The 55,283-nt window shown below is 57.2% G+C and carries 62 protein-coding genes and 5 tRNA genes (2 of these 67 cut by a window edge); 16 read left to right on the top strand and 51 right to left on the bottom strand.

The genetic code is table 11. The features are described from left to right. From rplA to ACJSDX_RS09955, 13 genes are all read right to left on the bottom strand, one after another. On the bottom strand, positions 1-281 hold the 5' end (the start) of the coding sequence (rplA, locus tag ACJSDX_RS10015; protein WP_407994570.1) for a 50S ribosomal protein L1. 412 nt of this gene lie to the left of the window's left edge; the window shows 281 of its 693 coding nt (coding positions 1-281); it begins with the start codon at positions 279-281; the stop codon falls past the left edge of the window. After that, entirely contained in the window at positions 282-713 is a 432-nt protein-coding gene (rplK, locus tag ACJSDX_RS10010) for a 50S ribosomal protein L11 (protein WP_407994569.1), read from the bottom strand. Positions 714-862: 149 nt separating this feature from the next. Then, entirely contained in the window at positions 863-1,402 is a 540-nt protein-coding gene (gene nusG / locus ACJSDX_RS10005) for a transcription termination/antitermination protein NusG (protein ID WP_309565105.1), read from the bottom strand. Next, on the bottom strand, positions 1,402-1,749 hold the full coding sequence (gene secE / locus ACJSDX_RS10000) for a preprotein translocase subunit SecE (RefSeq protein ID WP_407994568.1): 348 nt from the start codon (positions 1,747-1,749) through the stop codon (positions 1,402-1,404). The genes nusG and secE overlap by 1 nt, the downstream gene beginning before the upstream one ends. A gap of 17 nt (positions 1,750-1,766) precedes the next feature. After that, positions 1,767-1,842: transfer RNA gene (locus ACJSDX_RS09995), tRNA-Trp, on the bottom strand. Between the two features lie 61 nt (positions 1,843-1,903). After that, a complete protein-coding gene (tuf, locus tag ACJSDX_RS09990) occupies positions 1,904-3,094 on the bottom strand; it encodes an elongation factor Tu (protein ID WP_407994567.1) in 1,191 nt (396 codons plus the stop codon). A 61-nt stretch (positions 3,095-3,155) separates the two neighbouring features. Beyond that, positions 3,156-3,230 (bottom strand) — tRNA-Thr (locus tag ACJSDX_RS09985). A gap of 26 nt (positions 3,231-3,256) precedes the next feature. Further along, positions 3,257-3,332: transfer RNA gene (locus ACJSDX_RS09980), tRNA-Gly, on the bottom strand. Positions 3,333-3,374: 42 nt separating this feature from the next. Then, a tRNA-Tyr gene (locus tag ACJSDX_RS09975) sits at positions 3,375-3,459 on the bottom strand. Positions 3,460-3,521: 62 nt separating this feature from the next. Further along, positions 3,522-3,597, bottom strand: a tRNA-Thr gene (locus tag ACJSDX_RS09970). Positions 3,598-3,616: 19 nt separating this feature from the next. Then, a complete protein-coding gene (locus ACJSDX_RS09965; RefSeq protein WP_309564182.1) occupies positions 3,617-4,039 on the bottom strand; it encodes a ClpXP protease specificity-enhancing factor in 423 nt (140 codons plus the stop codon). An 8-nt stretch (positions 4,040-4,047) separates the two neighbouring features. Further along, positions 4,048-4,647 carry a glutathione S-transferase N-terminal domain-containing protein gene (locus ACJSDX_RS09960; RefSeq protein ID WP_309564181.1) on the bottom strand — a complete coding sequence of 200 codons (600 nt, stop codon included), beginning with the start codon at positions 4,645-4,647 and terminating at the stop codon, positions 4,048-4,050. A gap of 173 nt (positions 4,648-4,820) precedes the next feature. Then, a complete protein-coding gene (locus tag ACJSDX_RS09955) occupies positions 4,821-5,567 on the bottom strand; it encodes a Nif3-like dinuclear metal center hexameric protein (RefSeq protein ID WP_407994566.1) in 747 nt (248 codons plus the stop codon). A 43-nt stretch (positions 5,568-5,610) separates the two neighbouring features. Here ACJSDX_RS09955 and ACJSDX_RS09950 point away from each other — a divergent pair, with 43 nt between their 5' ends. Then, positions 5,611-6,777, top strand: coding sequence for a Do family serine endopeptidase (locus ACJSDX_RS09950; protein ID WP_407994565.1), 1,167 nt, complete (start codon positions 5,611-5,613; stop codon positions 6,775-6,777). 37 nt (positions 6,778-6,814) lie between these two features. Here ACJSDX_RS09950 and tatC read toward each other — a convergent pair whose 3' ends face one another. From tatC to ACJSDX_RS09825, 25 genes are all read right to left on the bottom strand, one after another. Next, on the bottom strand, positions 6,815-7,549 hold the full coding sequence (tatC, locus tag ACJSDX_RS09945; protein WP_407994564.1) for a twin-arginine translocase subunit TatC: 735 nt from the start codon (positions 7,547-7,549) through the stop codon (positions 6,815-6,817). Further along, positions 7,546-7,899, bottom strand: a complete 354-nt coding sequence (gene tatB, locus ACJSDX_RS09940; protein WP_407994563.1) for a Sec-independent protein translocase protein TatB — start codon at positions 7,897-7,899, stop codon at positions 7,546-7,548. The genes tatC and tatB overlap by 4 nt, the downstream gene beginning before the upstream one ends. A gap of 17 nt (positions 7,900-7,916) precedes the next feature. Next, complete coding sequence (gene tatA, locus ACJSDX_RS09935) at positions 7,917-8,135, bottom strand: Sec-independent protein translocase subunit TatA (protein WP_407994562.1); 219 nt, start codon at positions 8,133-8,135, stop codon at positions 7,917-7,919. Between the two features lie 17 nt (positions 8,136-8,152). Then, positions 8,153-8,491, bottom strand: a complete 339-nt coding sequence (locus tag ACJSDX_RS09930) for a histidine triad nucleotide-binding protein (RefSeq protein ID WP_407994561.1) — start codon at positions 8,489-8,491, stop codon at positions 8,153-8,155. A 33-nt stretch (positions 8,492-8,524) separates the two neighbouring features. Beyond that, positions 8,525-8,845, bottom strand: coding sequence for a phosphoribosyl-ATP diphosphatase (locus ACJSDX_RS09925; protein WP_407994560.1), 321 nt, complete (start codon positions 8,843-8,845; stop codon positions 8,525-8,527). Further along, a complete protein-coding gene (hisI, locus tag ACJSDX_RS09920; RefSeq protein ID WP_309564174.1) occupies positions 8,838-9,230 on the bottom strand; it encodes a phosphoribosyl-AMP cyclohydrolase in 393 nt (130 codons plus the stop codon). Before hisI ends, ACJSDX_RS09925 begins: the two co-directional genes overlap by 8 nt. Then, entirely contained in the window at positions 9,227-9,985 is a 759-nt protein-coding gene (hisF, locus tag ACJSDX_RS09915) for an imidazole glycerol phosphate synthase subunit HisF (RefSeq protein WP_309564173.1), read from the bottom strand. Before hisF ends, hisI begins: the two co-directional genes overlap by 4 nt. Further along, a complete protein-coding gene (gene hisA, locus ACJSDX_RS09910; protein ID WP_407994559.1) occupies positions 9,982-10,725 on the bottom strand; it encodes a 1-(5-phosphoribosyl)-5-[(5-phosphoribosylamino)methylideneamino]imidazole-4-carboxamide isomerase in 744 nt (247 codons plus the stop codon). Before hisA ends, hisF begins: the two co-directional genes overlap by 4 nt. A 20-nt stretch (positions 10,726-10,745) precedes the next feature. Next, the gene (gene hisH, locus ACJSDX_RS09905) at positions 10,746-11,390 is read right to left on the bottom strand and encodes an imidazole glycerol phosphate synthase subunit HisH (protein WP_407994558.1); all 645 of its coding nucleotides are present in this window, start codon (positions 11,388-11,390) and stop codon (positions 10,746-10,748) included. A 28-nt stretch (positions 11,391-11,418) separates the two neighbouring features. Beyond that, entirely contained in the window at positions 11,419-12,006 is a 588-nt protein-coding gene (hisB, locus tag ACJSDX_RS09900; protein ID WP_407994557.1) for an imidazoleglycerol-phosphate dehydratase HisB, read from the bottom strand. Positions 12,007-12,129: 123 nt separating this feature from the next. Further along, complete coding sequence (gene hxlA, locus ACJSDX_RS09895) at positions 12,130-12,795, bottom strand: 3-hexulose-6-phosphate synthase (RefSeq protein WP_309564169.1); 666 nt, start codon at positions 12,793-12,795, stop codon at positions 12,130-12,132. A gap of 165 nt (positions 12,796-12,960) precedes the next feature. Beyond that, on the bottom strand, positions 12,961-14,025 hold the full coding sequence (gene hisC, locus ACJSDX_RS09890) for a histidinol-phosphate transaminase (RefSeq protein ID WP_407994556.1): 1,065 nt from the start codon (positions 14,023-14,025) through the stop codon (positions 12,961-12,963). A 2-nt stretch (positions 14,026-14,027) separates the two neighbouring features. After that, positions 14,028-15,335, bottom strand: coding sequence for a histidinol dehydrogenase (hisD, locus tag ACJSDX_RS09885; protein WP_407994555.1), 1,308 nt, complete (start codon positions 15,333-15,335; stop codon positions 14,028-14,030). A gap of 15 nt (positions 15,336-15,350) precedes the next feature. Next, positions 15,351-15,995, bottom strand: coding sequence for an ATP phosphoribosyltransferase (hisG, locus tag ACJSDX_RS09880; RefSeq protein ID WP_309564166.1), 645 nt, complete (start codon positions 15,993-15,995; stop codon positions 15,351-15,353). A gap of 34 nt (positions 15,996-16,029) precedes the next feature. Next, complete coding sequence (gene murA, locus ACJSDX_RS09875; RefSeq protein WP_309564165.1) at positions 16,030-17,301, bottom strand: UDP-N-acetylglucosamine 1-carboxyvinyltransferase; 1,272 nt, start codon at positions 17,299-17,301, stop codon at positions 16,030-16,032. 3 nt (positions 17,302-17,304) lie between these two features. After that, a complete protein-coding gene (gene grxD / locus ACJSDX_RS09870; protein ID WP_407994554.1) occupies positions 17,305-17,622 on the bottom strand; it encodes a Grx4 family monothiol glutaredoxin in 318 nt (105 codons plus the stop codon). A 30-nt stretch (positions 17,623-17,652) separates the two neighbouring features. Then, the gene (locus ACJSDX_RS09865; protein ID WP_309564164.1) at positions 17,653-17,904 is read right to left on the bottom strand and encodes a BolA family protein; all 252 of its coding nucleotides are present in this window, start codon (positions 17,902-17,904) and stop codon (positions 17,653-17,655) included. Positions 17,905-17,907: 3 nt separating this feature from the next. Further along, a complete protein-coding gene (locus ACJSDX_RS09860) occupies positions 17,908-18,687 on the bottom strand; it encodes an ABC transporter permease (protein WP_309564163.1) in 780 nt (259 codons plus the stop codon). Further along, positions 18,687-19,580 carry an ABC transporter ATP-binding protein gene (locus ACJSDX_RS09855; RefSeq protein ID WP_407994553.1) on the bottom strand — a complete coding sequence of 298 codons (894 nt, stop codon included), beginning with the start codon at positions 19,578-19,580 and terminating at the stop codon, positions 18,687-18,689. The genes ACJSDX_RS09860 and ACJSDX_RS09855 overlap by 1 nt, the downstream gene beginning before the upstream one ends. 30 nt (positions 19,581-19,610) lie before the next feature. Next, complete coding sequence (locus ACJSDX_RS09850) at positions 19,611-19,910, bottom strand: STAS domain-containing protein (RefSeq protein ID WP_309564161.1); 300 nt, start codon at positions 19,908-19,910, stop codon at positions 19,611-19,613. Positions 19,911-19,924: 14 nt separating this feature from the next. Beyond that, the gene (locus ACJSDX_RS09845) at positions 19,925-20,524 is read right to left on the bottom strand and encodes an MlaC/ttg2D family ABC transporter substrate-binding protein (protein ID WP_407994751.1); all 600 of its coding nucleotides are present in this window, start codon (positions 20,522-20,524) and stop codon (positions 19,925-19,927) included. An 11-nt stretch (positions 20,525-20,535) separates the two neighbouring features. Next, the gene (mlaD, locus tag ACJSDX_RS09840; RefSeq protein ID WP_309564159.1) at positions 20,536-21,030 is read right to left on the bottom strand and encodes an outer membrane lipid asymmetry maintenance protein MlaD; all 495 of its coding nucleotides are present in this window, start codon (positions 21,028-21,030) and stop codon (positions 20,536-20,538) included. A gap of 21 nt (positions 21,031-21,051) precedes the next feature. Beyond that, positions 21,052-21,843, bottom strand: coding sequence for a lipid asymmetry maintenance ABC transporter permease subunit MlaE (mlaE, locus tag ACJSDX_RS09835; protein ID WP_407994552.1), 792 nt, complete (start codon positions 21,841-21,843; stop codon positions 21,052-21,054). Further along, positions 21,836-22,642, bottom strand: coding sequence for an ABC transporter ATP-binding protein (locus ACJSDX_RS09830; RefSeq protein WP_407994551.1), 807 nt, complete (start codon positions 22,640-22,642; stop codon positions 21,836-21,838). Before ACJSDX_RS09830 ends, mlaE begins: the two co-directional genes overlap by 8 nt. 110 nt (positions 22,643-22,752) lie before the next feature. Next, a complete protein-coding gene (locus ACJSDX_RS09825; protein WP_407994550.1) occupies positions 22,753-23,400 on the bottom strand; it encodes a prepilin-type N-terminal cleavage/methylation domain-containing protein in 648 nt (215 codons plus the stop codon). A gap of 233 nt (positions 23,401-23,633) precedes the next feature. On the opposite strand from ACJSDX_RS09825, the gene ACJSDX_RS09820 reads away from it, so the two are divergent. Further along, positions 23,634-25,340 (top strand): sensor histidine kinase, encoded by a 1,707-nt coding sequence (locus ACJSDX_RS09820; protein WP_407994549.1) that lies wholly within the window; start codon positions 23,634-23,636, stop codon positions 25,338-25,340. Between the two features lie 73 nt (positions 25,341-25,413). Here the strand turns inward: ACJSDX_RS09820 and ccsB are convergent, their stop codons facing one another. Both ccsB and ACJSDX_RS09810 read right to left on the bottom strand, forming a co-directional pair. Beyond that, positions 25,414-26,559 carry a c-type cytochrome biogenesis protein CcsB gene (ccsB, locus tag ACJSDX_RS09815; protein WP_407994750.1) on the bottom strand — a complete coding sequence of 382 codons (1,146 nt, stop codon included), beginning with the start codon at positions 26,557-26,559 and terminating at the stop codon, positions 25,414-25,416. A gap of 36 nt (positions 26,560-26,595) precedes the next feature. Further along, complete coding sequence (locus ACJSDX_RS09810) at positions 26,596-28,527, bottom strand: cytochrome c biogenesis protein ResB (RefSeq protein ID WP_407994548.1); 1,932 nt, start codon at positions 28,525-28,527, stop codon at positions 26,596-26,598. Between the two features lie 354 nt (positions 28,528-28,881). Here ACJSDX_RS09810 and yihA point away from each other — a divergent pair, with 354 nt between their 5' ends. Continuing rightward, the gene (gene yihA / locus ACJSDX_RS09805) at positions 28,882-29,505 is read left to right on the top strand and encodes a ribosome biogenesis GTP-binding protein YihA/YsxC (protein ID WP_407994547.1); all 624 of its coding nucleotides are present in this window, start codon (positions 28,882-28,884) and stop codon (positions 29,503-29,505) included. On the opposite strand, the gene trmB is transcribed toward yihA, so the two are convergent. Beyond that, positions 29,464-30,180 carry a tRNA (guanosine(46)-N7)-methyltransferase TrmB gene (trmB, locus tag ACJSDX_RS09800; protein WP_407994546.1) on the bottom strand — a complete coding sequence of 239 codons (717 nt, stop codon included), beginning with the start codon at positions 30,178-30,180 and terminating at the stop codon, positions 29,464-29,466. The two genes, yihA and trmB, sit on opposite strands and share 42 nt — an antisense overlap. Positions 30,181-30,209: 29 nt before the next feature. Continuing rightward, positions 30,210-31,370 (bottom strand): class I SAM-dependent methyltransferase, encoded by a 1,161-nt coding sequence (locus ACJSDX_RS09795; RefSeq protein ID WP_407994545.1) that lies wholly within the window; start codon positions 31,368-31,370, stop codon positions 30,210-30,212. A gap of 57 nt (positions 31,371-31,427) precedes the next feature. Here ACJSDX_RS09795 and ACJSDX_RS09790 point away from each other — a divergent pair, with 57 nt between their 5' ends. From ACJSDX_RS09790 to topA, 3 genes are all read left to right on the top strand, one after another. Beyond that, positions 31,428-32,180 carry a pteridine reductase gene (locus ACJSDX_RS09790; RefSeq protein ID WP_407994544.1) on the top strand — a complete coding sequence of 251 codons (753 nt, stop codon included), beginning with the start codon at positions 31,428-31,430 and terminating at the stop codon, positions 32,178-32,180. Between the two features lie 14 nt (positions 32,181-32,194). After that, positions 32,195-33,106, top strand: coding sequence for a tRNA 2-thiocytidine(32) synthetase TtcA (gene ttcA / locus ACJSDX_RS09785; protein WP_407994543.1), 912 nt, complete (start codon positions 32,195-32,197; stop codon positions 33,104-33,106). A 119-nt stretch (positions 33,107-33,225) separates the two neighbouring features. Then, positions 33,226-35,760 (top strand): type I DNA topoisomerase, encoded by a 2,535-nt coding sequence (gene topA, locus ACJSDX_RS09780; protein WP_407994542.1) that lies wholly within the window; start codon positions 33,226-33,228, stop codon positions 35,758-35,760. A gap of 95 nt (positions 35,761-35,855) precedes the next feature. Here the strand turns inward: topA and pbpG are convergent, their stop codons facing one another. After that, positions 35,856-36,872 (bottom strand): D-alanyl-D-alanine endopeptidase, encoded by a 1,017-nt coding sequence (gene pbpG / locus ACJSDX_RS09775; RefSeq protein ID WP_309564147.1) that lies wholly within the window; start codon positions 36,870-36,872, stop codon positions 35,856-35,858. Between the two features lie 182 nt (positions 36,873-37,054). On the opposite strand from pbpG, the gene gcvH reads away from it, so the two are divergent. Next, complete coding sequence (gcvH, locus tag ACJSDX_RS09770; protein ID WP_309564146.1) at positions 37,055-37,426, top strand: glycine cleavage system protein GcvH; 372 nt, start codon at positions 37,055-37,057, stop codon at positions 37,424-37,426. 12 nt (positions 37,427-37,438) lie between these two features. Here the strand turns inward: gcvH and ACJSDX_RS09765 are convergent, their stop codons facing one another. From ACJSDX_RS09765 to ACJSDX_RS09755, 3 genes are read right to left on the bottom strand one after another with little or no spacing between them, the layout of a single operon-like run. Then, positions 37,439-37,990, bottom strand: coding sequence for a hypothetical protein (locus ACJSDX_RS09765; RefSeq protein WP_407994541.1), 552 nt, complete (start codon positions 37,988-37,990; stop codon positions 37,439-37,441). Positions 37,991-38,005: 15 nt separating this feature from the next. After that, complete coding sequence (locus ACJSDX_RS09760) at positions 38,006-38,434, bottom strand: DNA polymerase III subunit chi (RefSeq protein ID WP_309564144.1); 429 nt, start codon at positions 38,432-38,434, stop codon at positions 38,006-38,008. 6 nt (positions 38,435-38,440) lie between these two features. Beyond that, entirely contained in the window at positions 38,441-39,931 is a 1,491-nt protein-coding gene (locus tag ACJSDX_RS09755; RefSeq protein WP_407994540.1) for a leucyl aminopeptidase, read from the bottom strand. A gap of 95 nt (positions 39,932-40,026) precedes the next feature. Between ACJSDX_RS09755 and lptF the strand changes: the two genes are divergently transcribed. Together lptF and lptG are read left to right on the top strand one after the other, a co-directional pair. Then, positions 40,027-41,112, top strand: coding sequence for an LPS export ABC transporter permease LptF (lptF, locus tag ACJSDX_RS09750; protein ID WP_407994539.1), 1,086 nt, complete (start codon positions 40,027-40,029; stop codon positions 41,110-41,112). A 6-nt stretch (positions 41,113-41,118) separates the two neighbouring features. After that, complete coding sequence (gene lptG / locus ACJSDX_RS09745; RefSeq protein WP_309564141.1) at positions 41,119-42,189, top strand: LPS export ABC transporter permease LptG; 1,071 nt, start codon at positions 41,119-41,121, stop codon at positions 42,187-42,189. Between the two features lie 42 nt (positions 42,190-42,231). On the opposite strand, the gene ACJSDX_RS09740 is transcribed toward lptG, so the two are convergent. Genes ACJSDX_RS09740 through ACJSDX_RS09730 form a run of 3 tightly spaced genes read right to left on the bottom strand, consistent with a single transcriptional unit; the run spans position 42,232 to position 43,606 of the window. Next, positions 42,232-42,666 carry a DUF3106 domain-containing protein gene (locus ACJSDX_RS09740; protein WP_407994538.1) on the bottom strand — a complete coding sequence of 145 codons (435 nt, stop codon included), beginning with the start codon at positions 42,664-42,666 and terminating at the stop codon, positions 42,232-42,234. Beyond that, complete coding sequence (locus ACJSDX_RS09735) at positions 42,648-43,019, bottom strand: DUF3619 family protein (RefSeq protein WP_407994537.1); 372 nt, start codon at positions 43,017-43,019, stop codon at positions 42,648-42,650. Before ACJSDX_RS09735 ends, ACJSDX_RS09740 begins: the two co-directional genes overlap by 19 nt. Continuing rightward, positions 43,016-43,606, bottom strand: a complete 591-nt coding sequence (locus ACJSDX_RS09730) for an RNA polymerase sigma factor (protein WP_407994536.1) — start codon at positions 43,604-43,606, stop codon at positions 43,016-43,018. Before ACJSDX_RS09730 ends, ACJSDX_RS09735 begins: the two co-directional genes overlap by 4 nt. A gap of 147 nt (positions 43,607-43,753) precedes the next feature. Between ACJSDX_RS09730 and ACJSDX_RS09725 the strand changes: the two genes are divergently transcribed. The 7 genes from ACJSDX_RS09725 (at position 43,754) to ACJSDX_RS09695 (ending at position 53,426) form a co-directional block, all read left to right on the top strand. Further along, positions 43,754-43,972 carry a PP0621 family protein gene (locus ACJSDX_RS09725; protein WP_407994535.1) on the top strand — a complete coding sequence of 73 codons (219 nt, stop codon included), beginning with the start codon at positions 43,754-43,756 and terminating at the stop codon, positions 43,970-43,972. Then, positions 43,969-45,570, top strand: a complete 1,602-nt coding sequence (locus ACJSDX_RS09720; protein ID WP_407994534.1) for a sensor histidine kinase — start codon at positions 43,969-43,971, stop codon at positions 45,568-45,570. Before ACJSDX_RS09725 ends, ACJSDX_RS09720 begins: the two co-directional genes overlap by 4 nt. Beyond that, positions 45,567-46,928, top strand: coding sequence for a sigma-54-dependent transcriptional regulator (locus ACJSDX_RS09715; RefSeq protein WP_407994533.1), 1,362 nt, complete (start codon positions 45,567-45,569; stop codon positions 46,926-46,928). The genes ACJSDX_RS09720 and ACJSDX_RS09715 overlap by 4 nt, the downstream gene beginning before the upstream one ends. A gap of 6 nt (positions 46,929-46,934) precedes the next feature. Then, entirely contained in the window at positions 46,935-47,519 is a 585-nt protein-coding gene (ampD, locus tag ACJSDX_RS09710) for a 1,6-anhydro-N-acetylmuramyl-L-alanine amidase AmpD (protein WP_407994532.1), read from the top strand. A gap of 104 nt (positions 47,520-47,623) precedes the next feature. Further along, positions 47,624-48,715, top strand: a complete 1,092-nt coding sequence (locus ACJSDX_RS09705) for an efflux RND transporter periplasmic adaptor subunit (RefSeq protein ID WP_309564133.1) — start codon at positions 47,624-47,626, stop codon at positions 48,713-48,715. Continuing rightward, entirely contained in the window at positions 48,712-51,786 is a 3,075-nt protein-coding gene (locus tag ACJSDX_RS09700; protein ID WP_407994531.1) for an efflux RND transporter permease subunit, read from the top strand. The genes ACJSDX_RS09705 and ACJSDX_RS09700 overlap by 4 nt, the downstream gene beginning before the upstream one ends. A 233-nt stretch (positions 51,787-52,019) precedes the next feature. Continuing rightward, positions 52,020-53,426 carry a putative porin gene (locus tag ACJSDX_RS09695; protein ID WP_407994530.1) on the top strand — a complete coding sequence of 469 codons (1,407 nt, stop codon included), beginning with the start codon at positions 52,020-52,022 and terminating at the stop codon, positions 53,424-53,426. 146 nt (positions 53,427-53,572) lie between these two features. Here the strand turns inward: ACJSDX_RS09695 and azu are convergent, their stop codons facing one another. After that, complete coding sequence (gene azu / locus ACJSDX_RS09690) at positions 53,573-54,022, bottom strand: azurin (RefSeq protein ID WP_309564130.1); 450 nt, start codon at positions 54,020-54,022, stop codon at positions 53,573-53,575. 262 nt (positions 54,023-54,284) lie between these two features. Beyond that, positions 54,285-55,283, bottom strand: partial view of a dicarboxylate/amino acid:cation symporter gene (locus tag ACJSDX_RS09685; protein ID WP_407994529.1) — the 3' portion only. The gene runs 261 nt beyond the window's last position; 999 of the gene's 1,260 nt are visible here — the last part of the coding sequence; its start codon lies beyond the right edge, outside the window; it ends in the stop codon at positions 54,285-54,287.

Here is a 55,283-nt window from a genome sequence, read left to right as displayed (position 1 = left end):
ATGTCGGCACCAGCAGCCTTGGCTGCCTCGGCAGCAGCGCCCTGTGCGAATACGGCGATACGCTTGGTCTTGCCTGTACCATGCGGCAACACCAATGCGCCGCGCACCAACTGGTCTGACTTACGCGCGTCGATACCGAGATTGATCACGGCATCCACGGACTCATCAAACTTGGCAGTTGCAGTTTCCTTGACCAGAGCCAGGGCCTCAACAACGGGATATACCTTGTTACGATCAACCTTGGCGCGCAAGGCCTCGATACGCTTAGAAACGTTAGCCATTTACACACCCTCCACTTCGATACCCATACTGCGTGCGCTACCTTCGATAGTACGCACTGCCGCATCCAGATCGGCCGCCGTCAAATCAGGAGCCTTGGTCTTGGCGATCTCTTCCGCTTGTGCGCGGGTGATCTTGCCGACCTTGTCTGTGTGAGGACGCGGGGAACCCTTGTCGATCTTGGCCGCCTTCTTGATCAGGATGGTTGCAGGAGGCGTCTTCATTACGAAGGTGAAGCTCTTGTCTGCAAACGCAGTGATCACGACCGGAATCGGCAGGCCTGGTTCCAGGCTTTGAGTTGCTGCATTGAACGCCTTGCAGAACTCCATGATATTCAGGCCACGTTGACCCAATGCAGGACCAACAGGGGGACTTGGGTTGGCTTTACCTGCAGGAATCTGCAACTTGATATAGCCGATAACTTTCTTTGCCATCTTAAACTCCTAATTTGGGTCATAGCGCTTGCTTGAACAAGCTCCCCAGTCATTAGATATGTGATGCACCAGCATCACGCTAAGCACTCCAAAACGCCGGAGTGCAAAAAGCCGCGCCTTGCCACAGGGCAAGACACAGCTCAATACTATTAAACCTCTTTTTCCACCTGGCTGAAATCCAGCTCCACAGGTGTAGCACGACCGAAGATCACCACCGACACGCGCAGCTTGCTCTTTTCATAGTTGATATCTTCAACACTGCCAGAGAAGTCCTTGAACGGACCGTCAATCACGCGCACAGACTCACCCTTATCGAATGTGAGCTTCTGCGTCGGATTGCTCTTGCTTTCATCCATGCGCTGCAGGATGATTTCAACTTCCTTGTCCTTGATCGGGGTCGGCTTCTGCGCAGTACCGCCGATAAATGCCGTCACGCGGGGCGTACTCTTCACCAAATGCCAGCTTTCATCGCTCATCTGCATCTGAACCAGAACATAGCCCGGATACAATTTCCGCTCGGTAATGCTCTTGACGCCGTTCTTCATCTCGACGACTTCTTCGACGGGCACCAAGATATCGCCAAACAAATCACCGATATCAGAACGCGCAATGCGCTCTTCCAGCCCTTTCTTGACCGACTTCTCGAACCCGGAGAAGGCTTGTACGGCATACCACCGCATATTACTCATTACGCGCCCCTCCCCATCAACTGCTTCACAGCCCACATGAAGCCAATATCAACTATCCAGAGGAAAATGGCCATTACAATCACCAGCCCGAACACTGCAGCGGTGGTTTGTATCGTTTCCTTGCGGGTAGGCCAGACAACCTTGCGGGTTTCAACTACCGCTTCGCGCGCAAATGCAAACGCATTCTGCCCGGTAGGCGTCGTTTTCAGCACGAGCAGTGCAACAATAATCCCTGCCAAAAAGGCCAGAATACGCACTACCAGCGCCTGATCAGCCAGCAAATAAAAGCCGGCAACCCCAGCAGCAACCAGCAGCAGGGATATCACCAGCTTAATCTTTTCGGTCATATTTTGCACTTAATTAATGGCAGGCCAGGAGGGCCTCGAACCCCCAACCCTCGGTTTTGGAGACCGATACTCTGCCAATTGAGCTACTGGCCTGTAAAGCTTCACCAACACAATGGCCGCACATCTGTTTAAGGATGCACGGCCTAACGGGATATTACTCTACGATCTTAGCCACAACACCCGCACCGACGGTACGGCCGCCTTCACGAATCGCGAAGCGCAGACCTTCTTCCATCGCGATCGGCGCGATCAGGGAGACGGTGATGGAGACGTTGTCGCCCGGCATGACCATTTCGGTACCCGCTGGCAGTTCTACTGCGCCGGTCACGTCGGTGGTGCGGAAGTAGAATTGTGGACGGTAGCCGTTGAAGAATGGGGTATGGCGGCCGCCTTCGTCCTTGCCCAGTACGTAGATTTCGGCAGTGAATTTGGTGTGCGGTTTGATGGAGCCTACCTTGGAGAGCACTTGGCCGCGCTCGACTTCTTCACGCTTGGTACCACGCAGCAGTACGCCGACGTTGTCGCCCGCTTGACCTTGGTCGAGCAGTTTGCGGAACATTTCGACACCGGTACAGGTGGTCTTGAGGGTTGGCTTGAGGCCGACGATTTCGATTTCGTCGCCGACCTTGACGATGCCACGTTCTACACGGCCGGTCACGACGGTACCACGACCGGAGATGGAGAATACGTCTTCTACTGGCATGAGGAAGGTGCCGTCAACTGCACGTTCCGGTGTCGGGATGTAGCTGTCCAGGGCTTCTGCCAGACGGAAGATGGCAGGTTCGCCGATGTCGGATTGGTCGCCTTCGAGGGCGAGCTTGGCGGAGCCCTTGACGATAGGGGTGTCGTCTCCAGGGAATTCGTACTTGGAGAGGAGTTCGCGCACTTCCATTTCAACGAGTTCGAGCAGTTCTGCGTCGTCGACCATGTCGGCCTTGTTCAGGAAGACGATGATGTAGGGTACGCCAACTTGACGGGCGAGCAGGATGTGTTCGCGGGTTTGTGGCATTGGGCCGTCAGCAGCGGAGACGACGAGGATGGCGCCGTCCATTTGGGCTGCGCCGGTAATCATGTTCTTGACGTAGTCGGCGTGGCCTGGGCAGTCAACGTGAGCGTAGTGACGAGTCTCTGTTTCGTATTCTACGTGGGAGGTGTTGATGGTGATGCCGCGAGCCTTTTCTTCCGGCGCGTTGTCGATCTGGGAGTAGTCTTTGGCTTCGCCACCAAATTTCTTGGTCAATACGGTGGTGATCGCAGCTGTCAGTGTGGTCTTGCCGTGGTCAACGTGTCCAATCGTTCCTACGTTTACGTGCGGCTTCGTCCGCTCAAATTTACCTTTTGCCATTTCCGTTTCCTTTAACCGACTTTATCAAGTTAATGAGTGCGTTTAATATCCAAGCACCAAATGGTGCCCATGGCGGGAATCGGACCCGCGACCTCTCCCTTACCAAGGGAGTGCTCTACCACTGAGCCACATGGGCATTTTTCTTAAATTCTGAATTTTAAATGGAGCGGGCGACGAGGTTCGAACTCGCGACATCTTGCTTGGAAGGCAAGTGCTCTACCAACTGAGCTACACCCGCACATCTAACCAGAAATCTATGCCCTGGCCCCAAATTCTATGCTGGTGGAGGGGGAAGGATTCGAACCTTCGTACTCTGAGAGAACGGATTTACAGTCCGTCGCCTTTAACCACTCGGCCACCCCTCCAAACAGAACCCGGGATTATGCGTATATTTTGACTTAGTGTCAAACGCATTTTCAAAAAGAAATGGTGCCGGATGTCGGAATCGAACTGACGACCTTCGCATTACAAGTGCGCTGCTCTACCAACTGAGCTAATCCGGCACAACTGAAACTTTTATTACTACTTCACCACCCTTAATGATGGCTTTTTTACCACCGGCGCATCAGGCGAACTCCCAATACTCGCCTCACCGCCTTGAGCACCTTTTTCATCGGGATCCATATCTGGAGAATCCTCTTCGAAAAACATGCCTTGTCCATTCTCGCGAGCAAAAATTCCTCGCACCGCACTCATCGGCACATACAGCTCATTCGATGCACCGTTGAAACGGGCTGAGAATGTAACAGCATCTGTTCCAATATGCAAACTTTTTGTAGCGCTGTAATTAATATTCAGCACTATCTGCCCGTCCTTCACATAGGCCATGGGCACTATCGTTTGCGCATTGACGACAACCAGCAAATGCGGCGTCAAGCCGTTATCCGTGCACCACTCGTGAATAGCGCGCACCATATATGGCTTGGTCGAGGTAATTGCGCTCATTGGACCACCTATTTCCGCATCGCTTTTTCGGAGGGCGTCATCGCTTCGATGTAAGCCGGGCGAGAGAATATACGTTCCGCATACTTAAGTAAAGGGGCGGCTTGCTTCGGCAGCTCGATACCGTAATGGCCCAAGCGCCAGAGCAGCGGGGCGATGGCGACATCCAGCATGGAAAACTCGTCACCCAGGATGTATTCCTGGCGGCTGAACAAGGGAACGATCTGGGTCAGGTTGTCGCGTATCGTCGCGCGCGCCTTGTCCGCAGCCTTGGCATTTCCAGACTCGATATCGTCTATATGGCTGAACAGCTGCTCTTCGAAGTTATGCAGGAATAAGCGGGCGCGGGCGCGCATCACGGGGTCGGCCGGCATCAATTGCGGATGCGGGAAGCGCTCATCGATATATTCGTTGATGATATTGGCCTGCTCGAGCACCAAGTCACGCTCAACCAGCACAGGCACCGTGTTATGCGGATTGATCACGGCCAAGTCTTCCGGCTTGTTTGCCATATCCACATCTATCACCTGGAAATCCATGCCCTTTTCGAACAGCACAATACGGCAACGATGGCTATAAGGACAGGTAGTACCGGAATACAAGGTCATCATAATTCATTATCTCACTTGAAGAATGCCCAGCAGGATGGATAGAACTCTGCCAGGGAATAAAGAAAGCTTTCAGCCGGATCATGCACGCAACCGGTCAAAGTAAGGGCAAGATTGTACAGAAAGTGCGGACAAAATGAAAGATAATGTTTATTTTTAACTTAATAATCATCAAGTTATATTGGATTTTCAATATCGATAAACTCATGCTCCAATGCAAACTTTTCTGCCAGATGCGTCCCCAGCGCCTCTATCCCATAACGTTCCGTCGCATGGTGTCCCGCGGCGATGTAGGCCACTCCCGTTTCGTGTGCCAGATGAAATATCTGCTCGGACACCTCTCCGCTGATGTAAAGGTCTACGCCAAGACTGATTGCCGTCTCGAAATAGCCTTGTGCACCGCCGCTACACCAAGCGACGCGGCGCACTTTTCTTTCTAAGTCGCCGAACACCTGCGGGGTACGGCGCAACTGGTTTGCCAGCGCACAAGAAAATGCTCCCAATGTAGCTTCAGCCGGCAGGGCGCCATACGCGATCAATCCTTGGTCGCCAGCCCACCCTTCCAGCGTTATGCCCATGATTTGGCCTAGCCGCGCGTTGTTGCCAAGCTCCTTGTGGGCATCGAGCGGCAAGTGGTATGCAAGCAGGCTGATGTCATGCTGCAACAAGAACTTCAAGCGCGCATGCTTGACGCCTGTGACGACTGGAGATTCATTGCGCCAGAAATAACCATGGTGTACCAATATGGCATCGGCGCCCGCTTCCTGTGCCGCATCGAGCAAGGCCAGACTGGCTGTTACGCCCGTTACCAGCTTATTGACTTCACCACGCCCCTGCACTTGCAGGCCATTCGGACAATAATCTTTGAAGCGCTCAACCTCAAGGAATTGTCCGGTATAATCAACCAGTTCTTTCAGCTTCATTTACACTCTCCAACATTTAGACTCGCACCACGTCGAAACCAACATGCGCAAACTCTGGCTTATTTTTGCACAGACAGTCACCATCAGTCTTGCTGCTCTTTTTGTGTTGCAGTTGTTTTACCCGCACTTGCTTCAAGTGAACGACAAGCCCGTTGCCGCCGTCAAGGAAGCGCCCACTTACAGTGAATCCGGTCAGGCACAGCCGGGGTCCTACCGGCAGGCGGCTCAGGCGGCCATGCCCAGCGTCGTCAACATCTTCACCTCGAAAAAATCCAATCAGCCCATGGGTAATCCTTTTATGGATGACCCCTTATTCCGCCACTTCTTCGGCGACCAGTTGGACGAACAGCAAAGCCAGCGCGAGAACAGCCTGGGATCGGGCGTCATTGTCAACAGCCAGGGCCTGATCCTGACCAATCATCACGTCATTGAAGCTGCTGACGAGATCGAGGTCGCACTGCCCGACGGCAGGACCTTCCCTGCCCGTATCGTGGGCACCGATCCCGAAACCGATCTTGCCGTACTCAAGATCAATGTGCGCAACCTGCCTGCCATTACGTTTGCTCAGCCTGGCAATATCAGCGTGGGCGACGTCGTACTCGCAATCGGCAATCCATTCGGCGTCGGCCAAACCGTGACGCAAGGCATTATCAGCGCGCTTGGCCGCAGCCATCTTGGCATCAATACCTTTGAAAACTTCATCCAGACAGATGCGCCGATCAACCCCGGCAATTCCGGAGGCGCCCTGATCGATACCGAAGGCAACCTGGTAGGCATCAATAGCGCGATTTATTCCCGCAGCGGCGGATCCATGGGAATAGGCTTCGCTATTCCTGTGAGCTTGGTCAAGCAAGTCATGGAACAGATTATCCGCCAAGGCAGCGTGACCCGCGGCTGGATCGGCATAGAAGCACAGGACATTACGCCCGAACTGGCGGAATCATTCCGCCTGAAGCAAGTGCGCGGATCACTGGTAGCAGGCGTAGTGCGCGGAAGCCCCGCAGACAAGGCCGGGCTGCGCCCTGGCGATATCCTGCTGGAGATCGATGGCCGGGAGGTTATCGACAGCTCCACGATGCTGAACGTGATCTCCAACCTGAAGCCTGAAAAGAAAGTGCTGATTAAGGTTGCGCGCAACCAGAACGAACTGGTATTGCCCATCGTCATCGGCAAGCGGCCTACCCCTCAGCTTGCCAACAGCCGCGAATGAGGGAGCAGCTACTTTTCCCAGCAAGCCAGCATCCGCATTAATGTAGCTGCTGCTGGCCTTTTCTCTGGATCATGCTTGCCACCAGAATGCCAGCCTCATACAGCACCCATAACGGCACGGCCAGCATCACCTGGGAAATCACGTCGGGCGGCGTGAAGATCGCGCCAATGACAAACGCCCCGACAATCACATATGAGCGGGCCTCGCGCAAGGATGCGACACTGACGATACCAGCGCTCACCAGCAATACAACCGCGACCGGCACTTCAAATGCCAATCCGAAGGCAATAAAGAGGGTAATGGCAAAATCCAGGTATTTGCCGATGTCCGTCATGACCGCCACCCCTGCGGGTGCGGTGTGCGTAATGAAGCCGAATACGACGGGGAATACCAGAAAATAAGCGAACGCCATTCCAACCAGGAACAACATGGTGCTAGCAAACACAAGCGGCCCGATCAGGCGCCTTTCATGCGTATACAGCCCTGGGGCGACGAATGCCCATATCTGGTAAAGGGTATGAGGCAGGGACAGCATGAATGCCGCCAGCAACACCACTTTCATGGGCACGAAGAATGGCGTCGTGACATCGGTCGCAATCATCTGCCCGCCGACAGGCAGGCTCTGCAACAAAGGCCGGGCCAGGAAGTGGTAGATGTCGTTGGCGAACGGAAACAGGACCAGCGTAATCAGCACGATGCCGATAATGATGCGCAACAAACGGTCCCGCAGCTCGATCAGGTGCGAGACGAAGGTATCTGAAGGGGTATTCAATCTGGCCTGCCGCGATCTTGTAAGCCGTCGTCCGTATTCTGGCCAGAGATCCGAGGTTCCGAATCTGGACTTTCCTGACCAGGAGAAGCTATTTTCTGCATTTCCTGCTCTATATCGGTGCCAGCCTGCTTAAAAGCCGACTCGGCATCCCGGATGTCTGCCTGCAATCGCTGCAGCTCCTCGAAACGCAATTCGCGGCTGATGTCCGACTTGACGTTATTGACATAGCGCTGCGCCCTGCCCAACAACAGGCCCACCGTGCGGGCAACCTTGGGCAGCTTTTCCGGCCCGATGACCACAAGTGCCACGATCCCAATGACGACCAGCTCAGAAAAGGCAATATCAAACACAGGCAGGCCCGTTCAGTCTACTGCTTTTCCTTTTGCCTGACGTCGTTCTCTACAGTCTGCCCCTTGACATCGTCATCAAGCTCGGCCGTGCCAGACTTGCCTTCATTGACTGCCTCCTTGAAGCCTTTGACGGCTCCGCCGACATCGCTGCCAAGATTACGCAAACGCTTGGTACCGAAAATCAGAACCACGATTGCAAGTACGATCAACCAATGCCAAATGCTGAATGAACCCATCACCAGCTCTCCTAATTTTAAATCTTTGGTAAGGTGTCGCCACCACCAAATACATGGATGTGTAAATGAAATACTTCCTGTCCGCCTTCACGCCCGGTATTGATCATGGTGCGGAATCCTTTCAGGCCTAACTGGGCAGCGAGCTTGGGCGCCAATAACAATATCTTCCCCAGCAGCGCCTGGTGCGAAGCATCGCAGCCGGCCAAGCTTTCCACATGGCCCTTGGGCACTATCAGGAAGTGTACCGGGGCGATCGGACGAATGTCGTGAAACGCAATGACCTCTTCATCCTCATAGAACTTGCTTGAAGGAATATCATTCGCCACTATCTTACAGAAAATACAATCAGCACTCATCGATATTCCATTCAATTCAAAAACGCTTATTCGTTACTCTACCGGACGGGAGGCTTTTTCCTCAAGCCCCGACAAGCCCTCGCGCCTTGCGAGCTCCCGCAGCACGTCTTGAGGGCCCAGGCCGGCATGCGCCAGCATGACCAAACTATGGAACCAGAGGTCGGCGGTTTCATACACTATCTTTTCCGCATCCCCGTCCTTGGCGGCGATGATGGTTTCAGCCGCCTCTTCGCCAATTTTCTTCAAAATGGCGTCCGGGCCCTTGGCGTACAGCTTGGCAACGTAAGATGACTGCGGATCCGCACTCTTGCGCTGTTCCAACAGTTCAGCAAGCCTGTCCAGTACATCACTCATGGTGATAAATATCCTCGGGATTCTTGATGACAGCCTGGTCAGTGACCCAATCGTCCTGCTCCAGCTTTTGGAAGAAGCAATTGTGGCGGCCGGTATGGCATGCAATACCGCCTACCTGCTCAACCAAGATAAGGATGACATCCTCGTCGCAATCCAGCCTGATTTCGTGCACTTTCTGCACATGGCCGGACTCTTCGCCCTTGTGCCAAAGGCGGCCGCGAGAACGCGACCAGTACACCGCCTGACCCGTTTCCGCCGTGAGGCGCAACGCTTCGCGGTTCATCCAAGCGAACATCAATACCTTGTTCGTACCGGCTTCCTGTGCGATCACGGGCACCAGGCCATCTGGCGTCCAGCTTACCTTATCTAGCCACGACTCGCTCACAAGCGCACCTCTATTCCTTGCTCGCGCATGTATTCCTTGGCTTGGCGCACCGTATATTCGCCATAATGGAAGATGCTGGCGGCCAGTACCGCATCAGCGCCCCCTTCCCTGACGCCTTCGACCAGGTGCACCAGATTGCCAACACCGCCGGACGCGATGATGGGCACATCCACTGCTTCGCTGATTGCACGGTTAAGCGGGAGATTGAAGCCCATCTTGGTACCGTCGCGATCCATGCTGGTCACCAACAATTCCCCGGCGCCGAGCTCGACCATTTTACGCGCCCAGTCAACGGCATTCAGGCCAGTAGGGGTGCGCCCGCCATGGGTAAAGATTTCCCAGTGATCACCCACCTGCTTGGCATCAATTGCCACCACGATGCACTGCGACCCGAAACGAGCCGCGGCATCCGCCACCAGCTGCGGGTTGGTTACGGCCGCCGTATTGATGCTGACTTTGTCAGCGCCGGCATTGAGCAGGCGGCGTACATCTTCCACCTCGCGCACCCCGCCGCCCACCGTCAGCGGGATAAACACCTGCGAGGCCACTTGCTCGATGATGCCAAGGATGAGGCCACGGTTATCCGAACTGGCAGTAATATCAAGGAAGGTCAGCTCATCGGCGCCCTGCTCATCATACCGGCGCGCAATTTCCACCGGATCGCCCGCATCACGCAACTCCAGGAAATTGACACCCTTGACCACGCGGCCGTTAGTGACATCCAGGCAGGGAATAATGCGCTTGGCTAAGCTCATATCCGGCTCAGCTCGTCCGCAAGCGTCTGGGCTTCGGTAAAATTCAACGTACCTTCGTAAATTGCACGGCCTGTAATGGCGCCAATCACGCCTTCGCTTTCGACCTCGGCAAGACGGCGCACGTCATCCAGGTTGGTCACGCCGCCACTGGCAATCACCGGAATGGTCAGCGCCTGCGCCAAGGCCACGGTCGCTTCAATATTGACGCCTGTCAGCATGCCGTCTCGGCCGATATCGGTATACACCACAGCTTCGACGCCATAATCCTCGAATTTCTTGGCAAGGTCGATCACGTCATGACCGGTCAGCTTGGACCAACCATCCACAGCGACCTTGCCATCCTTGGCATCCAGGCCCACCATGATCTGCCCCGGGAACGCATAACAAGCCTCGTGCAGGAAACCCGGGCTCTTGACCGCGGCAGTCCCCACAATCACGTAGCTGATCCCATCATCCAGGTAGCGCTCTATCGTATCCAGGTCGCGGATACCGCCACCGAGTTGGATGGGAATGTCATTGCCCACTGCCTTCACAATCGTCTTGATAGCGCCCTCATTGACTGGCTTGCCTGCGAAAGCGCCATTCAAATCCACCAGATGCAAGCGCTTGCCGCCCTGGTCAACCCAGTGCCGGGCCATGGCGCCGGGGTCTTCGGAAAATACGGTAGCATCTTCCATCAAGCCTTGTTTCAAACGAACACAATGACCGTCTTTCAGGTCGATAGCAGGAATAATCAGCATGATATTGACAAATTAAACGATTAAAACACCCCGTCCCATCGGACGAAGTTTGAAAGAAGCTTAAGGCCCGCGTCGTGGCTTTTTTCCGGGTGAAACTGCACCGCAAACAGGTTGCCGCGAGCGATGGAACTGGTAAAACGCTTGGGGTATTCACTATAGCCCGCGTCCAGACCAGCATCATCTGGCGAGACATAATAACTATGCACGTAATAGAAACGTTCGCCATCGGCAATGTCATGCCATAGCGGGTGCTCCAGGCTCTGGTAGACCTGGTTCCAGCCCATGTGCGGCACCTTGAGCTTTGCTCCGTGCTCGTCGTGCATGTCTGCTGCTGCAAAACGCTTGACTCTGCCCTTCAGTATGCCCAGGCCGGCGGCATCGCCTTCTTCGCTATGTTCGAACAACAATTGCAGGCCGATGCAGATACCCAGGAACGGCTTTTCTGCAGCAGCGGCAATGACAGCCGCGCGCAAGCCGCGGGCATCGAGCTCGCGCATGCAGTCCGGCATGGCGCCCTGGCCGGGAAATACGACGCGTTTGGCCGCGGCAATCTGTGCCGGGTCGCTGGTCACAATCACGGTCTGGTTGGGGGCGACATGCTCCAGCGCCTTGGACACGGAGCGTAAATTGCCCATGCCATAATCAACAACGGCTATATCTGTCATGGTAGGTCGGTAGAAAACCGGAAAATATCTATAAACTGCCTTTAGTTGAAGGCATTATACCCACCATACGGGGGTCGAGTTCAACTGCGGCGCGCAAAGCACGGCCAAACGCCTTGAAAATGGTTTCTGCCTGGTGGTGGGCATTCTTGCCGCGCAGGTTATCTATATGCAGCGTAATGGCGGCATGGTTGACAAACCCCTGGAAGAATTCACGTACCAGATCGACATCGAACTCGCCGATGCGCGCACGGGTAAACTCCACGTTGAACTCCAACCCAGGACGTCCTGAAATATCCAGCACGACTCGTGACAACGCCTCGTCCAGCGGCACATAGGCATGCGCGTAACGGCGTAGGCCTTTTTTATCGCCCAACGCCTTGCTGAAAGCCTGACCCAAGGCAATGCCCACATCCTCAACGGTGTGGTGCGCGTCGATATGCAGGTCCCCCTGGCACTCAACGTTGATGTCCATCATGCCATGCCGTGCGATCTGGTCCAGCATATGATCGAAAAAACCAACCCCGCTGTTCAGCTTGGATATCCCGGTGCCATCCAGGTTGATGGCAACGGCAATCTTGGTTTCCAGGGTATTGCGGCTCACTTCAGCGTTACGCATGGCAGTCATTCAAAATCATGAGTCATAAAATCAAAACCGTTGCAAAACAGTCCACGCAGTCTTGCAACGGTTTCCAGACAAGCTCGGCCGGCACGCCGGAAGGCATGCCGCAACAAGCTTCAATTAGCTGAACAGCTTCTTCAGCCAGCCGAACAGGCCACCACTGCTTTGGGTACCCTTGGCAGCGGCGCTGATTTCAGCGGCAGCAGCGGCAGGATCAGCAGCACCGTAGATAGCCGCACCGGCAACAACGATAGTCGCGCCCGCATCAACCACTTGCTTGGCAGTAGTCGCCTTTACGCCGCCAGCCACGGAAATATCCACGCCCAGGTTCAGGCCGGAAACCAAGCCCAGGTCGGCAAACGGAGTTTGACCGGCAGCTTGTTGGTCCAGGCCAGTATGAACGCCGATGATGTGCGCGCCCAGCTTGGCTACTTCCTTGGTACGTGCAGCCTTGTCAGCCACGTTAATCAGGTCGATCTGTGCCTTCTTGCCGTACTTGTTGGCAACGTCGATCACGCCCTTGATGGTGCCGATGTCGGCAGTACCGAGTACGGTCACGATGTCGGCGCCAGCCTTGTAGAATGGCTCAGCTTCGTAGAAGCCAGCATCCATGGTCTTCAGGTCGACCAGGATCTTGTTGTTAGGGAACTTTGCGCGCAGAGTTTCCAGCAGTTTGATACCGTTGTACTTGATGCAGGGTGTGCCGATTTCAAGAATATCAACGTGTGGTGCAACAGTCGTAGCAAGCGCTACAGTCTGATCGAAATCTAGTGAATCTAATGCCATTTGAACTAATGGTTTTGCCACGATGCTTCCTCCGCTTTAATTACAGAATTATGATGTACTGACCGCGCTATGATACATTTTTTCCAATGATTAAGGGAAGTAATGGTGCAGTATTCTCTTAATTGATCGGCAAATCAATGCCATAGCACGTCAAATGCATCAGTTTTAAGGGGTTAAAATCTCTTTCAATGCATGAACCAACACTTGCGACTGTGCGTCCGTGCCGATGGTAATCCGCAAGAAATCGCTGATGCGGGCCGGCTTGCTGAAATGGCGCACGATGATGCTGCGCTCGCGCAAACCGGCGGCCAGTTCAGCGCCGCTGCGTTCGCCATGCCTGGCAAAAATGAAATTGGCAGCCGAAGGCAGGACGACAAAACCCAACGCCTGCAATTCCTTGACCAGCGCTTCCCTGGTCGCGACCACCTTGCGGCAGGTTTCCTCGAAATACGCCCGGTCCTCAATCGCAGCGGCAGCGCCGCTGATCGCAAAACGATCCAGCGGATAGGAGTTGAAGCTGTCCTTGACCCTGACCAAGGCCTCGACCAGATGCGGCTGGCCGATGGCATAGCCAACGCGTAGGCCTGCGAGCGAACGCGCCTTGGACAGGGTATGCGTCACCAGCAGGTTGGGATATTGCTTGACCAGCCCCACCGCGGACTCGGCGCCGAAGTCGACGTAGGCCTCGTCGATCACTATCACCGACTCGGTATTGGCCTTGAGCAGCCGCTCAATCTCGGCAAGCGGCAAACCGCGGCCGGTCGGCGCGTTAGGGTTGGGGAAGATGATGCCGCCGTTGGGGCGGTAATAATCATCCACATTGATCTCGAATTCCTCGCCCAAAGCGACCGTCTGGTATTCGATACCATACAGCCCGCAATACACCGGGTAGAAACTATAGGTGATGTCGGGGAACAAGATCGGCTTGTCGTGCTTGAGCAGCGCATGGAACGTATGCGCCAGCACCTCATCGGAGCCGTTGCCGACAAACACATGCGTATCTGGCACATCGTAAAATTTCGCTACCGCCTGCACTACCCTGTCCGAGGTCGGGTCAGGGTAAAGGCGCAGGCTGTCGGCGGCCTCTGCTTCAAGCGCGGCAAGCACCTTGGGGCTAGGGCCGTAGGGATTTTCATTGGTGTTGAGCTTGACCAGGTTGGTCAGCTTGGGCTGCTCCCCGGGCACATAGGGAGTCAGCTCATGCACGATGGCACTCCAGTACTTGCTCAAGGTCAGCCTTTCAAGCGGAATTCGGCGGAACGGGCATGCGCCTGCAAGCCTTCGCCGTAGGCCAGGGTGGCCGCCACACGGCCAAGCTTCTGCGCACCGGCGCTGGACACCATGATCAGGCTGGAACGCTTCTGGAAATCGTAGACACCGAGCGGCGATGAAAAGCGTGCGGTGCGGGATGTCGGCAGGACGTGGTTCGGGCCAGCACAGTAATCCCCAAGGGCCTCGCAGGTGTCGCGCCCCATGAAGATGGCGCCCGCATGGCGGATTTTCTTGCTGTATGCCAGCGGATCGTCCACCGACAGCTCCAAGTGTTCGGGCGCAATATAGTTGGCGATCTCCGCCGCCTGCTCCAGGTCATTCACCTTGATCAAGGCGCCGCGGTTCTGCAGGGAAGTACGGATGATCTCCTTGCGCGGCATTTCCTCGACCAGTTTCTCGATACTGGCTTGTACGGCATCGAGGAACGCCGCATCGGGCGACAGCAGGATGGCTTGCGCCAATTCATCATGCTCGGCCTGGGAGAACAAATCCATCGCCACCCAGTCTGGATTGGTCTTGCCGTCGCAGATCACGAGGATTTCAGACGGGCCGGCCACCATATCGATGCCGACCACGCCGAACACGCGGCGCTTGGCTGCCGCCACATAGGCATTGCCGGGGCCGACGATCTTGTCGACCTGCGGCACGGTTTCCGTACCATAGGCCAGCGCGCCAACTGCCTGGGCGCCGCCGATACAGAAGACGCGGTCGACGCCGCATACTGCCGCCGCGGCAAGAACCAGCTGGTTCTTTTCACCGCCGGGCGTAGGCACGACCATGATGAGCTCCTGCACTCCCGCCACCTTGGCAGGAATCGCATTCATGAGCACGGACGACGGATAGGCCGCCTTGCCGCCGGGCACATAGAGGCCGACGCGGTCCAGCGCCGTGACCTGCTGCCCGAGCAAAGTGCCGTCTTCCTCGGTATAGGTCCAGGAGGACATCAGTTGCTTCTCGTGGTAGTCACGCACGCGCTGCGCCGCCTGCTGCAAGGCTTCGCGCTGTTCGGCAGGCAGGCCGTCCAGGGCAGCGTGCAGTTCGGCCTTGCCGATTTCGAGCTGGGACATGGATTGCGCGGACTGCGCATCCAACCGGTCGAAGCGCTGGGTATATTCCAGCACGGCGGCATCGCCGCGCGTTTTGACATTGCGCAGGATATCCGCCACTACGTTGTCTATCGTGTCATCTTGCGCGGTCTCGAATGCCAGCAAGGCCTTCAGGTCCTGATCAAAACTTGCATCGCTTGTAGAAAAACGTCTGATATTCATGATTCCAACCCTGGGTTATTGATTGGCCGCCACGGCCTGGGCAAACGCATCCATGATGGGCTGCAATTGGTCGCGCTTGAGCTTGAGCGACGCCTGGTTCACGACGAGGCGAGAACTGATGTCGGTAATTTCCTCCACCGCCTTGAGGTGGTTGGCACGCAGGGTGCCGCCGGTGCTGACCAAGTCCACGATGGCATCAGCCAAACCGACCAGCGGCCCGAGCTCCATCGAACCATACAGCTTGATCAGGTCGACATGCATGCCCTTGGCAGCGAAGTGCTCGCGCGCGGTCTTGACGTACTTGGTCACGACCTTGAGGCGTGCGCCGCGGCGAATGGAGCCGAAATAATCGAAATCCTCTCGCACCGCGACCATCATGCGGCAACGCGCAATGTTCAGATCCAGCGGCTGGTACAAACCCTCGCCGCCGTGCTCGTCCAGCACATCCTTGCCTGCGATCCCGAGATCGGCCGCGCCATACTGCACGTAAGTCGGCACATCGGTCGCCCGCACGATGATCAGGCGCACATCGGGGCGGTTGGTCGGCAAGATCAGCTTGCGCGAAGCTTCCGGGTCTTCCAGCGCAGCAATCCCTGCTGCTGCCAGCAGCGGCACGGTTTCTTCAAAAATACGTCCCTTGGAAAGGGCGATAGTAATCATTGCTGTCTTTCTTGTTTATTGGACTGCCGGGGCTTTATTTTATCCGCTGGATGCGTGCGCCCAGCTGTCCCAGTTTTTCTTCCAGCCGCTCGTAGCCGCGGTCCAGATGGTAAATACGCTCGATGACCGTTTCGCCACGCGCGACCAACGCTGCCAGCACCAGGCTGGCCGAAGCGCGCAAATCGGTCGCCATCACGGTCGCCCCCTCGAGAAACTCGCGGCCGCGCACGATGGCCGTATTGCCCTCCACCTCGATACTAGCGCCCAGGCGCTGCATTTCCTGTACATGCATGAAACGGTTCTCGAAAATGGTTTCCGTCACAGTGGCCACTGCGTCCGCCACGGTATTCAGCGCCATGAACTGGGCCTGCATGTCGGTGGGGAACGCCGGATGCGGCGCTGTGCGGATGCTGACCGATTTCAGCGCGCCTTTGCGCTTGAGCACGCCCTCGCTCCGTATGGTAATGCTGTTGCCGGCATATCCGACTTCGGCGCCGCTTTCACGCAATTTGTCGATCACGGCATCCAAGAGGTCGGCGCGAGCATTGTTGAGCTTGACTTCTCCCCCGGTCATGGCAGTCGCCACCATGTAAGTGCCCGCTTCAATCCGGTCGCAGACCACATCATGGCTGGCCGCATGCAGGCTGGCAACACCCGTCACCGTAATCACGTCGGTGCCCGCGCCTTCAATCCTGGCGCCCATCTTGGTCAGGCATTCCGCCAGGTCCACAACCTCGGGCTCACGGGCCGCGTTTTCCAACACCGTCACGCCATCTGCCAGGACGGCCGCCATCATGAGGTTTTCCGTGCCCGTTACCGTGACAATATCCATGAAGACGCGCGCGCCCTTGAGCTTGTCGGCCTTGGCCTCGATATAGCCATGCTCGATATGGATTTCCGCCCCCATCGCCTGCAAGCCCTTGATATGCAGGTCGACCGGACGCGAACCGATGGCACAGCCGCCAGGCAACGACACCCGCGCACGGCCGAACCTTGTAAGCAACGGCCCCAGCACGAGGATGGAAGCGCGCATGGTTTTCACCATCTCGTACGGCGCCTCGCAGGTATGGATATCACTGGCATCCAGGCTCAGGCGATGATCGCCCAGTTCAGCAATCTTCACCCCCATGTGAGCGAGCAGTTTGCGCATGGTGGCGATATCGTGCAACTGCGGCACATTGCCCAGCGTCAACGGCTCGGCAGTCAGCAAACTCGCACAGAGAATGGGCAAAGCGGCATTCTTGGCGCCGGAAACCGATATTTCACCGTTTAAAGGGACGCCGCCCTGGATGACTAGCTTATCCACGTGTTATGCCTGGGCTTCCTGCAACAGTTTCTGCAATTCACCTTGCTGGTAGAGGTCGCGCATGATGTCCGCACCGCCGATGAACTCGCCCTTGATATAAAGCTGCGGGATGGTCGGCCAATTGGCGTAGACCTTGATGCCCTCGCGGATGGCAGGGTCGGCCAGCACATCGATCGCGACGAAATCCTTCAAGCCGCTGGCTTGCAGGATTTGCACGGCCAGCCCGGAAAAACCGCATTGCGGAAATTTGGGGCTGCCCTTCATGTAGAGCACCACCGGGTTGCTTGTCACCTGGTTCTTGATCAACGCTTGTGTATCCATGTTCTGTCCTTAATTTAAGTCGGTTCGCCATCAAAGCGTGGCATTGAGTTTGGCCCAGGCTTCCGGGGTGAATGTCCGCATGGACAAGGCATGAATCTCCTCGCGCATGCGATCGCCCAAAGCCTGATATACCAATTGATGCTGTTGCACCATGTTCTTGCCTGCGAACAGCGGGCTGACGATGATGGCCTCGAAATGCTGCCCGTCGTCGCCCAGCACCTGCACGTGGTCGCAGGCCAGTCCATGGGCAATATAGTTTTTCAACGCTTCTGCACTTAACACGGTTCAGCCTCGCAATTTGTAGCCGGATTTCAGCATCTGTAAAGTAATGAATGATAGGGCAAAAAAGCATCCTGCAACAACGCCCAGACTGATATAGGGCGAAATATCCCCTGCCCCGAAGAAGCCGTAGCGGAAACCGTCTATCATGTAGAAAAACGGGTTGAGATGCGATACCTGCTGCCAGAACGGGGGCAACGAGTGTATCGAATAAAATACGCCGGACAGGAACGAAAGCGGCATGATGACGAAGTTCTGGAAAGCTGCCATTTGGTCGAACTTCTCCGCCCAAATGCCGGCGATAATGCCGAAAGTGCCCAGCAACGCACTGCCCAGCAACGCAAACGTCAATATCCAGCCGGGATGCGCGACCGGTAAGTCGATGAAGAGAATGGCAACCAGGTAAATCCCCAGGCCGACCACCAGACCGCGAATAACGGAGGCTGCAAGAAACGCCAGATAGAATCCAAAATAGGAAATCGGCGTCAGCAGGATGAAGATCAGGTTGCCCATGACCTTGGATTGGATCAGGCTGGAGGAGCTGTTGGCAAAAGCGTTCTGCAACAGCGACATCATGATCAGGCCCGGGATCAGGAATGCAGTGTAGCCCACGCCGGGATACACCTGCACGCGGCCTTCCAGCACATGAGAGAAGATCAGCAGGTATAGCAACGCGGTCATCACCGGCGCGGCGACCGTCTGGAAACTCACGCGCCAGAAACGCAGCAGCTCCTTCTTGAACAAGGTCCACGGACCGCGCAGATTTTGGCTGAGCAAATTCGCCATCAACTTACGATCTCCACGAACACATCCTCGAGATCGGCTTCGATCAACTGCATATCCTCAACCGTCACGCCCGCAACCCGCAATTCGGCCAGGATGGATTCCAGTTGCGCCACATCGGCAATTGCCAGGACATAGGCATCCCCTTGCTCTTCCCGAACCAGGGGGCTCAACGGCGCGGGCAAGGCAGCGGAAAGCTTGAGGCGCAGGCGCTTTCCGGGCACGCGGTTCAACAGGTTGCGCGTACTGTCCAACGCCACGATCTCGCCCTGCTTCATCATGGCAATGCGGCTACAGAGCGTTTCCGCCTCTTCCAGATAATGCGTGGTCAAAATAATAGTATGGCCTTCGCGGTTGAGCCTGCGGATGAATTCCCACATGGTCTGGCGCAATTCGACATCGACTCCCGCAGTCGGCTCGTCCAATACGATCACGGGCGGCTTGTGCGCAAGCGCCTGGCCGATCAGCGCACGCCGCTTCATGCCGCCCGACAGGCGGCGCATATTGGTATGCGCCTTGTCCGCCAAGCCCAGGGATTCGATGATCTCATCCACCCAGGCGTCATTGTTGCGCCCGCGCCCGAAATACCCGGCCTGGAACCGCAACATCTCGCGCACATTGAAGAATGGGTCGAACACCAACTCCTGCGGCACCACGCCCAAGGCGCGACGCGCCTCGGCATATTGAACATTGACGTCGAAACCCATCACCTGCAGGCTGCCGCTGCTGGGCCGCGACAACCCTGCCAGCAGGTTGATCAGCGTAGACTTACCCGCGCCGTTCGGCCCGAGCAAGGCAAAAAACTCGCCCTGCTCAATGGACAAGTCTATACCTTTCAGCGCGTGTAAATCGCCAAAACGCTTGTGCACCTGCTGGATATTGATCGCGGGAATCATCGATGAAAACTGGGGCCTAGGCCCCAATGCTCAATGGCTGGGGCTGGATTGCGGAATCAGCTCAAGCACGCCGTACAGCGTGGCCAGGCTGGCCAGGTTAGCCGGCAAGTTCGCCAGGCTGACAGCAGACTTGCTTGCAGCGGCATGGCGCAACCACTCGAAAATCAGGCTGAGCGCCACAGTATCGACCTCCGCCACCTGGGAGAGATCGATCTCCAATGTGCCAGGCATCTGCAAGGCCTTGCTTTCAGCCAGCAGCACATCGACCTGATTGACGGTCATGTCGCCGCTGACCAGCCAGCGGTTTCCTTGTTGTTGAATCTGTGCCAAGTTCTACTCTTTGCTTACTTGTTGGATTCCTGGTTCTTGGCAGCCAGCTTCTTGATCAGGCTGTCCAAGCCGCCTTGGCGGATCTCGTTGCTGAACTGGCCGCGATAGTTGGTCACCAGGCTCACGCCTTCTATGGTGATGTCGTATACCTTCCAGTCCTCGCCATTCTTTTCCAGGCTGTAATCGACAGCGACCGGCTGGCCGCCCGGTTGCAGGATCTGCGTCTTCACCTTGACGTCGGTGTCGCCCGGCTGCGCGCGGAACGGCTTGTATTCGATGGTCTGGTTGCGGTACTTGGACAATGCGGTGGCATAGGTACGCAACAACAGGCTGCGGAACTCGTCCTGGAAAGCCTTTTTCTGTTCGGGAGAGGCCTTGGTCCAGGCCTTGCCCAGCACCAGGCGCGACACGCGGTCGAAATTGAAGTTGGGCAGGATTTTCTCTTCTGCCAAGGCAAAAATCTTGCTCTGGTTGCCGGCCTGGATATCCTTGTCCTGCTTCACGACCGCCAGCACATCCTCGGCAGTCTTCTTCACCAGCGCGTCAGGCGCGACTTCCGCCATGGCCAGGTTTGCACAGCCGACAAACGCCATCGCGGCCATCCACTTCATCATTGTTTGCATGCTTATTCCGCCTCTTTACTATCGTTAGACTTATCGTCGTCTGACTCGGACGCCTTGCTGTAAAGGAACTGGCTGATCATCTTTTCCAGCACCACGGCATCCTGCGTCTTAACAAACTTGTCGCCGTCCTGCAGCATCTTGTCGTCGCCGCCGGCTTCAAGGCCAATATATTGCTCGCCCAACAGGCCGGCAGTGTAGATATTGGCAAACGTATCCTTGGGGAAAGGATACCGTTTGTCCACCTTGACTGTCACCTGCGCCTCATAGGTTTCAGGGTCGAACTTGATGCTGTCCACCCGCCCCACGACCACGCCGGCGCTTTTCACGGGGGCACGTGGCTTGAGACTGCCGATATTCTCAAAAGCTCCCGTCACGCTATAGGTTTCGCCAAGGGTGGCGCTGTTGAAATTGCCGACCTTCAATGCCAAACCAAACAGCGCCGCAGCCCCTGCAGCGACAAAAACACCGACCCAAAGATCAATTGTTGTACGTTCCATCTTTTCTCCAGTGTGTTGCGCTTACGCAACAATCATGAACGAAGTCATTACAAAATCGAGACCCAGCACCGCCAGTGAGGAATTCACCACCGTGCGCGTCGTCGCGCGGCTCACGCCTTCGGCAGTCGGCGGCGCATCAAACCCTTCAAACAAGGCGATCATGGTGCAGGCAATGCCGAACACCACGCTCTTGATCACCCCATTCACAATATCCTCCCGGAAATCCACGCTGGCCTGCATCTGCGACCAGAACGCGCCCGCATCCACGCCGATCAAGGGCACCGCCACCAGGTAGCCGCCCAGCACCCCGACCATGGAGAACAAGGCTGCCAGCAACGGCATGGAGAACACGCCCGCCCAGAATCTTGGCGCCACCACGCGGGCGATAGGGCTTACAGCCATCATCTCCATCGCGGACAACTGCTCGGTCGCCCTCATCAGGCCGATTTCCGCCGTGATGGCGGTACCGGCGCGCCCAGCAAACAGCAGGGCGGTTACCACCGGCCCCAGCTCGCGCACCAGCGACAAGGCCACAAGCACGCCGATCGCCTCGGAAGAGCCGTAGCGCTGCAAAGTGTTGTAACCCTGCAAGGCCAGCACCATGCCGACGAAGAACGCCGACACCAGGATGATGATCAATGACAACACGCCAGTGAAATAAATCTCGCGTATGGTCAGGTGTAGCCTGCGGAAGCTCTCACCCGAGTAGATCAACACGTAAAAGAAAAAACGGACGCTGGCGCCGAACCGCCACAAGTTATCAATCACGCGATGGCCGATTCCGCGCAGCACATTCGCCATAGCACTAAACATTCGCGCTCCTCAAGATATCCTGTCTATAGTCAGGCGCTCTATAGTGGAACGGCACCGGACCATCCACCTCACCATGCACAAACTGATGGACAAATGGCAGCTCGGACTTGCGCAGATCCTCCGGCGCGCCTTCGGCAGCGACGACGCCATCCGCCACGAAATAGACGTAGTCGGCAAAGGCGAATACTTCCTGCACGTCATGCGTCACGATGATGGAAGTCGCACCCAGCGCATCATTGAGCCTGCGGATCAGGTTGCAGATCACCGCCATCGAGATCGGGTCCAGCCCGGCAAACGGCTCGTCGTACATGATGATGGCAGGATCGAGCGCCACCGCGCGCGCCAATGCCACGCGACGCGCCATGCCGCCGGAAAGCTCGGTCGCCTTGAGATCGCGCGCACCGCGCAAGCCTACGGCGTTGAGCTTCATCATCACCAAGTCGCGGATCATGGATTCCGGCAGATCTGTATGCTCGCGGATCGGGAATGCCACGTTTTCGTAAACGGAAAGATCGGTGAACAAGGCGCCTTGCTGGAACAGCATGCCCATCTTGCGGCGCAGCTTCTGCAAGCCTTTGCGGTCCTGCTTGTGCACCACCTCGCCCGCCACGCGCACCTCGCCGCCCGACGGCTTCAACTGCCCGCCGATCAGGCGCAACAACGTGGTCTTGCCGCTACCGCTGCCGCCCATGATGGCCACCACCTTGCCGCGCGGGAACTTCATGTTGATGCCCTTGTGCAGCAAGCGCGCCTTGTAGCCAAAGGATAGATTGTCAATTTCGACGATGTTGTCGCTCATGATCGCTACTTTTCTGATTAGCCGACTATTTTAATGCAAAAGCGCTTTACTTCATAACGCTGGAAAAGTAAAAGCCCGCAAATGCGGGCTTTTACTTTTCCAAACATCTGTCAGAAAGACATGCACACTATAAAAGTATTCCCATCCAAAACTTGGGCATTAGCAAGCGAGGGGCCTGGTACCGAGACAACTCGTACAGAACCACTATTAGTCACTCCATCATCCATTTGCACATCAATCTGTTTTGCCAAACGTCCTGTAATTCCTTCAGAACACACAACAAACGTCCCCACCATAGGGTTTGCATCAACTATCGTAGTGAAACCTGCTCGACTCTGAATGCCTATCTGACCACCGTCTGCATTTCTAGGAATATATTCAGGAGCACCTATAACTGTTGATCCGGTAGCCAGCCCCGCCAATCTCACATGCTGCCAAAACAAATAAGACTCATCAGTGATAGTTGTAGAATTCCAGTCCCCATTAATCTGAGCATTCCCAAGAGTACCTGCAGGGGTAGTTGCTGCTGTAGCCCCTGACACGTGCGCGGCGGCAGCGGTATCGTCACCTGGCAATGCCCTGAACTTATCTTGATACCCATAAAGCAATATCTGCGTATTTTTGAAGTCATTAGCAATATTCTTTGCCTTGGCACTATTAATCAACTCCTGCCCCTTGAGCACGCCGCCCAGGAGCAAGCCGATAATCACCAGGACTATCGCCAGCTCGATCAGCGTGAAGCCGGATGTTTTTTTCATATGCTATCCTTGCGCGAGGTTGCCGCCACGGCAGCCTCAATAATCAGTTGGTATGAGATATGCAACTCTCATGCCAATTAGCAAACGACTAAAATTAAAGAAAAACCCAATACCGACGCGGGTTTTAACCAGATTTGGCCAAATTCCATGCTTGCCAAAATATCGTCAAAGTGTTGAGATTTCGTCTATAGTGACAAGATTACGACACACGCTACCAGAGACCACCCCATTTCATGGCCACTTTAAGCAGCCGCAATAATTCCTATCGGCCAAGCGCATCGACCCTGCAACAATGGATGCTGGGGCTGATGTTGTTGAGCTTCCATGGAGTATTGCTATGGGGTTTCGAGGACCCGCTACAGAAAGGTCTGCTGCTTTGCCATTACGGTTTGTTCCTGATCTGGCAGCCGATCTGGCAAACCAAGGAAAAACTTTCCCTGCAAGCCATTCTGCTGTTCGCCGCGGGCGGCATTCTGTTTACCGTATTCGTCAGCTGGTGGCTGTTGGCTATCTGGCTCTCCGCGCTGTTCGGGTTGCTGGGCGGGCGCATCTTTTCCGCAACGGCGCGCGCCTCGCGCCAAAGCTACCTGTTTGCTGCCACCTACCTGCTTTCCGTCCTGCTGCTATGGGTAATTCCGCACCTGCTGGATGCCGATACGGCACTGCTGGTCACAGAGTTCCTCATGCTCTACCTGCTGCCCGTCCTGCCGCTGGTCATCCTGTTCCTGCGCGTGAAGCAGGAAACCCACCAGCATGCGCCTATCCTCGATTTCTTTTACACCCTGCTGCTATTCCTGCTCTCGGTCACGCTGATTCTCAGCATTTTCACGATTTCGCGCACTACCGAGGCCGATTATGCCGAGGTGGTGGTATGGGTGGTATTCGGCCTGGCAGCGGCGTTGTTGCTGGCAAGCTGGCTATGGAACCCTCGGGCCGGCTTCAGCGGCATTGGGCAGTTGCTGTCGCGCTATCTCCTGAGCGTGGGCTTGCCGTTTGAACGCTGGATAAAAAATATCGCCGAGCTTGCCGAGCGCGAAACTAGCGCCAAGGAATTCATGCATGCAGCGATGAGCGAAGTTGAAACCCTGCCGTGGGTGGCGGGCGGCAAATGGGAGACAGAAGACGACCAGGACGAGTTTGGCACCCAGGCGCCCTACTATGCCGACCTCGAGTTCCATGATTTCCGCCTGACCCTGTACAGCCGCTGGCCACTCACGCCCGCGCTCACGATTCACCTCAAGCTGCTGACGCAGATCCTGGGCGAGTTCCACGAAGCCAAGCGCCGCGAGGAAGCCTTGCTGCAGAATACCTACATGCAGGCGATCTACGAAACCGGCGCCCGCCTCACCCACGACATGAAGAACATCGTGCAATCCATGAGCGCGCTTTGCAGCGCGGCCGAACAGGCGACCGAGGCCGACAATGAACGGCTGGTCGCGCTGATCCGCAAGCAGTTGCCGCTGCTCAACCAGCGCTTGGCGTTGACGCTGGACAAGCTAGGCGCCCCGCGTAACGAGAACACGCGCATGCTGCCATTGCTGGAGTGGTGGGACAACCTGCAACAACGCTATACAGGCACCCGCATCAGCTTCAGAGAAACCATCACGACGGAAGCCGACCCCAGGATAGACAGCGAGGTATGGGACAGCGTGGTGGACAATCTCCTGCAGAATGCATTGGCCAAAGCCCGGCACGAACCTGACATCAGCATCTCGGCCGCCCTGGTAATCGGCAGTCAAATCTTTGTCGAAGTCACCGACAGCGGCAATCCGATGCCGGAAGAGGTGGCGGCAAGCCTGTTCCGCAAACGCATCCGCTCGGAAGGCGGGCTGGGCATCGGGCTTTATCAGGCAGGACGCCAGGCGCAACAGGCTGGCTACCAGCTTGCCTTGGTGGAGAACCAGCCTGGCACGGTACGCTTCAGGCTGGAGATGAAATAGCCGCAATCCAGGCTCGCCAAATAAAAAGGCCGCGACTGCATTGCAGCGCGGCCTTTTTTAGTTATTCAGCGTTCTACAGCTCGCCGTAGGAATGCAATCCGGACAGGAACATGTTCACTCCCAGGAAGGCAAAGGTGGTCACCAGCAGCCCAACCAACGCCCACCAGGCCAGGATGGGGCCGCGCAACCCCTTGACCAGCCGCAGGTGCAGCCAGGCGGCATAGTTGAGCCAGACGATCAACGCCCAGGTCTCCTTGGGATCCCACGACCAGTAGCCGCCCCACGCCTCCGCCGCCCACATGGCGCCTAGGATGGTGGCAATGGTGAAGAAGGCGAACCCGACGGAAATAGCCTTGTACATCACGTCATCCAGCACTTCCAGGCTCGGCAGGCGGGATGCAAGAATGCCCTTGTCCACCAGCAAATAGGCCAAACCGACCATGGCCGCCAGGGCGAATGTACCGTAGCCGATAAAGTTGGCCGGCACATGGATTTTCATCCAGTAGGATTGCAGGGCAGGCACCAAAGGCTGAATTTCATAGGCCTGGCGATCGAAGGTATACCAGAGGATGAAACCGACGGCGGCGTTGATGACGACCAGCACGAAACCGCCCAGCTGGCGGGTGGCATAGCGGCCTTCGTAGTAGAGATACGCCAGCGCGGTGATCAGGCAGAACAGGATGAAGACTTCATACAGGTTGCTGATCGGGATATGCCCGACATCCGGGGCGATCAGGTAGGATTCGTACCAGCGTACCATGAGGCCGACAAACCCCATGACCACGGCAGACCAGACCAGGCCCGAACCGACCTTGGCCGCAAAGGCAGAGCGGGCAATCAGGCCCAGCCAGTAAGCCAGCATCGCCAGGACAAACAGCACATTCATCCACATGATGGCGGACTGGCTGGAAAACAGGTACTTGAGCAGGAACACCTGCTCCACATTCGCCTGGCTGCCATCGTAGAGCTGGATGGATGCCAGGCTGATGCCCGCCACAACCAGCAACAAAGCACGCATGGGCTTCCACTGCCATCCCAGCCAACTGAACAAGGCTATCGAACCGAACAGGATGCCCACTTCGTACGCATCCATGAATTCGGCATATTGCCGGAATGCGAACAGCCCGCCCAGCAGCAGCAGCAGGGCATATCCCCAGTCCGCCAAGCTCAGGCGCTTGAACAACGGCTCCGGCACATCTTCCATATAGGCAGTTTTCATCATCAACCCCAATACATGTTGGTTACGTGACCGATGTCACACTTGCTGGTTTTCCAGCAGGCGCGCGAGCTTGTCGCGCATTTTGTCGAATTCGATATCGAAATCGCGGTTCTTGCGGTTGGCCGACATGGCAAACAACACGCGGTTGTTTTCCGGCTTCACCAGCAGCCAGATACGGCGCTCGCGGATATAAATCATGGAGAAAATCCCAAGCACCAGCAGCACCGAACCCGAATAGACCAGCACCTTGCCCGGCGAGCGCGTCAATTGCAGCCCGCTGGACTGGCGATGCTCGAACCCCGTCAATTGCAAGTATAGCGGGGCGCCGTAATGGAAACTGTCGCTGATCGCATGCAGGCTGTCCTCGATGAAGGCCTGCAACTCCTCGCTATTGCCGGTTGGCGGCAGCCCCGCACGCTCGCGGCTGATCGCATAGGCGCTGAAGGCGGCCGTCGTCACCACCTTGACGTATGCCTGCGCCGCGCCGGCGCGCTGCGCCTCCGGCACCGCCTCGTCTATCATCTCGGCCACCTTGCCGAACCCGCCCTGGGCAAATGCCTGCAGCAGTTGCCTGACGCTGTCTTCAAACCTGGTACGCGTCTCCGTATTGAGGTCGCCGTGATTGGACAAGGCAAGCTGGGATACGCGACGAACAATCTCCGGATATAACGATTGGTCAAACATCGCCGCCCGGAAGTTCATGTAGCCATCGATCCCGCCCTCTTCGTCTGCCGGAATCCGCAGGTAGCGATAGCTGTCCTGCTGCATGGAGCGCATGCCGGAGAGGAAATACTGCCGCCCGTCCAGCAGCAGCGGGTTCATGTAGTTCACATATTCGCGCGCCTGCCCTTCCGCATCGCGCACCTTGAAGGTGACGTTGGGGCCCACGTTGCGCGGCTTGCCCTTGCCGTCCACCGAAAGGTTCAGGATATTGAACAGGCGGAAATCGGATAGCTCCACACTCAACGGGCTATTGCCGCCGCTGACTTCATATTTGTTGAATACGTTGCCGCTGAATGGAATATTGTCCGCATGGCTCCCCAGCAGGTTCCATACCTTGAAGTCCAGCTTGGAGCCGCCATCGCCAAAATCGGACTGGTAGATGGCAATGCCCTTGTAGATCAGGGGATGGTTCACCTTGATCGTCGCCGTGACAGGCTCCTCGCGTTCGGGATCGATGATCATGACATCGCTCTCGAAAGACTTGGGCTGCCCGGTATCGTAATGCTCGATACGGAAAGCCTTCAGCACGATGCTGAACGGCAAGTCCTGCACAAGGTATCCGTCCCGCACGCGCAGGAAGGCCGCATTGGCGCCGGCACCTTCAGGCAGCGTCATATTGGCGCGGAAGGAAATGTTGGCCGGGGACATGCGGCTTTGCGGCGGCACCTTGCGCTCGGGAATGTCGCGCGTCTCCACCACCTTGTATCCGAGCAGCTCCTGCGCCTTGAACACCAGGTTGCCGTCCATGAGGCCGCCAATGCAGATGATGACGATCGCAGCATGCGTGAGGATATAGCCCAACCGTTGATAGCTGCCTGCCTTGGCGGCGAACAGGTTGCCGCCATCCTCCTGCGTCACGGTCTTATAGCGGAAGCCGTGTGCTGAAAGGAACTGCGCCAGGCGGGATGCGGTCTCCCCGGTCGAGTAAGGGGTGTGGTATTCGTGATGGTGGCTGAAGCTGCGCAAGGAAGTTTCTTTGGCGTTCTCGCGGAATGCGCGCAGCTCCCGCAGCATGAGCGGGGAATTGCGGTAAATACAGAGCGAAGTGGAAAGCACCAGGAAGACGAGGATGACCAGGAACCAGCCAGCATGGTAAACGTCGTAAAGCCCGAGGAACTCGAAGAACTCGAACCAGAACTGGCCGAACTGCACGATGTAGTTGGTATACGGCTCATTCTGCTTGAGCACGGTGCCGATAATGGAGGCGATGCCCAGCACGACCAGCACGCTGACTGCAAAACGCATGGAGCTCAGCAGCTCATATAGCCTGTGCCTGGTGGACTGTACGGAATTCAAAACAAGACCATTTAAAAAATTTGAGGTGAGACCATCATGCCTATGGTTGGTTGCAAGCAAGCCTGGCAATATAAAAAGTTAAGGGCGGCTAATGCCACCCTTAACGCTTATATGAGGCTTTCGGTTGTCAGGCGAAGCAAAAACAACTCGGTTTACTTACAATTCCCGGCCTGACTCAACGTAGCGCGCTGGCAAACTCTCAACTTTCTGGATACCAACACTGCGAATAGGGCCGCATTTTATATAAAAAACCCTACTTCGTGCTAATATTTTTCCCTTTCCGTCGACGGCCCTCTCCTTTTCATGCCCTTGTTTCAAAACGCCACTTTTTATATTTCCGCCCACAAGCTGAGCGAACTGCCTCCCCCTGCCGGCGTGGAGGTCGCATTTGCAGGACGATCCAATGCCGGGAAATCCAGCGCCTTGAATACATTGGCCAACCACAACCGCCTTGCCTTTGTGAGCAAGCAACCCGGGCGTACCCAGCTCATCAATTTTTTCAGCCTGGGCAACGACCGCTTCCTGGTGGATCTGCCCGGATACGGTTACGCCAAGGTGCCGGAAGCCATGCGCAAGCATTGGCAGCTCACGCTGGCCAGCTACCTGAGCCAACGCCCCTGCATTGGCGGGCTGGTGCTGGTCATGGACTGCCGCCATCCCCTCACCCCGCTGGACCGCCAAATGCTGGACTGGTACAGCCCGAGCGGCAAGCCCATCCATGCCCTGCTCACCAAGTCGGACAAGCTGTCGCGTCAGGCCGCCAACCAGACATTGCAGCAGGTCAGGAAAGAGCTCGAGGCCAACTGGGGCAACTGCAGCGTGCAATTGTTCTCCAGCTTGAAGAAGCAAGGTGTGGAGGAAGCCGAGACTGTGATCGGGCGCTGGCTATTTGCGCCGGAAGATGATGTCCCAGACGCCGTGGCCTAGCTTGATGCCGCGGTTCTCGAACTTGGTCAACGGACGGTAGTCCGGCTTGGGCGCATAACCTTGCGCCGTATTCTCGAGCAGCGGCTCCTGTTGCAGGATGTCCAGCACCCATTCCGCATACTCCTGCCAATCGGTAGCCACATGCAAGTAAGCGCCCGCTTTCAGCTTGCTGCATAGCAGCTTGACGAATTCGGCCTGGATCAGCCGGCGCTTGTGGTGCCGCTTCTTGTGCCAGGGGTCGGGGAAGAAGATATGCACGCCGTCCAGGCTGGCGTCTGCAATCATGTGCTTCAACACTTCCACCGCATCGTGCTGCACGATGCGCAGGTTCTTGAGCTCCAGCTCGCCGATCTGCTTGAGCAGGCTGCCGACCCCCGGGGTGTGCACCTCGACCCCGAGAAAATCCCGTTCCGGCTGGTTCTGCGCAATCTTGGCCGTGCTATCCCCCATGCCGAACCCGATTTCCAGGATTTTAAGGCTGTCACCACGACCGAATAGCGCGTCCATATCCAAGATAGCAGGCGCATAGGGCACGCCGAACACCGGCATGAGTTCGTCCAGCGCACGCTGCTGGCCATGGGTCAACCGGCCCTGGCGCAACACAAAGCTGCGGATCGGACGCTTTGCCAACTCCTCCTTGCTGATGTCTTCCTTGCCTGCCGCCTCTTGATCCATGCTTGACTCAACCACTAAAAAAACCGCGATTATAGGGTATGCGAGCGGTCGCCGCGAACAAAACCCGAGAGCGGCCCCATGCCTCGGCCCAGCGCAATCACCTTGAATAGCTCGCCCATTTCCGCAGGCGACAGCAGTTTTTGCGCCTGGCTTGCAAGCGGCGCGTATCGCCTAAGGTCATGCGCAGGCACACGCAGCATCAGGTCGGTAATCCCGCAATTGATGAGAAACTGCGCCTGCCCGCAATAACCCAGCAACTGCAGGCCCTGCCCAAGGCCTGCCTCTGCCATGGCGGAAAAATCGACATGGGCGGTCACATCCTGCAACCCCGGGTACAACAGCGGGTCTGGATGGGCATGGTGGCGGTAATGGCACATGAGCGTGCCTTGATGGCGCTGCGGGTGATAATACTCCGCACGTGAAAACCCATAATCGATGAACAGCAATACGCCTTCCCGCAGGCACTGTGCCAGGCTTGCCACCAACGCCTGGGCGGCTGGGCTGACTTCAGTCTGGTAGTGTTCTGGCAATGCAAGCGCATCAATGCCGCTTACCAGGGAAACATCAATCAAGGGCCGGGAATCCAGCATCAAAGCCTCTGCCTCATCCACGGCTACGCCTATTTCCTGCCACTGATCGCTCTCCCTGCGCACGAGATGCACAGGCACTGCATCCAGCACCTCGTTGGCGAGCACGACGCCTGTGAACTCAGCAGGCAAGGCATCCAGCCAAGACACGCGCTCGTACAACGCTGGCGCGAGTGTCAATTGCAGGTATTGCCGCTGCACCTCCCTCAAGTCCGCGCTGACCTCCATGATCAGGTATTGCGCTGGCAACGCATCCGCACGCTGCATTTCTTCCAGCATGGCAGCCGCCAGCCTGCCACGTCCCGCGCCAAGCTCGAGAACGCTGCCGCCAGTTTGCGCCAGCACCTCGATCACTTGCCGTGCCAGGGTCTGGCCGAACAGCGGCGTCATTTCCGGCGCCGTCACGAAATCCCCGACCTCGCCGAACTTCTGCGCGCCCGCGCTGTAATAGCCCAGGCCGGGCGCATACAACGCCAGCTCCATATAACGGGCAAAGCTGATCCAGCCTCCCGCATCCAGCACCTCCTTGCGGATCAGTGCAAGCAATCGGGCGCTATGGGCAATGGCGTCGGCATCGGGAATAGGCAAGGCGGAGATATTCATGGTATTGGATTATAATGTCACGTTATTCCTGAATTTTGACGCGGTCTGGAACATTTGGTGGATTCCTCTCTGGAAAACAAGGTCATTTTAATCACTGGCGGTGCGAAACGTGTGGGCGCGGCCATCTGCCGCCTGCTACATACAGAAGGCGCCAGGCTGATGATCCATTATCGCAGCTCGGATGACGAAGCGCGCACCCTGCAATCCGAACTCAACCTGAAACGCCCCAATTCCGTCGCCATCATCCAGGGGGACTTATTGAGGCTGAGCGTACTGCCCAAGCTGGTGCAGGAAACCGTGCAGCACTTCGGACGCCTGGACGCGCTCATCAACAACGCCTCCAGCTATTATCCCAGCGAGCTGGGCAGCATCAACGAGCACCAATGGGAAGACTTGATCGGGCCCAACCTCAAGGCGCCTTTGTTCCTGTCGCAAGCCGCCGCGCCCGAACTCAGGAAAACCCACGGTAGCATCATCAACATCACCGACATGCACGTGGAGCGCCCGAAAAAGGGATATATCGTTTACAGCGTCGCCAAGGCGGGCCTGGTGACGCTTACCAAATCCCTTGCGCACGAACTGGCGCCGGAAGTGAGGGTCAACGCCGTCGCGCCCGGGCCGGTATTATGGCCTGAGAACAACCCGCAGTTCGACGAGGTGTACCGCCAGCGCGTGATCTCGCAAACATTGCTCAAACGCATCGGAGAAGGCGACGACGTCGCCAAGGCCGTACGCTTCCTGCTGCAGGACGCTCCATTCATTACCGGACACGTGATCGCCGTCGATGGCGGCCGCTCGCTCAATCTTTAAAGTATTGCTTAATCATGACCAAACACTATCCCGACGACGCCTCCAACAGCTTCCTCAAGCTGCGCAACAGCCTGATCAGCGCCACCGGCAAGGCCATTGGCGACTACAACATGGTGGAGGACGGCGATACCATCCTCGTCTGCATGAGCGGCGGCAAGGACTCCTATACCATGCTCATGATGCTGCTGGCCTTGCAGGAGCGCGCGCCAGTCGACTTCAAGCTGATCGCCATGAACCTGGACCAGAAGCAGCCTGGTTTTCCCGCACATATCCTGCCCGCCTACCTGGAACAACTGGGCGTCGAGCACCGCATTGTCGAGGCCGACACCTACTCCATCGTCAAGGAAAAGATTCCAGAGGGCAAGACCACCTGCTCCCTATGCTCCCGGCTGCGCCGCGGCATCATCTACCGCACCGCCCAGGAACTGGGCGCCAATAAAATCGCATTGGGCCACCACCGCGACGATATCGTCGAAACCCTATTCCTCAATATGTTCTTCGGCGCCAAGATGAAGGCCATGCCGCCCAAGCTCGCCACCAACAAGGGCGAATTCCACGTCATCCGCCCGCTGGCCTATTGCGCGGAGAAGGACATCGCCAGCTATGCGCGCGGCATGAACTTCCCCATCATCCCTTGCGACCTCTGCGGCTCGCAGGAAAACCTGCAACGGCAGAAGGTCAAGGATATGCTGCATGCCTGGGAGCGCGAGCAGCCTGGCCGCGTCAACAATATCTTCCGCGCCATCTGCAATGTCGAACCCTCCCACCTCGGCGATACCGACCTCTACGACTTCAAGCATATGTCGCAGACCAAGGCCGACGATGAAGATCCGCTGTTCGGCGACATCGACAAGGAAAACAACCCGGCCCTGAGCCTGGTTTCCAGCGAAGGCTCCCGCATCGAGTTCAAGCGCAATATCGCCTGACATCCGGCACGACCTCCAGGAAAAATTGCCGGCAAGCGCCTAAATTTACAGTGCTTTCTTGTGCGGCAAGCGATTTACTCTTATTATCTGCCGCTCTGCATCCCACAAATCGTGCGTCCATGTCAAAACTGCTGATCGTTGAATCACCTTCCAAGGCCAAGACCCTGAAAAAATACCTGGGCAAGGATTTTGAGGTTCTGGCCTCATATGGGCACGTGCGCGACCTGGTTCCCAAGACGGGAGCCGTCGATCCCGAACATGACTTCGCCATGAAGTACGAAGTGATCGACCGCAACTCGCGCCATGTGGATGCAATTGCCAAGGCGGTCAAGACGGCAGACGCCATCTACCTCGCCACCGACCCGGACCGCGAAGGCGAAGCCATTTCCTGGCACATCGCCGAAATCCTCAAGAGCAAGAAACTGCTCAAGGACAAGCTGCTGAAACGCGTGGTGTTCCATGAAATCACCAAGAATGCCGTGCAGAACGCGATCGACGAACCACGCGATATCTCCATGCCGCTGGTCAACGCGCAGCAGGCGCGCCGGGCTTTGGATTACCTCGTCGGCTTCAACCTTTCTCCCTTGCTGTGGAAGAAAATCCGCCGCGGTTTGTCCGCCGGCCGCGTGCAAAGTCCCGCATTGCGCCTGATCGTCGAGCGCGAACTTGAGATCGAGGCGTTCACAAGCCAGGAATACTGGACCATCCACCTGGAATCCGCCAAGCACCAGCATGTGTTCGATGCCAAGCTAGTGCAGCTCGACAGCAAGAAGGTGGAGCAATTCACCGTCACCAGCCAGGAGCAGCAGCAGGAAATCGTCGGCAAGCTGCTTGCCGTCAGCGCCGGCAAGACCACAGTCACCCGCGTAGAGAAAAAGCAGCGCAGCCGCAGCCCCGCCGCCCCGTTCACGACCTCCACGCTGCAGCAGGAAGCCGTGCGCAAGCTCGGGTTCACCACCAGCCGCACCATGCGCGTCGCCCAGCAGCTGTATGAAGGCATCGACGTCGGCAGCGGCACGGTGGGTCTGATCACCTATATGCGTACCGACAGCTTCAGCCTCGCCGCCGAGGCCGTCATGCAGATCCGCGACTATATCAAGCAGAATTTCGCCAGCGACTATCTGCCCAGGTCGCCGATCATGTACAAGACCAAGGCCAAGAACGCGCAGGAAGCCCACGAGGCGATCCGACCGACCGACATCACGCGTACGCCGGCCAGCCTGCGCGCGTTCCTCACCGACGAGCAGTTCAAACTGTATGAAATGATCTGGAAGCGCGCCCTGGCGTGCCAGATGACCCAGGCCAAGTTCGACGCCGTCAGCATCGACCTTGCCGTCGGCAGCGAAGCCAACCTGTTCCGCGCCACCGGCCAGACGCTGGTGTTCCCGGGCTTTATCGCCGTCTATATGGAAGGCGTGGACGACGAGGAGGAGGAAGGCGAAAGCAAGCTGCCTCACCTCGAAACCGGCGAAGTGCTCGCCGTACAGAAAATATTCGGCGACCAGCATTTCACCGAGCCGCCGCCGCGCTATTCGGAAGCCAGCTTGGTCAAGGCCTTGGAAGAGTTCGGCATCGGCCGCCCCTCCACCTACGCCAGCATCATTTCCACCTTGCAGGACCGCGAATACGTCCTGCTGGACAAGAAGCGCTTCACCCCTACCGATGTCGGCCGCGTGGTGAACAAATTCCTTACCGAGCATTTCACTCGCTACGTCGACTACGGCTTTACCGCCAACCTGGAAAACGAGCTGGACGACATCGCCGAGGGCGAGCGCGAGTGGATTCCCGTGCTCAACGAATTCTGGCAGGGCTTCAACAACCAGATCCATGAAAAGAGCAACGTGGAGCGTCCCGGCGTCGAGGTGCTCGACGAAGCCTGCCCGAAATGCGGCAAGCCTCTGCAATCCCGCTTGGGACGCTTCGGCAAGTTCATCGGCTGTTCGGGCTACCCGGAGTGCGACTACATCCGCAATCCGAGCGCCAATACCAACAGCAACGAGCCGACCGTGATCGGCCAGGAACCGGAAAGCGGCAAGGATATCCTGCTGCTGAACGGCCCGTACGGCCCTTACCTGCAGATCGGCCTGCCCGAGGCAGACAGCAAGAAGAAGCCCAAGCGCGTCAGCATTCCCAAGGAAATCTCCGTTGCCAGCCTAGATATGGAGACGGCGCTAAAGCTGATTGCACTGCCGCGCGACCTGGGCCAGCACCCGGAAACCGGCAAGAAAGTGGTCGCCAATATCGGGCGCTTCGGACCTTACGTCAACCATGACGGCAAGTTCAAGTCCATCCCCAAAAGCGACAGCGTCTTTGATATTGACATGGCGCGCGCGGTCGAACTATTGGCGCAAGCCAACTCCGGCCCCGCCCCTATCAAGGAGCTGGGCGCCCATCCGGACGGCACAGGCAACATCGCCGTCTACTCCGGCCGCTTCGGGCCTTATGTGCAGCATGGCAAACTGCGCGCCACCCTGCCCAAGAGCCAGGAGCCGGAAAGCCTGACCATGGAACAGGCACTGGAGCTGTTGTCAGCCAAGGCGGCAAAGGACGCCCCGGCCAAGAAAGGCAAGGCGCCTGCGAAAAAAGCAGCCGGCACCAAGAAAACGGCGACCACGACGCGCAAGAAAAAGACGGCTGCCAGCGAGAGCGAATAACCCGGAACGCTTCCCAGACGATCTCCAACCGAACCCAAGGCTGGTCGAGATAATAAAAAAGCGGCTCTAAGCCGCTTTTTTATTAAATGAATGCTTCAGCTTGCATTGCGATGGCTGTTGCTGCTCTCGATCCATTTGCGGATTTTCTGCGCATCGCCCACCCGCGCATTTTTGCTGAACGAGTCCAGCAAGACAATAATCAAGGGCTGCCCTCCAACCTGCGCCTGCATCACCAGACAGCGCCCTGCTTCGTTGATGTAGCCGGTCTTGGACAGGCCAATCACCCAGTCGCTGTTGCGCACCAGCACATTGCTGTTCACATACTGCAATGGCGCACGCGTACCGTTGACCGGTACAGCATAGGAAGTGCTGGTCGATACGTGGCGAATCTCGGGATATTGGTATGCTGCGCGCACCATCTTCACCAAGTCCTCAGCAGTGGAGACATTGGCGCTGTTCAAGCCGGTAGGGTCGGCAAAACGCGAATGCAGCATGCCCAATTGCAACGCCTTGGCATTCATCGCCGCGACGAACGCATCCACGCCGCCCGGGTAGTGGCGACCCAGTGCCGAAGCCGCACGGTTTTCCGAGGCCATCAAGGCAAGCTGCAGCATTTCCGCACGCGTCAGCGAGGCGCCGATCGGCATGCGCGAACCGGTTCCCTTGAGCGTGTCGATGTCATCTCGCGTGACACGCAGCTTTTCTTCCATATCCAGCTGGGCGTCCAGCACCACCATCGCCGTCATCAGCTTGGTCAGGGAAGCGATCGGCGCGGCAATATCCGTGCCCTTGGCAAACAATATCTCGCCAGAATCCTGATTCACGATCATCGCCTTGCTGGAAGCCAATTTCAAGCCGGTGCCGTCATCCTTGAACACGCTGGGGCTGGCTGTGGCGACGGCGCTGTTGGAGCGTATCGTGCTGATAATGCGGCCGCTGGCCTCATTTTTCTTGGCTACCGTCGTCTTGGTCTTCTTCTTGGCGACTACCTTCTTGCTTGCCTTGGTCTTGCTTGAAGCAGTCTTCTGCGGTTTTTTTTCCGCTGCATAGGCCAATGCCGGCGGCATGCACAATGCCAGCATGGTCAGCAATAATGTGATTTTACGTGTCATGTCGCGCCCACCCCGTTCAATGGTCGAGAAGAATAATATCCAAAAAAGTTTGATTTGTCATTTACATAGCAACGGAAGTTTATAAACTTTCTTAATAGGGAAAGATAAAAAAATCACCTTATACGCCGGCTTGAACGCTTTGTGCGAAAATATGCCGACATTATTTCTCCTGAGCTTTTTTCATGAAAATTCCCGAGAACCTGCAATATACCGCCGAACACCTGTGGGTACGGCAGCATGAAGACGGTCATTGGTTGGCCGGCATTACCGACTATGCCCAGGACTTGCTGGGCGATATCGTCTACGTCGAAGCCCCCAAGCCCGGCAGCAGCATTTCCGCAGGCCAGCCTTGCGGACTGGTGGAATCGGTCAAGACCGGTTCGGACCTGCATGCACCCCTCAACGGCACGGTCGTCGCCATCAATGAAGCGCTGCAAAGCACGCCGGAAGACATCAACGACAAGCCCTACGACGCCTGGATTTTTTCATTCCAGCCGGCGAACGAACCTGCAGGCCTGCTGAGCGCGGCTGAATACAAGGCCTTGCTGGGTTAAGACCCGTTTACACTAATCCTTTTTAAGCGCCTCGATCACACGCTCCCGCAAGGTTACGGCCAATGCGCCCTCAACCTCGGCGCCGAGTTTGGGGACCAATGCCTGCATTTCCCTCGCCAAGACATCCTGAATGACTTGGGCGATCATGGGCTGCATGTCCGCAAGCACTGCCTCGGCAAGCTCCTGGCGCGCCAGGAGCAATTGCGGGTGATCCGGTTCTGGCTGAGTAAACAGCTCTCCTTCTTCAGCGAGATCCGCTTCCTCATCCACATCGGCTGGCAAGAACTTGATGCCCGAGGCTTGGGGTGCAACCGCCTCTGGGGGCGATGATGGTGACGGTTCAGGTATTTCCTGCGCTGCGGGCGCGGGATCATCATCGGCATAATACGGAGCCAGCAACTGCTCGATCTCGACCGCACTGAAGGCGCCTGCCCCCTCGTAAACATCGGTCAGCACAGGGACATCATCCCCGGCTGACTGGTCGGATGGCTGAACAGCCGGACTGCTCAACGAACTGATGCGACGCAGTACCAACGCCAGTTCATCTTGAGGTTGGTCGCTCATGAGCCCCTCTTTTCATCATAAAGCTGCGCCGCTGGCATCGAATGTCCTGATTTCATATCCACGATCCCGGTAGAAGCGGTAACGTTCGCGCGCCGCGGCACGGTCATCCTCCTCTAGCCCCACGATCTCGATCAAGCGCCTGAACCTGCTGAAGAACGGCGGATACTGGCTATCCAGGTTGATGAGGATATCGTCATGCGGCAATGGCTCGTGGCGCCAGTCTATGATGACCGGCGTTTCGGCCGCGCGGGGATGGGTTGCATGGCAGTGCGGAAGGAAGCCGATCGGCGGGTTGCTCCATAAAAACGTGCCCAATTGCTCCGCCGCCTGCTGGGTAGAAGTCAACACCATCAGCCGCCGCCCGCGTTGCGCGGCACGGCTGCTGAGATTGGCCACATGGAAGGCCTTGTTCGGCACGTTGAAAAAGAAATCCACCCTGGTCATGCGTCTTTACTGCCCGGCACGCTGCTTGAGGAACTCGGTCAGCAACGGCACTGGGCGTCCGGTCGCGCCTTTTTCCTTGCCGGACTTCCAGGCAGTCCCCGCGATATCGAGGTGGGCCCAGTCATATTTCTTGGCAAAACGCGAGAGGAAGCATGCCGCGGTGATACTGCCGCCTGCCCTGCCGCCGATATTTGCCATATCGGCAAAGTTGCTGTCGAGCTGCGGCTGGTAGTCATCCCAGAGCGGCAGACGCCATGCCCGGTCTTGCGCTTCATTGCCCGCTTCCAGCAGCTCTTCGGCCAGGCTGTCCTTGTTGCTGAACAAGCCGCTGGCGTGATGCCCAAGCGCGATCACGCAGGCCCCTGTCAGGGTCGCCACATCCACGACGGCCTGCGGCTCGAAACGTTCCGCATAAGTCAGCGCATCGCAGAGGATCAGGCGGCCTTCTGCATCCGTATTCAATACCTCTATGGTCTGGCCGGACATGCTAGTCAGCACGTCGCCCGGCCGGGTCGCATTGCCGTCCGGCATATTTTCGCACGTCGGGATGATGCCCACCACGTTCAGCGGCAAATCCAGCTCGGCAATGGCCTTGAATGTGCCCAGCACGCTGGCCGCGCCGCACATGTCGTACTTCATCTCGTCCATGTCGGCACCGGGCTTGAGCGAGATGCCGCCCGTATCGAAGGTGATGCCCTTGCCCACCAGCACTACCGGCTTCTGGCTCTTCTTGCCTTTCTTGTGCTGCAGCACGATCAGCTTGGGCGGCTGCACGCTGCCCTGGGTCACGCCCAGGAACGACCCCATGCCCAGTTTTTCAATATCCGCCTTCTCCAGCACTTCTACTTGCAATCCATGGCTCTTGCTCAATGCCTTGGCCTGCTCGGCCAGGTAAGTCGGGGTGCAATAGTTCGGCGCCAGATTGCCGAGATCCTTGGCGAAGCTCACGCCTGCAGCGAGCGCCTTGCCCTGCTTGAGGCCTGCTTCGCCCGCCGCCACATCGTTGCGCTGGGCAACGTGCACTTGCAGCTTGGCTATGCCTTTCTTGCCATTGGCTGTTTTGGTCTTGAAACGGTCGAAACGGTAAGTACTGTCTGCAGCCACCTCCACCACTTGGGCGACGCGCCAGGCGACATCACGTTTCTTCACGGGCACTTCGGCCAGGAATGTTGCCGCATCCGCGGCATCCAGACTGCCTAGTGCCTTGACGGAGGCGCGCAGGGCCTGGCGGTAGCTGCGCTCGTTGAGCTCGCGGTCCTTGCCCAGGCCAACCAGCAACACTCGCCCGGCAGCAACGCCAGGAACGGAATGCAAAAGCAGGGTGGATCCGGGCTTGCCATCGATGTCGCCCGTGCGCAGGATATTGCCGAGATAGCCATCGGATGCGCGGTCGAGCACCGCGGCCGCGTCGGAAAACTTACGCGCTTCAAACACGCCGACCACAACGCAATCTTTACGCTGTTTTTCCGGAGTCCCACTTTTTATGCTAAATTCCATTCCTTGATCCTTAAGATTAAAGCCTTCTGAATTATCCCGCGTTTTCGCGGTAAATCAACCTCAATTGCGGAATTTGAACTACCTGCTTTTCTAACATGCTCTTCAAACGCTCACTACTGCAAGAGCTAGTCACCACTGCCATCGGCGGCTTCCTGGTGCTGTTCGGCATTGTCATCGCCCAGCGCGTAGCATACTACATCGGCATTGCCGCCAAGGGCAGCCTTGCCAGCGACGCCATCAACACGCTGCTGGGATTCAGCATGCTGAAGTTTTTGCCCATGATGCTCTCGCTCACATTGTTCCTCGCCGTATTGCTGACGCTTTCGCGCTGGCACCGCGACAGTGAGATGGTGGTCTGGTTCAGTGCCGGCCAAGGGCTCTCCAGCTGGATACGCCCAGTGCTGACGTTCGGCTTGCCGATCATCATCGTCATCGCCTTCCTCAGCCTGTTCGTCACGCCCTGGGCCACCAACAAGGGCACTGAATTCCGCGACCAGCTGAAAAGCCGCGACGAGCTTTCATCCATCAGCCCTGGCGTTTTCAAGGAATCCCGCCAGGCTGACCGAGTGTTCTTCGTGGAAAGCTTCGATGAGCTGGGCAATATCGTCAAGAACATCTTCGTGCAATCCATGCAGCACCAGAAGCTCGGCATCATCGTGGCCGCGCGCGGCCACCGTGAAACGGCCGAGAACGATGACAACTTCCTGGTCATGCAGAATGGCCGCCGCTATGAAGGCACGCCCAATACCGCGGAATACTCGATCACCGAGTTCGAGCGCTATGCCATCCGCATCGAGCCTGCAGAAGTGCAGCAGCAACCGCCCAACACACAATCCAGGGACACCCTCGAACTCTTCAACGAACACAGCCCGGATAGCAATGCAGAGCTGCAGTGGCGCCTTGCCATCCCGATCTCGGCATTTGTGCTGATCCTGCTCGCGATCCCGCTGAGCTTCGTCGATCCCCGGTCCGGCCGCTCCGCCAACCTGATGATGGCGCTGCTGATCTATATCGTATACAACAACCTGCTCAGCATCATGCAGGCTTGGCTTGCGCAAGGCAAGATTTCCCCGTTGGTCGGCTTGTGGCCAGTGCATGCGGTCTTCCTGCTGCTGGCATTCTGGATGTTCTACCGTCGTTTGTTCCAGTTACCCTTCCTGCCGCGCTTGTGGCGTAAATAGCCTGCGATGAAATTACTCAACCGCTACCTGTCCCAGGAAATCATTTCCAGCATCATGCTCATCATGCTGGCGTTGCTGGCGATGTTTTCCTTCTTCGACCTGATCCAGGAATTGGAAAGCCTGGGCAAGGGCAGTTACGGCATCAGCAAGGTAATGCTATATGTATTGCTCAGCGCGCCTGGACATGTCTACGAGGTGGTGCCGGTTGCGGTGCTGGTCGGCACCATGTACGCGCTGGGCCAGTTCTCGCGCTACTCGGAGCTCATCATCCTGCGCGTGAGCGGCATTTCCATACGCAAGATCGCATTCTCGCTGCTGCGCGTGGGATTGGTGTTTGCCGTGATTACCTTCCTGGTGGGCGAACTGATTGCGCCATTGAGCGAAAAGGCCGCGCAACGCATCCGCATCCAAGCCACGGATTCCGTGGTAGCGCAGGATTTCCGCTCGGGCCTATGGGTCAAGGATGGCAACAGTTTCGTCAATGTGCAGAACGTCATGCCGGACGCCTCATTGATGAACATCCACATTTACGAGTTCGACAACGAATTCCGCCTGCGCACCATCAGCAATGCGCAGGACGGCAGTTTTGACGGCAAGAGCTGGAACCTGCACCAGGTGACGCAAACCCATTTTGAAGAACAGAAAATCCGCACCAACGTGTTCCAGGAAGCCACCTGGCAATCCCTGATCCGCCCGGAGCTGCTGAACGTGCTGCTGGTCGTGCCGGAAAAAATGTCGGCCTGGAATCTGTACTTCTATATCAATCACCTGGCAAGCAACAAACAGAAGACCTCGCGCCACCAGATCGCGCTCTGGTCCAAGATGATCTATCCGCTGGCCTGCCTGGTCATGGTGATTCTCGCGCTGCCTTTCGGCTTCCTGCAACAGCGCTCAAGCTCCGCCAGCACCAAGATCTTTGCCGGCATCATGCTGGGCATTGTCTACCAGGTATTGAACCGCGTGTTCGTGCACTTGGGTTTGCTCAACGACTGGTCCCCCCTGTTCAGCGCCGTGATGCCCACATTGCTGTTCATGGCGGCAGGCATCTTCATGCTGTACTGGGTGGAGCGCAGGTAGTTTAAGCCCTGCAAACGCAGGGTGGCCAGGAAAGGCCGCTGATCAGTCCAGGTCTTCCAGGCCGGTATCGATGTCGGGGTTCTCGCGCCGCAATGCCTCGCGCTTGGCCTCGGGCAAGCGCTGGTACTCTTCCCACTTCTTGCGCAATGCCGCCTTTTTCTCAGGCGACAGGTTCTGGTATGCCTGGTATTTCTTGCGCGCATTCTCCCGCTCGTAGGGCGTCATGCGGCTCCAGTGCGTCAAGCGCCTTTGCACTCGCTGCTGTTGCTCGGGCGTCATCTTGGGGTAGTCGCGCGCAATATCCAGCATTCTTTCGCGCTGCCACGGCCTGAGGATATCCCACTCCTGCGCCAGGGGCGCCAATACCTGGCGCTGGCTTTCGGTCAGTTGCGCCCAGCTGGGCTCCTGTGATTCCGTTTCAGCGACTGCTGTCATCGCAAGCAATAACAGGCCGGCTGCTATTGCTGTTTTAACCATGAATAAAAGCCTGGATCAAGATATGCCTCGGGGGGAAGTTCAGAAGCCAGCAGGAAGGCGTCGCCATGTTCGCCATGGCCGTGCCCTGTCAATTGCTGGGTGACAACGAATGTAAACAACACGGCCGCGATCAGGGCCGCCAAAGACAAGCTGCGTTGATGCTGGAGGAAGTAGCTGCCGACCAGCGCCATGAGCCCGCCGCCCTGCGGCTGCTGGCTATGGGTCGCCGCCATGCGCAAGAGCGCCTGTCGTCGCGCTTCCACGAGGCGGTCCACCACCTCTGGCGCGAGATTTTCCGTGGTTTCGTCCAGTCGACGGACGATCTCTTTTGCAAACTGTTGTTCGTGATTCATCGCTCGCCCCCAGCCCTGTCGAGCACTTCCTTAGCAAAACCGTATTTTTCAAGCGTGGCGGCCAATGCATGGACCGCCCGGGAACAATGTGTCTTGACGCTCCCTTCCGAGCATCCCATGGCTGCCGCCGTTTCAGCAACATCCATATCTTCCCAGTAACGCATGATAAATGCTTCTCGTTGACGCGTTGGCAGATTTTTTATTGCGGCTTCGATGATCGCGATCGTTTCCTGCTGCTCGTACTGCAGCTCCGGGTTGTCGTGATCATGATCGGAGGCCATGGTTTCCAGCGGGTCATGCTCTTCGTCGTCATGCTGGCTGACGCCAAGCGAAGAAAGCAATGTCGTCCAGATGCCCCGCACTTTCTGCCGGCGCCAGTAATCCTTCATGGTGTTCTGCAGGATGCGCTGGAACAGCATGGGATATTCCTCTACTGGCCGGCTTGCATACTTTTCCGCCAGCTTGAGCATGGCATCCTGCACGATGTCCATCGCGGCATGATCGTCACGCACGGCATATGCCGTCTGCTTGAAAGCCCGACGCTCAATTTGTGCTAGAAAATTTGAAAGTTCCTGTGTGCTCGCCATTGAAGTGCTTGGATGCTTTTTATTGCATTTAGTGCCGCGGCACGCGGGCCAGATAAGCCATCTGCATTGAGTATAACAGGTTTGATTTTGTTACCCGGGCTGCTTTTCGCTACAATCACTCCATCCTTCACCCACCTACCGGGCACCATGCTGAAACTGCTGCTTCTCGCCGTTATATTCTGGCTGATCTACGCCATTCTCAAGCACTACCGCAACAGCGTGGACCAGCCGCCGCCTTCGCGCAACAGCCCGGAAGACATGGTGCAATGCGCCCACTGCCAGGTGCACCTGCCGAGGAGTGAAAGCGTCAAGAGCGGAGAACTGCACTACTGCTCTGACGCGCATCGCCAACAACATCAGCCATGACCAGGCAAGCTGCCAAAGCTGGCGGCATCCATGCCACGGACTTCTGGCAGCCGCTCGCCCTGTTCGGGGTTTACCGCATCCTGCTTGGCATCGTCTTCCTTGCCTCGTATTTCCTGCTGCAGGACGCACGCATCTGGCTTAACTACAATCCGACCGCCTACCTCAGTTTCTCCCTGGCATACCTGGGCTTCGGCTGCCTGGCGCTATGCCTGAACGTCCTGCGCAAACCCAATTTCAGCGTCCAGCTTTCGCTGCTAACGCTGATGGATATCGGTTTCATCATCCTGCTCATGTATGCCAGCGGCGGCATCAAAAGCGGGCTGGGACTGCTGCTCATCATTACCATTGCCGCCGCCAGCCTGATCAGCCAAGGGCGGCTCGCGCTATTCTATGCCGCGATTGCCAGCATAGGCCTGCTGCTCGAGCAGTCCTACCAGATGCTGATCTGGAACGAGGATTTCGGCGACTATTCGCATGCCGCCATGCTGAGCGTTAGCTGCTTTGCGACTGCCTGGCTCGCGCATAGCTTCAGCAAGCGGGCCAACCTGCACGCGCAGCTGGCGTCACAGCGCGGGATCGATCTGGAAAATCTGGCCCAGGTCAACCAGCTGGTCACGCAGGAAATGGATGATGGCGTCATTGTGGTGGACCAAGCCCTCACGCTGCGTCACCGCAACCGGCAAGCCGATTTCCTGGTGGGAATCCAGGCCAATGCGCGCAACAACCAGCCACTGGCAGAGTACGCTCCCGAGCTGACAACCTTATTGCAGCGCTGGCACCAGCAGGATCACGGCAGGCAGCAAGGCCTGATCAAACTCAGCCTGAGCAAGCGCGACCTGCGCCTCAAGCTCATGCCAGTGGGGGAAAGTTATGCGCAGGGCACCGTCATCTTCATACAAGACTGGAGCCAATTGCAGACCCAGGCGCAGCAACTCAAGCTCGCCGCCCTAGGCCGCCTCACCGCCAACATCGCCCACGAGATCCGCAACCCCTTGAGCGCCATCAGCCATGCGACGCAATTATTGCAGGAAGACGAATCCCACGATCCCGCCAGCCAGCGCATGCTGCAAATCATCAGCGACAATGTGCAGCGCATGGAGCAGATGATCAAGGACGTGCTGGAACTGAACCGCCGCGACCGCACCAAGCAGCAGGAAATCCGGCTGACCGATTTCCTGCGCGAATTCCACGACCAGTTCTACCAGGTGGAGAAAATTCCTTCCCAGGGCTTCGTACTGGACACGGATGTCTGGGAGCCCACGATCACCTTCGACCATCGCCACCTGCACCAGATATTGTGGAACCTGTGCCGCAACGGCTGGCGCCATAGCCGGCAACATGATGGCAGCCTGACGCTGTCATTACGCAGCGAAGCGCAGCAATGGCTGATCGAGGTGCATGACGATGGCAAGGGGATTCCCGAAAGCGCCCAGGCACACCTGTTCGAGCCGTTTTTTACCACAGAGAGCACGGGCACCGGCCTCGGGCTTTATATCGCCCGCGAACTATGCGAAGCTAATGGCGCCACCATTGAACATGCCGCCGCTGAGCAAGGCTGTTCGTTTGTTATCCACATTGAGAAAACTGAACCTGCATGAGCGCGTTTCCCGCCTGCCTAGTCGTCGATGACGAAACCGATATCCGCGAACTCCTGGTATTGACCCTGGAGCGCATGGATATCCGGGCGGATAGCGCCAGCACACTTGCCGAGGCCCGGCACCTGCTGGAACAGGGGCAATACGGCCTCTGCCTCACCGATATGCGCCTGCCGGATGGCAGCGGGCTGGACCTGGTCAAACACATTGCACAGGATTATCCCGGCCTGCCGGTCGCAGTGATTACCGCCTACGGCAGCGCGGAGAATGCCGTTTCCGCGCTCAAGGCCGGGGCCTTCGACTACCTGACCAAGCCCATCTCTCTCAAGCAGCTGCGCCCCTTGGTGCAATCCGCGCTCAAGCTGTCATCCGCAGAGCAGGTGGAAGCCTCCCACGACACCCTGGCCTTGATAGGCAACAGCGCGGCTATCAAGCAGGTGCGCAGCATGATAGAAAAACTGTCGCGCAGTCAGGCGCCCGTCTATATCAGCGGCGAGTCCGGCAGCGGCAAGGAACTGGCAGCCCGGCTGATACACCAGAACGGCTCGCGCCGCGACGGCCCTTTCATTGCCGTGAACTGTGGCGCCATCCCGGAAAACCTCATGGAAAGCGAGTTTTTCGGCCATAAGAAAGGCGCTTTCACAGGCGCGACCCAGGACAAGGAAGGCATGTTCCATGCCGCCAAGGGCGGCACGCTGTTCCTTGACGAAGTCGCCGACTTGCCGCTTGCCATGCAGGTCAAGCTGTTGCGCGCCATCCAGGAAAAAAAGGTGCGTATGGTCGGGGGCACCCAGGAAGAAAGCGTCGATGTACGCATCATCAGCGCCACGCATAAGAACCTGTCCGTGCTCATGGAGCGCGGCGAGTTCCGCCAGGATCTCTACTACCGCCTGAACGTGATCGAACTCAAGCTGCCTGCGTTGCGCGAGATGCAGGAAGACATTCCGCTGCTCGTCGACGCCCTGCTTGCCAAGCAATGCCGTGAGGAAGGCCGAGCCATGCCGGTATTGTCGCCGGAAGCCAGCCAGATGCTCGCAAGGCACAGCTTCCCGGGCAATGTGCGCGAACTGGAGAACGTGCTGGAGCGCGCGCTGGCCTTGTGTGACGGCAGCACCATCACGGCCGAGGACCTGTTGCTCGACCAGGATGCCGGTACTCCCGCATCCCCTGCCGGAGCAACCTTGGAGGATGAAGGCCTGCCGCTGCCTGACTACCTGGAGCACATAGAAAAGACGGCCATCCTCAACGCCCTGGAAAAAACCCAGCACAACAAGACCGCTGCCGCCAAACTGCTGGGCGTCAGCTTCCGCACCTTCCGCTACCGCCTCAGCAAGCTCGGCCTGAGCAAGGATAGCGATTGATCCGCGATGGAAACAAGCCTATCCATTGACCGGCACGGCCTGGTGGCAGAAGCCGAGTTCGTTGCCTCGCCGAATTTCGATGCGCGTCCCGCCGATGCCGACATCTGCCTGGTCGTCATCCACAATATCAGCCTGCCGCCTGGGGAATATGGCGGCCCAGGCATTGCGCAATTATTTACCAACCGGCTCGACCCCGATGAGCACCCCTATTACGCCGGCATACACCAGCTGAAGGTGTCAGCCCACTTCGTCATCGGACGCGACGGCAGGCTGCAACAGTTTGTACCTTGCGAAGCAAGGGCCTGGCACGCAGGAGAATCAAGCTGGCAGGGCCGGGAACGCTGCAATGACTTTTCCATCGGCATCGAATTGGAAGGCAGTGATGACGAGGCTTTCACAGCGGCACAATATGCGACGCTGCACGCCTTGCTCAGGCTATTAACCTCTCATTATCCCATTCGAGATATCGTCGGGCACTCCGATATCGCCCCCGGCCGCAAGACCGACCCCGGCCCTCATTTCGACTGGGAATCCGTGGCAAACCTCTTCCCGAATCTGGCAACAACGGGCCAAACCGGTATAAACTGCTGAATTTTAAGCACAGAAAGCAACAGAGCTGCATCAGTTTGAACAGCGCCCTGGCTGGATAGAGCAACCAGCATATGCTTAGCATTCAATCAGGAAAACTAGAATAAATGTCAGTCTATCGTTCAGGGGTCTTTGCATTGCTGGCCCTGTTATCCGTATTGAACAGCGCTTGCAGCAAGCATGAAGAGGCGGCAAAACCGGCCTCTCTGCCGTTGGTCAGCGTCACCGCTGTGGAAACTGCCCGGCTGGAGATCCGCGAACAATCCATCGGCACGCTGGAAGGCATCATGGACCCTACCGTCGCGGCGGAAGTGCCTGCACGCGTCTTGAAAATACTGGCCCGCCCCGGCCAGGTGGTCAAGAAGGGCGAAGTCATCGCCCTGCTGGACCCGCAGGACTACAACCTGCAGCAGCGCGAGGCGGAAAGCGAGGTCGCGCGGCTGGAAGCATTGCTGCTCAACCAGCAGCGCAATGTGGAGCGCAACCAGAAACTGGTAGAGAAGAACTTCATTTCGCAAAACGCCCTGGACGAGCTGGAAACGCAGAAAATCGCCTTGAAGCGCCAGCTCGAGGGCGCGCGATCCCGCCTGGACACGATCACGCACAACAGCAGCAAGACCCGGCTGCTTTCCCCCATCGATGGCAAGGTGGAGAAACAAATCGTATCGCCCGGCGATTACGTCAAGGTTGGCGACCCCCTCCTGCAGATCATCAGCAACCAGCGCCTGCGCGCCCACCTGCCGTTCCCGGAAAGCCTGGGCACCAAGCTCAAGCCCGGGCTGAAAGTCAGGCTGAAGACACCGACTGCCGATGAGGAGGCGGAAGGCGTATTGCGCGAGTTCAAACCCGTCATCGGCAGCAATAACCGCGCAATCGATGTGCTCGTGGACATTGTCGACCAACCCGGGTGGCAATCGGGCGCAAGCGTCACGGGCGACATCATTCTCGGCGAATATCCTGCCGCGCTCGTGGTGCCGGAACAGAGCATCGTGCTGCGCCCGGCCGGCGAAGTGGTCTATGTGATCAAGGACGATGTGGCACACCAGCGCATCGTCAAGACCGGCATCTACCAGGACGGCCGCATCCAGATCGTCGAGGGTCTCGAAGCCGGTGAAACCATCGCCGTCGATGGCGCGGCCTTCCTCACGGACCAGACCCGCGTACAAATCCAGGCCCATTCGCAACAGGACCAGCCATGACCTTGCCGGAAATATCGATCAAGCGCCATGTGCTGGCGTGGATGGTGTCCGGCTTGCTGGTGCTGCTGGGCATCATCAGCTACCAGCGCATCGGGGTAGACCGCCTGCCCTACATCGAATTCCCGGTCATCTCGATCACCACCACCTTGACCGGGGCCAACCCGGACATCGTCGATGCCAGCATCACCAGCATCATCGAATCCTCGGTCAACACAACCCCGGGCATCGAACATATCCAGTCCTCCTCCTCGCCAGGCGTTTCCGTCATTACCATTACCTTCGGCCTCGAGAAAAACATCGACGTGGCCTACAACGAGGTGCAGGCCAAGGTCAACCAGGTATTGCGCCGCCTGCCGGACGATGCCGACCCGCCGCAAGTGCAGAAAGTGGAAACCAACGCCCAGCCCATCATGTGGCTGGCATTGCGCGGCGACCGTACGACGCAGCAAATCAACCTATACGGGTTCAACGTCCTCAAGAAAAAGCTCGAGACGATCAACGGCGTCGGCGAAGTGCGCCTGGGCGGGCGACGCGACCGCACCATCCGCGTCAACGTGCTGCCCGAGCGCATGGCGGCCTACAGCATCACCGCCACCGACTTGATCGATGCGTTCAAGCGCGAGCATGTGCAACTGCCCGGCGGCTTCCTGGTGGGCAGCAATGCGGAATACCTCATGAAGCTGGACATGGAATACCATAACCTGCGCGACATGGCGGAGATGATCGTGGCCTACCGCGACGGCGCCGTCATCAAGCTCAAGCAGGTTGCGGAACTGGAAGACGGCATCGCCGACTACCGCCAACTGGCGCGCTATATGGGCAAACCCGCGGTGGGCCTGGGCATCGTCAAGGTCTCCAACGCCAACACCGTGGCGATCATCGATGAAGTGCTGCGCAAGCTGGACGAGGAAATCCGTCCCAGCCTGCCGCCCGGCATGACGCTGGACATTTCGACCAATGACGCGCTGTTCATCGAGGAAATCGTCGGCGCTTTGCAGGAGCACCTGGTCGAGGGCACCCTGCTTGCGGCATTGATCGTCTGGCTGTTCCTGCGCTCCGTCCGCTCCACCCTGATCATCGCCACGGCGATCCCGGTGTCGCTGTTGGGCTCGGTCGCGGTCATGTATTTCTCCGGCTTCACCTTCAACACCATGACGCTGCTGGCCTTGCTGTTGCTCATCGGCGTGGTCGTGGATGACGCCATTGTGGTGCTCGAGAACATATACCGCCACCTGAGCCTGCGTGCGCAGCAGGAGCCAGCTGCCGATTCCGGTGTCATTGCCCGCGCGGCGGCCATCACGGGCAGCCGCGAGGTGGCTTTTGCCGTGATTGCCGCCACCTTCTCGCTGGTCTGTATTTTCGCCCCGGTGATTTTCATGGAAGGCATCATCGGCAAGTTTTTCAAATCGTTTGCCGTGGTGGTCACCTTCGGCGTGCTGGTCTCCCTGCTGGTCTCGCTCACGCTCACCCCCATGCTGTGCTCGCGCTACCTCAAGGCGCACGAGCCCGAAGGGCGGTTCTATGGCTGGCTGGACCGCCTCTTCCAGCGCATGGACCATATCTACGCCGGCATGCTGGCATGGACACTGCGGCACCGCTGGAAAGTCATGCTATTGACCCTGCTGGTCGTCGTCGGCAGCGGGTTCTTCTTTGGCAAGGTGCAGAAGGAATTCATCCCGGATTCGGACGAAGGCCGCTTCCTGATCTCCTTCCGCACGCCCCTGGGCTCGAGCATTGAATACACCAACAGCCGCCTGGAGAAAATGGAAGCGGTATTGCAGCGCTACGACGCCCAGATCGCCAGCTATTTCGGCACCATAGGCGTAGGTGCGCAGGGCCAGGTGAATAAAGGCACTGTCAGCATCCGCCTAAAGGACCGGCGGGAACGCGACATGAGCCAGCAGGCATTGATACGCGCCATCCGTGCCGATTTGGACCTGATTCCGGGCGTACGCGCGTTCCCCGTGCCCGTTGCCATCGTCGGCGGGCAGCGCTCGGAGAAGCTGCAGTTCAACATCACCGGCGCAAACCTCGAGCAGGTCAGCCAGCTTGGCAAGACTATGCAGCGCAAATTGGGGGATATTTCAGGCATCGGCAAGGTAGACTTGGACCTGGACCTCGACCTGCCCCAGCTCACTCTGCAAGTGGATCGGATACGCGCTGCCAGCCTCGGGCTTTCCGCTGTCGACGTGGCCACGGCGCTCAATCTGTACACTGGCGGCATCGACATCGCCGACTTCAATGACGAGCCCGGCGACGGCCAGCGTTACGAAATCCGCTTGAAGGCCAAGGAAGGCAGCCTGCAAACCCCTGACGACCTGAAGAAGATCTACCTGCGCAGCGGCACGGGCGAGCTCGTGCGCCTGGACAGCGTGGCGAGCTTCAAGCAGACATTGGGCGCGGCCGTGATCGGGCGCTTCGATCTGCAATATGCGGCCAGCCTCTACTCCAACCCCATCATGCCGTTGGGCGACGCTGTCGAGCATGTGCGCAGGCTGGCGGCGGAAACGCTGCCGCCCGGATACCAATTCAACCTGGTGGGCCAGGCGGAAGAACTGCAGAAAACCGTGAGCAGCATGATATTCGCGTTTGGCCTGGCGCTGGTGCTGCTCTACATGGTGCTCGCGAGCCAGTTCAACTCGTTCCTGCAGCCGTTGATCATCATGCTGGCGCAGCCACTGGCGATTATCGGGGGCGTGTTTGCATTATGGGTCACTAACAACTCGCTCAATATCTTCTCGATGATCGGGCTGGTATTGCTGATCGGACTGGTGGCGAAGAACTCCATCCTGCTCATCGACCTCACCAACCAGCTGCATGAAGAAGGAAAATCGGTGGACAACGCATTGCGCGAGGCTTGCCCCATCCGGCTGCGCCCGGTGCTCATGACCTCGCTGACCATCATCCTGGCCCTGCTGCCTGCCGCCTTTGGGCTCGGTGCGGGAGCGGAGACCAACGGCCCGCTTTCCATCGCCGTGATCGGCGGCATGATCTCCTCCACACTGCTGACGTTGGTGGTGGTACCGGCAGCTTACTCACTGATCATGAACAAGATGTCCCATCGCCGCTAACACCCCATCATCACCAGCCAAAGCGACAGCATATGCTGTCGCTTTTTTATTGTCCGTAGACAGACAGTTAGCAACGGAAAATTCTCTATGATGAATTTTTCGTTATTGTAAGTCATTGTAAAAATAGCTCTTTTCTAGTCTTTTCCCTGCCTTGTGACACTGAATTGTCATATTCGGTACCAATAATGCCGCCTCATTGCTCCGCCATATCAACCCCAAGCAAAGAGGAAAGCATGAAACTATTTCGTATGTTGCCCATCGCGGCAATAATGACCACCAGCCTGACTGCCATGGCAGACTCCACGATCGACCTCGTCAACGCGCTGGTCGCCAAAGGCGTGTTGACCGAAGAAGAAGGCAAGCTACTCAGCAAAGGTCGCGAAGGTGAAAAAGCCAGCGAGGACAAGGCAATGGAAAAAGCCGGCAAGCCGGGAGGAAAGATCACGATTTCCGATGCCGTCGATAATGCCGCTTTCTACGGCGATATCCGTGCCCGCTATGAATTCCGCGATGGTGAGGACACTGCCCACAATACTGAAGATCGTGAACGGGGCCGCTATAAACTGGTGCTGGGCCTTAAAACCAGCGCGGGCGATTTTTATTCCGATATCGCATTGTCCATGGGCGCCAATGGCCGCTCCGACAACTCCACTTTCGGTAACGGCTCCAACGGGTCAAATACCAAAGAAGCGGCTTACATCAAGCGTGCCCTGTTGGGGTGGAAAGTTACGGACTGGCTGAAAGTTGAAGCCGGCCGCGTTGCCAATCCGCTGTATACCACTTCCATGGTATGGGATGGCGACCTGACCTTCGAAGGATTGGTTGAAAAAATCGAATACCAATGGGGCAATGTAAGCCTGTTTGGTAATTTTGCCCAATCCCAGTATCTGGGTGACCGCCAGGACTTCAATACCAGCACGAGCGACAGGGACACGAACGACATCCTGGCCTTTCAAGGCGGCGCCAAGTTTGATATCACCGACACGGTTTCAGCCAAGGCAGCCGTCACTTTCAGCAAGTTCACGAACGATCATGCCGCGGGCGCCTCGACATTCCTGCCTGGTTTGGGGTCGAATGCCGGCAAGGGTGCCAGCTTAGGCAGCGGCCTGAACGCAACCAATGATATCCGCACCATCGAAATCCCGGCAGAATTCGTCTTCAAAATGGCTGACGGCATGAGGTTGGCCGCCTTCGGCGATTATGCGTGCAACTTGGACGGCGAGGACCGGTTCCAGGCGGCAATCGCAGCGGCTTCGGCAGTTTCCGCAAGCTACGGCTCAGCCATTCGCACGGCCGGCAACGACGACAAGGCCTGGCTGCTTGGCCTCGGACTGTCCAGACAAATCGGCAAGCAATCGAAAGAAGGCGACTGGTCCGCCAGGCTCTGGTATCAGGACGTCGGTATCTATGCGTTGGATCCGAATACCGTGGATTCCGATTTCATGGACTCTCGCGTCAACATGAAAGGCATCGTCCTCAAGGGCGAATACCTGTTGCGCGACAATGTCGTCCTGAACCTGTCTGCCGGCCATGCCACCCGCAAGAACGACAAGCTGGCGTCTGTCACCTCGGCAGGCGACATAGCGCTCAACGTGGATCATTTCAATTTGTACCAGATGGACATTACCTATAAATTCTAATTCCAGATTGCGATCACAGACCGAAGCAGTCCACCGGTTGCTTTTCACGTCCGCTGATGTCCGCCCGCTTTCGGCAACAAAAAAGGCAGCTTTTCAGCTGCCTTTTTTATTAGCCGATAATCTGCCGATTATTGCCGGATAGAGAGTTACTTAACAGTAACAGTACCGCGCATCATGGTGGCATGGCCAGGGAAGGAGCAGAAGAATGTGTACTTTTCGCCTGCAGTCAGCTTACTGACGTCAACCTTGACGCTGTCCTTCTCGCCGCCGCCAACCAGCTTGGTATGGGCAATCACGCGAGCATCGCCAGCCTTGACGAAGTTACCAGCTTCGCCAGCACCAACGCCATCGTTCATCACGCCCTTGAAGTCGGCAGTCTTGGTGATCACCAGGTTGTGGCCCATGACGTTCTTAGGCAGGGAGCCAGTGTGCTTCAGGTTGATGGTGAAGTCTTTACAGCTCTTTTCGATATCGATGTTCTTGGTGTTGAATTGCATAGCGTCGTTAGCTTCGACATCCACCGAGCAGCCAGCTGCCAGTACGGAACCAGAGAACAGTGAAGCGAACAACAGAGCGACGATTTTGCTGGATTTCATAGTTACTTTCCTCATCTAAAATAAGCCATACGGCTTGTGTTATAGAACTTCTCTTTTGTTACTACTCAACAACCTACAGCTTTTGGCTTTTTATTATGCTCATTATGATGTTGCTGCATCAGAGCATGTTGCCTGTTTCCCCATTATTTTCAATTGAGAAACATTATCAATTAAATCGGCCACTTTTTCCAGTATCAGTGACATGTTTTATATAACGTCTCAGTTCCGATTTGGATGACAGCGCGGGCAATTCTATACAAAATCATCCACCTGCAACAGGCTTATGGTCAGAAGTTGAGACAATTTCCTGCACAATCAAGCTGCCCACCATGTCGCCCTCGACATTGACGGTGGTGCGTATGGTGTCCAGCAAGCGGTCTATCGGTAGCAGGATCGCGATCGCTTCCGCCGGCAGGCCGACCGATTGCAGCACCATGACCATGGTCACCATCCCCGCGCTTGGAATGCCCGGAGCGCCAAGCGACGCCAGCATCGCCATGAAAAACACTATGAGCTGCTGGACCAGATTAAGTTCAACCCCGGCCAGGTTGGCGATGAACAAGGCAGCCGATGCCTCGTACAATGCCGTGCCGTCCATATTGATGGTGGCCCCCAACGGCACCACAAAGCCGGCGATGTCGCGCTTCACCCCCAGCTGCTGCTCGGTGCAGCGTATCGTCACCGGCATGGTGGCGGAGCTCGAGCTGGTGGCAAACGCCGTCACCAGGGCATCCCGCGCGCCTTTCCAGAAGGTCCATGGCGTCACCCGCGTCACCAGATACAGGATGCCGGGCAGGATGATCACGCCGTGCACCAGGGTAATGCCGACGACCAGCAGCATGAACTCGCCCATGCTCGCGAACAGGCTGGCATCCTGCGTTGCCACCAACTTGGTGAGCAACGCCATGATGCCGATGGGCGCCAGGCGCATCACCCAGCCGACCACCATCATCACGAGGTCGAAGGCTTCCTGCATGATATTGAGGAAATTACGGTAGCACTCGCCGCCGATTACGATGGCAATGCCGACGATCAGGGCAAAAATCACCACCGCGAGCACATTGCTCTGGGCCAGCGCCGCAAACGGGTTCTGGAACAGGCCGAGCAGGAATTTGCTGAAAAATTCGCCCACCGTCAGCTTTTCGCTGTGGAAATTCTGCATGGTATCGGCAAACATGCCGAGGTGCATGCCAGCGCCAGGCTTGAAGATATTGGTCGCCACCAACCCCAGCAGCACGGCAATCGCCATGGATATGCTGAA

Source organism: Methylobacillus draconifructus (genome assembly GCF_045984355.1).
Lineage (GTDB): Bacteria > Pseudomonadota > Gammaproteobacteria > Burkholderiales > Methylophilaceae > Methylobacillus > Methylobacillus flagellatus_A.
The sequence above is the reverse complement of the archived record's forward strand: the minus strand, read 5'-3'. Positions and strand labels throughout refer to the sequence as shown.

Coding starts and splice junctions, on each gene's coding strand:
- ttcA (WP_407994543.1), top strand. CDS start 32,195: ATGACCAAACACTATCCCGACGACGCCTCCAACAGCTTCCTCAAGCTG.
- ACJSDX_RS09950 (WP_407994565.1), top strand. CDS start 5,611: ATGCGCAAACTCTGGCTTATTTTTGCACAGACAGTCACCATCAGTCTT.
- rplK (WP_407994569.1), bottom strand. CDS start 713: ATGGCAAAGAAAGTTATCGGCTATATCAAGTTGCAGATTCCTGCAGGT.
- mlaE (WP_407994552.1), bottom strand. CDS start 21,843: ATGTTTAGTGCTATGGCGAATGTGCTGCGCGGAATCGGCCATCGCGTG.
- ACJSDX_RS09695 (WP_407994530.1), top strand. CDS start 52,020: ATGAAACTATTTCGTATGTTGCCCATCGCGGCAATAATGACCACCAGC.
- ACJSDX_RS09795 (WP_407994545.1), bottom strand. CDS start 31,370: ATGAATATCTCCGCCTTGCCTATTCCCGATGCCGACGCCATTGCCCAT.
- nusG (WP_309565105.1), bottom strand. CDS start 1,402: ATGAGTAATATGCGGTGGTATGCCGTACAAGCCTTCTCCGGGTTCGAG.
- azu (WP_309564130.1), bottom strand. CDS start 54,022: ATGAAATCCAGCAAAATCGTCGCTCTGTTGTTCGCTTCACTGTTCTCT.
- topA (WP_407994542.1), top strand. CDS start 33,226: ATGTCAAAACTGCTGATCGTTGAATCACCTTCCAAGGCCAAGACCCTG.
- ACJSDX_RS09810 (WP_407994548.1), bottom strand. CDS start 28,527: ATGCGTTTTGCAGTCAGCGTGCTGGTCGTGCTGGGCATCGCCTCCATT.
- ACJSDX_RS09955 (WP_407994566.1), bottom strand. CDS start 5,567: ATGAAGCTGAAAGAACTGGTTGATTATACCGGACAATTCCTTGAGGTT.
- tatA (WP_407994562.1), bottom strand. CDS start 8,135: ATGGGTTCATTCAGCATTTGGCATTGGTTGATCGTACTTGCAATCGTG.
- lptF (WP_407994539.1), top strand. CDS start 40,027: ATGCTCTTCAAACGCTCACTACTGCAAGAGCTAGTCACCACTGCCATC.
- ACJSDX_RS09715 (WP_407994533.1), top strand. CDS start 45,567: ATGAGCGCGTTTCCCGCCTGCCTAGTCGTCGATGACGAAACCGATATC.
- ACJSDX_RS09760 (WP_309564144.1), bottom strand. CDS start 38,434: ATGACCAGGGTGGATTTCTTTTTCAACGTGCCGAACAAGGCCTTCCAT.
- ACJSDX_RS09765 (WP_407994541.1), bottom strand. CDS start 37,990: ATGAGCGACCAACCTCAAGATGAACTGGCGTTGGTACTGCGTCGCATC.
- ACJSDX_RS09725 (WP_407994535.1), top strand. CDS start 43,754: ATGCTGAAACTGCTGCTTCTCGCCGTTATATTCTGGCTGATCTACGCC.
- ACJSDX_RS09740 (WP_407994538.1), bottom strand. CDS start 42,666: ATGGTTAAAACAGCAATAGCAGCCGGCCTGTTATTGCTTGCGATGACA.
- ACJSDX_RS09925 (WP_407994560.1), bottom strand. CDS start 8,845: ATGAGTGATGTACTGGACAGGCTTGCTGAACTGTTGGAACAGCGCAAG.
- ACJSDX_RS09830 (WP_407994551.1), bottom strand. CDS start 22,642: ATGAGCGACAACATCGTCGAAATTGACAATCTATCCTTTGGCTACAAG.
- tuf (WP_407994567.1), bottom strand. CDS start 3,094: ATGGCAAAAGGTAAATTTGAGCGGACGAAGCCGCACGTAAACGTAGGA.
- ACJSDX_RS09965 (WP_309564182.1), bottom strand. CDS start 4,039: ATGAGCGCAATTACCTCGACCAAGCCATATATGGTGCGCGCTATTCAC.
- ACJSDX_RS09755 (WP_407994540.1), bottom strand. CDS start 39,931: ATGGAATTTAGCATAAAAAGTGGGACTCCGGAAAAACAGCGTAAAGAT.
- mlaD (WP_309564159.1), bottom strand. CDS start 21,030: ATGGAACGTACAACAATTGATCTTTGGGTCGGTGTTTTTGTCGCTGCA.
- ACJSDX_RS09930 (WP_407994561.1), bottom strand. CDS start 8,491: ATGAGTGCTGATTGTATTTTCTGTAAGATAGTGGCGAATGATATTCCT.
- ACJSDX_RS09705 (WP_309564133.1), top strand. CDS start 47,624: ATGTCAGTCTATCGTTCAGGGGTCTTTGCATTGCTGGCCCTGTTATCC.
- ACJSDX_RS09720 (WP_407994534.1), top strand. CDS start 43,969: ATGACCAGGCAAGCTGCCAAAGCTGGCGGCATCCATGCCACGGACTTC.
- ACJSDX_RS09960 (WP_309564181.1), bottom strand. CDS start 4,647: ATGATGACCTTGTATTCCGGTACTACCTGTCCTTATAGCCATCGTTGC.
- ACJSDX_RS09845 (WP_407994751.1), bottom strand. CDS start 20,524: ATGATGAAGTGGATGGCCGCGATGGCGTTTGTCGGCTGTGCAAACCTG.
- hisF (WP_309564173.1), bottom strand. CDS start 9,985: ATGAGCTTAGCCAAGCGCATTATTCCCTGCCTGGATGTCACTAACGGC.
- ACJSDX_RS09860 (WP_309564163.1), bottom strand. CDS start 18,687: ATGGCGAATTTGCTCAGCCAAAATCTGCGCGGTCCGTGGACCTTGTTC.
- ccsB (WP_407994750.1), bottom strand. CDS start 26,559: ATGAAAACTGCCTATATGGAAGATGTGCCGGAGCCGTTGTTCAAGCGC.
- hisD (WP_407994555.1), bottom strand. CDS start 15,335: ATGAATATCAGACGTTTTTCTACAAGCGATGCAAGTTTTGATCAGGAC.
- ACJSDX_RS09700 (WP_407994531.1), top strand. CDS start 48,712: ATGACCTTGCCGGAAATATCGATCAAGCGCCATGTGCTGGCGTGGATG.
- secE (WP_407994568.1), bottom strand. CDS start 1,749: ATGACCGAAAAGATTAAGCTGGTGATATCCCTGCTGCTGGTTGCTGCT.
- pbpG (WP_309564147.1), bottom strand. CDS start 36,872: ATGACACGTAAAATCACATTATTGCTGACCATGCTGGCATTGTGCATG.
- hxlA (WP_309564169.1), bottom strand. CDS start 12,795: ATGGCATTAGATTCACTAGATTTCGATCAGACTGTAGCGCTTGCTACG.
- gcvH (WP_309564146.1), top strand. CDS start 37,055: ATGAAAATTCCCGAGAACCTGCAATATACCGCCGAACACCTGTGGGTA.
- yihA (WP_407994547.1), top strand. CDS start 28,882: ATGCCCTTGTTTCAAAACGCCACTTTTTATATTTCCGCCCACAAGCTG.
- ACJSDX_RS09825 (WP_407994550.1), bottom strand. CDS start 23,400: ATGAAAAAAACATCCGGCTTCACGCTGATCGAGCTGGCGATAGTCCTG.
- ACJSDX_RS09735 (WP_407994537.1), bottom strand. CDS start 43,019: ATGAATCACGAACAACAGTTTGCAAAAGAGATCGTCCGTCGACTGGAC.
- grxD (WP_407994554.1), bottom strand. CDS start 17,622: ATGGATACACAAGCGTTGATCAAGAACCAGGTGACAAGCAACCCGGTG.
- hisG (WP_309564166.1), bottom strand. CDS start 15,995: ATGATTACTATCGCCCTTTCCAAGGGACGTATTTTTGAAGAAACCGTG.
- ACJSDX_RS09730 (WP_407994536.1), bottom strand. CDS start 43,606: ATGGCGAGCACACAGGAACTTTCAAATTTTCTAGCACAAATTGAGCGT.
- hisH (WP_407994558.1), bottom strand. CDS start 11,390: ATGACAGATATAGCCGTTGTTGATTATGGCATGGGCAATTTACGCTCC.
- lptG (WP_309564141.1), top strand. CDS start 41,119: ATGAAATTACTCAACCGCTACCTGTCCCAGGAAATCATTTCCAGCATC.
- ampD (WP_407994532.1), top strand. CDS start 46,935: ATGGAAACAAGCCTATCCATTGACCGGCACGGCCTGGTGGCAGAAGCC.
- hisA (WP_407994559.1), bottom strand. CDS start 10,725: ATGCTGATTATTCCTGCTATCGACCTGAAAGACGGTCATTGTGTTCGT.
- ACJSDX_RS09820 (WP_407994549.1), top strand. CDS start 23,634: ATGGCCACTTTAAGCAGCCGCAATAATTCCTATCGGCCAAGCGCATCG.
- ACJSDX_RS09855 (WP_407994553.1), bottom strand. CDS start 19,580: ATGATTCCCGCGATCAATATCCAGCAGGTGCACAAGCGTTTTGGCGAT.
- hisB (WP_407994557.1), bottom strand. CDS start 12,006: ATGCGTAACGCTGAAGTGAGCCGCAATACCCTGGAAACCAAGATTGCC.
- trmB (WP_407994546.1), bottom strand. CDS start 30,180: ATGGATCAAGAGGCGGCAGGCAAGGAAGACATCAGCAAGGAGGAGTTG.